Source organism: Pseudomonas azotoformans (assembly GCF_001579805.1).
Taxonomy (GTDB): Bacteria; Pseudomonadota; Gammaproteobacteria; order Pseudomonadales; family Pseudomonadaceae; genus Aquipseudomonas; species Aquipseudomonas azotoformans_A.
Map to the genome: position 1 here is coordinate 57,672 of NZ_CP014546.1, position 57,135 is coordinate 114,806.

Annotated in this window: 57 protein-coding genes, 1 tRNA gene and 2 pseudogenes (2 of these 60 running past the window's edge); 30 read left to right on the forward strand and 30 right to left on the reverse strand. The window is 56.3% G+C overall.

Features of this window, described 5'->3' with window-relative positions:
- The 5 genes in view from AYR47_RS00315 to AYR47_RS00335 are tightly spaced (at most 14 nt apart) and all read left to right on the forward strand, a layout consistent with a single transcriptional unit that may run on beyond the window.
- Nucleotides 1–429 carry the 3' portion of a TIGR03759 family integrating conjugative element protein gene (locus tag AYR47_RS00315; protein WP_082781446.1) on the forward strand. The gene continues 321 nt to the left of window position 1, outside the view, so only the last 429 of its 750 coding nucleotides appear in the window; its start codon lies beyond the left edge, outside the window; it ends in the stop codon at nt 427–429.
- Nucleotides 414–971: a lytic transglycosylase gene (locus tag AYR47_RS00320; protein ID WP_061433873.1), complete on the forward strand. Its 558-nt coding sequence runs from the start codon at nt 414–416 to the stop codon at nt 969–971. The genes AYR47_RS00315 and AYR47_RS00320 overlap by 16 nt, the downstream gene beginning before the upstream one ends.
- Nucleotides 968–1,471 (forward strand): integrating conjugative element protein, encoded by a 504-nt coding sequence (locus AYR47_RS00325; RefSeq protein ID WP_061433876.1) that lies wholly within the window; start codon nt 968–970, stop codon nt 1,469–1,471. Before AYR47_RS00320 ends, AYR47_RS00325 begins: the two co-directional genes overlap by 4 nt.
- A gap of 7 nt (nt 1,472–1,478) precedes the next feature.
- Nucleotides 1,479–3,641 (forward strand): type IV conjugative transfer system coupling protein TraD, encoded by a 2,163-nt coding sequence (gene traD / locus AYR47_RS00330; protein ID WP_061433878.1) that lies wholly within the window; start codon nt 1,479–1,481, stop codon nt 3,639–3,641.
- 14 nt (nt 3,642–3,655) lie between these two features.
- A complete protein-coding gene (locus AYR47_RS00335; RefSeq protein ID WP_061433880.1) occupies nt 3,656–4,411 on the forward strand; it encodes a TIGR03747 family integrating conjugative element membrane protein in 756 nt (251 codons plus the stop codon).
- A gap of 36 nt (nt 4,412–4,447) precedes the next feature.
- On the opposite strand, the gene AYR47_RS31670 is transcribed toward AYR47_RS00335, so the two are convergent.
- Genes AYR47_RS31670 through AYR47_RS00350 form a run of 4 tightly spaced genes read right to left on the reverse strand, consistent with a single transcriptional unit; the run spans nt 4,448 to nt 9,497 of the window.
- Entirely contained in the window at nt 4,448–5,626 is a 1,179-nt protein-coding gene (locus AYR47_RS31670; RefSeq protein ID WP_156487765.1) for a DNA cytosine methyltransferase, read from the reverse strand.
- Between the two features lie 10 nt (nt 5,627–5,636).
- A complete protein-coding gene (locus tag AYR47_RS00340; RefSeq protein ID WP_061433882.1) occupies nt 5,637–7,232 on the reverse strand; it encodes a DUF262 domain-containing protein in 1,596 nt (531 codons plus the stop codon).
- Nucleotides 7,229–8,200 (reverse strand): hypothetical protein, encoded by a 972-nt coding sequence (locus tag AYR47_RS00345; protein ID WP_061433884.1) that lies wholly within the window; start codon nt 8,198–8,200, stop codon nt 7,229–7,231. Before AYR47_RS00345 ends, AYR47_RS00340 begins: the two co-directional genes overlap by 4 nt.
- Nucleotide 8,201: 1 nt before the next feature.
- Nucleotides 8,202–9,497, reverse strand: coding sequence for an AAA family ATPase (locus AYR47_RS00350; RefSeq protein ID WP_167351247.1), 1,296 nt, complete (start codon nt 9,495–9,497; stop codon nt 8,202–8,204).
- Nucleotides 9,498–9,952: 455 nt separating this feature from the next.
- On the opposite strand from AYR47_RS00350, the gene AYR47_RS00355 reads away from it, so the two are divergent.
- The 16 genes from AYR47_RS00355 (at nt 9,953) to AYR47_RS00415 (ending at nt 24,589) form a co-directional block, all read left to right on the forward strand.
- A complete protein-coding gene (locus tag AYR47_RS00355) occupies nt 9,953–10,267 on the forward strand; it encodes an integrative conjugative element protein, RAQPRD family (RefSeq protein WP_420492084.1) in 315 nt (104 codons plus the stop codon).
- The gene (locus AYR47_RS00360; RefSeq protein ID WP_061433888.1) at nt 10,264–10,503 is read left to right on the forward strand and encodes a TIGR03758 family integrating conjugative element protein; all 240 of its coding nucleotides are present in this window, start codon (nt 10,264–10,266) and stop codon (nt 10,501–10,503) included. The genes AYR47_RS00355 and AYR47_RS00360 overlap by 4 nt, the downstream gene beginning before the upstream one ends.
- A gap of 18 nt (nt 10,504–10,521) precedes the next feature.
- Nucleotides 10,522–10,860 carry a TIGR03745 family integrating conjugative element membrane protein gene (locus tag AYR47_RS00365; protein WP_061433889.1) on the forward strand — a complete coding sequence of 113 codons (339 nt, stop codon included), beginning with the start codon at nt 10,522–10,524 and terminating at the stop codon, nt 10,858–10,860.
- Nucleotides 10,861–10,872: 12 nt separating this feature from the next.
- Complete coding sequence (locus AYR47_RS00370) at nt 10,873–11,253, forward strand: TIGR03750 family conjugal transfer protein (RefSeq protein WP_061433891.1); 381 nt, start codon at nt 10,873–10,875, stop codon at nt 11,251–11,253.
- The gene (locus tag AYR47_RS00375; protein ID WP_061433893.1) at nt 11,250–11,906 is read left to right on the forward strand and encodes a PFL_4703 family integrating conjugative element protein; all 657 of its coding nucleotides are present in this window, start codon (nt 11,250–11,252) and stop codon (nt 11,904–11,906) included. Before AYR47_RS00370 ends, AYR47_RS00375 begins: the two co-directional genes overlap by 4 nt.
- Nucleotides 11,903–12,790: a TIGR03749 family integrating conjugative element protein gene (locus AYR47_RS00380; protein ID WP_061433894.1), complete on the forward strand. Its 888-nt coding sequence runs from the start codon at nt 11,903–11,905 to the stop codon at nt 12,788–12,790. Before AYR47_RS00375 ends, AYR47_RS00380 begins: the two co-directional genes overlap by 4 nt.
- On the forward strand, nt 12,780–14,246 hold the full coding sequence (locus AYR47_RS00385) for a TIGR03752 family integrating conjugative element protein (protein ID WP_061433896.1): 1,467 nt from the start codon (nt 12,780–12,782) through the stop codon (nt 14,244–14,246). Before AYR47_RS00380 ends, AYR47_RS00385 begins: the two co-directional genes overlap by 11 nt.
- Nucleotides 14,224–14,643 carry a TIGR03751 family conjugal transfer lipoprotein gene (locus AYR47_RS00390; RefSeq protein ID WP_061433898.1) on the forward strand — a complete coding sequence of 140 codons (420 nt, stop codon included), beginning with the start codon at nt 14,224–14,226 and terminating at the stop codon, nt 14,641–14,643. The genes AYR47_RS00385 and AYR47_RS00390 overlap by 23 nt, the downstream gene beginning before the upstream one ends.
- Nucleotides 14,643–17,537 carry a conjugative transfer ATPase gene (locus AYR47_RS00395; protein WP_082781449.1) on the forward strand — a complete coding sequence of 965 codons (2,895 nt, stop codon included), beginning with the start codon at nt 14,643–14,645 and terminating at the stop codon, nt 17,535–17,537. Before AYR47_RS00390 ends, AYR47_RS00395 begins: the two co-directional genes overlap by 1 nt.
- Before the next feature lie 360 nt (nt 17,538–17,897).
- Entirely contained in the window at nt 17,898–19,142 is a 1,245-nt protein-coding gene (locus tag AYR47_RS31675) for a hypothetical protein (protein ID WP_237142525.1), read from the forward strand.
- Between the two features lie 75 nt (nt 19,143–19,217).
- On the forward strand, nt 19,218–19,526 hold the full coding sequence (locus AYR47_RS32445) for a hypothetical protein (RefSeq protein WP_156487767.1): 309 nt from the start codon (nt 19,218–19,220) through the stop codon (nt 19,524–19,526).
- A 408-nt stretch (nt 19,527–19,934) separates the two neighbouring features.
- On the forward strand, nt 19,935–20,366 hold the full coding sequence (locus tag AYR47_RS31680) for a TIGR03757 family integrating conjugative element protein (protein WP_082781451.1): 432 nt from the start codon (nt 19,935–19,937) through the stop codon (nt 20,364–20,366).
- Nucleotides 20,363–21,301, forward strand: a complete 939-nt coding sequence (locus AYR47_RS00400) for a TIGR03756 family integrating conjugative element protein (protein WP_061433900.1) — start codon at nt 20,363–20,365, stop codon at nt 21,299–21,301. Before AYR47_RS31680 ends, AYR47_RS00400 begins: the two co-directional genes overlap by 4 nt.
- A gap of 17 nt (nt 21,302–21,318) precedes the next feature.
- Nucleotides 21,319–22,695 (forward strand): integrating conjugative element protein, encoded by a 1,377-nt coding sequence (locus tag AYR47_RS00405; RefSeq protein WP_061433902.1) that lies wholly within the window; start codon nt 21,319–21,321, stop codon nt 22,693–22,695.
- Nucleotides 22,692–23,057 (forward strand): hypothetical protein, encoded by a 366-nt coding sequence (locus AYR47_RS00410; protein WP_061433903.1) that lies wholly within the window; start codon nt 22,692–22,694, stop codon nt 23,055–23,057. Before AYR47_RS00405 ends, AYR47_RS00410 begins: the two co-directional genes overlap by 4 nt.
- Nucleotides 23,057–24,589 carry a conjugal transfer protein TraG N-terminal domain-containing protein gene (locus AYR47_RS00415; protein WP_061433905.1) on the forward strand — a complete coding sequence of 511 codons (1,533 nt, stop codon included), beginning with the start codon at nt 23,057–23,059 and terminating at the stop codon, nt 24,587–24,589. The genes AYR47_RS00410 and AYR47_RS00415 overlap by 1 nt, the downstream gene beginning before the upstream one ends.
- 13 nt (nt 24,590–24,602) lie before the next feature.
- Here the strand turns inward: AYR47_RS00415 and AYR47_RS00420 are convergent, their stop codons facing one another.
- Nucleotides 24,603–24,974, reverse strand: coding sequence for a hypothetical protein (locus AYR47_RS00420; protein ID WP_061433907.1), 372 nt, complete (start codon nt 24,972–24,974; stop codon nt 24,603–24,605).
- Nucleotides 24,975–25,101: 127 nt separating this feature from the next.
- On the opposite strand from AYR47_RS00420, the gene AYR47_RS31685 reads away from it, so the two are divergent.
- The 4 genes from AYR47_RS31685 to AYR47_RS33260 all read left to right on the forward strand — a co-directional run bounded on the left by AYR47_RS31685 (nt 25,102) and on the right by AYR47_RS33260 (nt 29,510).
- Entirely contained in the window at nt 25,102–25,392 is a 291-nt protein-coding gene (locus AYR47_RS31685; protein ID WP_082781452.1) for a type II toxin-antitoxin system ParD family antitoxin, read from the forward strand.
- A 2-nt stretch (nt 25,393–25,394) separates the two neighbouring features.
- Nucleotides 25,395–25,751, forward strand: coding sequence for a type II toxin-antitoxin system RelE/ParE family toxin (locus tag AYR47_RS00425; RefSeq protein WP_061433909.1), 357 nt, complete (start codon nt 25,395–25,397; stop codon nt 25,749–25,751).
- Nucleotides 25,752–26,127: 376 nt separating this feature from the next.
- Nucleotides 26,128–27,969 carry a MobH family relaxase gene (mobH, locus tag AYR47_RS00430; protein WP_061433911.1) on the forward strand — a complete coding sequence of 614 codons (1,842 nt, stop codon included), beginning with the start codon at nt 26,128–26,130 and terminating at the stop codon, nt 27,967–27,969.
- On the forward strand, nt 27,966–29,510 hold the full coding sequence (locus tag AYR47_RS33260; protein WP_082781453.1) for a site-specific integrase: 1,545 nt from the start codon (nt 27,966–27,968) through the stop codon (nt 29,508–29,510). The genes mobH and AYR47_RS33260 overlap by 4 nt, the downstream gene beginning before the upstream one ends.
- Before the next feature lie 356 nt (nt 29,511–29,866).
- On the opposite strand, the gene AYR47_RS00440 is transcribed toward AYR47_RS33260, so the two are convergent.
- The 18 genes and pseudogenes from AYR47_RS00440 to AYR47_RS00525 form a co-directional block, all read right to left on the reverse strand.
- Nucleotides 29,867–29,942: transfer RNA gene (locus tag AYR47_RS00440), tRNA-Lys, on the reverse strand.
- Nucleotides 29,943–30,005: 63 nt separating this feature from the next.
- Entirely contained in the window at nt 30,006–30,680 is a 675-nt protein-coding gene (gene queC / locus AYR47_RS00445; RefSeq protein WP_028617741.1) for a 7-cyano-7-deazaguanine synthase QueC, read from the reverse strand.
- Nucleotides 30,681–30,696: 16 nt separating this feature from the next.
- Nucleotides 30,697–31,344, reverse strand: a complete 648-nt coding sequence (gene queE, locus AYR47_RS00450; protein WP_010208116.1) for a 7-carboxy-7-deazaguanine synthase QueE — start codon at nt 31,342–31,344, stop codon at nt 30,697–30,699.
- A 163-nt stretch (nt 31,345–31,507) separates the two neighbouring features.
- Nucleotides 31,508–32,341, reverse strand: a complete 834-nt coding sequence (ybgF, locus tag AYR47_RS00455) for a tol-pal system protein YbgF (protein ID WP_016975447.1) — start codon at nt 32,339–32,341, stop codon at nt 31,508–31,510.
- A gap of 6 nt (nt 32,342–32,347) precedes the next feature.
- Entirely contained in the window at nt 32,348–32,848 is a 501-nt protein-coding gene (gene pal, locus AYR47_RS00460) for a peptidoglycan-associated lipoprotein Pal (protein WP_003209827.1), read from the reverse strand.
- Nucleotides 32,849–32,903: 55 nt separating this feature from the next.
- Nucleotides 32,904–34,184: a Tol-Pal system beta propeller repeat protein TolB gene (gene tolB / locus AYR47_RS00465; protein ID WP_033898484.1), complete on the reverse strand. Its 1,281-nt coding sequence runs from the start codon at nt 34,182–34,184 to the stop codon at nt 32,904–32,906.
- 17 nt (nt 34,185–34,201) lie between these two features.
- The gene (gene tolA / locus AYR47_RS00470; RefSeq protein WP_033898485.1) at nt 34,202–35,275 is read right to left on the reverse strand and encodes a cell envelope integrity protein TolA; all 1,074 of its coding nucleotides are present in this window, start codon (nt 35,273–35,275) and stop codon (nt 34,202–34,204) included.
- Nucleotides 35,275–35,727, reverse strand: a complete 453-nt coding sequence (tolR, locus tag AYR47_RS00475) for a protein TolR (RefSeq protein ID WP_161630238.1) — start codon at nt 35,725–35,727, stop codon at nt 35,275–35,277. Before tolR ends, tolA begins: the two co-directional genes overlap by 1 nt.
- A 23-nt stretch (nt 35,728–35,750) precedes the next feature.
- Nucleotides 35,751–36,446, reverse strand: a complete 696-nt coding sequence (gene tolQ, locus AYR47_RS00480; RefSeq protein WP_015885609.1) for a protein TolQ — start codon at nt 36,444–36,446, stop codon at nt 35,751–35,753.
- A 1-nt stretch (nt 36,447) separates the two neighbouring features.
- A complete protein-coding gene (gene ybgC / locus AYR47_RS00485; RefSeq protein ID WP_015885610.1) occupies nt 36,448–36,903 on the reverse strand; it encodes a tol-pal system-associated acyl-CoA thioesterase in 456 nt (151 codons plus the stop codon).
- 140 nt (nt 36,904–37,043) lie between these two features.
- Nucleotides 37,044–38,101, reverse strand: a pseudogene (gene ruvB, locus AYR47_RS00490) (Holliday junction branch migration DNA helicase RuvB).
- The gene (gene ruvA / locus AYR47_RS00495) at nt 38,102–38,713 is read right to left on the reverse strand and encodes a Holliday junction branch migration protein RuvA (protein ID WP_003175802.1); all 612 of its coding nucleotides are present in this window, start codon (nt 38,711–38,713) and stop codon (nt 38,102–38,104) included. It lies immediately after the preceding pseudogene.
- Between the two features lie 67 nt (nt 38,714–38,780).
- Nucleotides 38,781–39,305 carry a crossover junction endodeoxyribonuclease RuvC gene (gene ruvC, locus AYR47_RS00500; protein WP_016975450.1) on the reverse strand — a complete coding sequence of 175 codons (525 nt, stop codon included), beginning with the start codon at nt 39,303–39,305 and terminating at the stop codon, nt 38,781–38,783.
- 177 nt (nt 39,306–39,482) lie between these two features.
- Nucleotides 39,483–40,229, reverse strand: a complete 747-nt coding sequence (locus tag AYR47_RS00505) for a YebC/PmpR family DNA-binding transcriptional regulator (RefSeq protein ID WP_033898490.1) — start codon at nt 40,227–40,229, stop codon at nt 39,483–39,485.
- Between the two features lie 135 nt (nt 40,230–40,364).
- Complete coding sequence (gene aspS, locus AYR47_RS00510; RefSeq protein ID WP_033898492.1) at nt 40,365–42,140, reverse strand: aspartate--tRNA ligase; 1,776 nt, start codon at nt 42,138–42,140, stop codon at nt 40,365–40,367.
- A 107-nt stretch (nt 42,141–42,247) separates the two neighbouring features.
- Nucleotides 42,248–42,469: an FmdB family zinc ribbon protein gene (locus tag AYR47_RS00515; protein ID WP_010208103.1), complete on the reverse strand. Its 222-nt coding sequence runs from the start codon at nt 42,467–42,469 to the stop codon at nt 42,248–42,250.
- Nucleotides 42,470–42,637: 168 nt separating this feature from the next.
- A complete protein-coding gene (locus tag AYR47_RS00520; protein ID WP_061433913.1) occupies nt 42,638–42,970 on the reverse strand; it encodes a ribbon-helix-helix domain-containing protein in 333 nt (110 codons plus the stop codon).
- Between the two features lie 180 nt (nt 42,971–43,150).
- Nucleotides 43,151–43,624 (reverse strand): Dps family protein, encoded by a 474-nt coding sequence (locus AYR47_RS00525; RefSeq protein ID WP_033898494.1) that lies wholly within the window; start codon nt 43,622–43,624, stop codon nt 43,151–43,153.
- A 415-nt stretch (nt 43,625–44,039) separates the two neighbouring features.
- Between AYR47_RS00525 and AYR47_RS33180 the strand changes: the two genes are divergently transcribed.
- Nucleotides 44,040–44,642 (forward strand): cold-shock protein, encoded by a 603-nt coding sequence (locus AYR47_RS33180; protein ID WP_033898496.1) that lies wholly within the window; start codon nt 44,040–44,042, stop codon nt 44,640–44,642.
- A gap of 69 nt (nt 44,643–44,711) precedes the next feature.
- Here the strand turns inward: AYR47_RS33180 and AYR47_RS00535 are convergent, their stop codons facing one another.
- Nucleotides 44,712–44,918, reverse strand: coding sequence for a SlyX family protein (locus AYR47_RS00535; protein WP_010208093.1), 207 nt, complete (start codon nt 44,916–44,918; stop codon nt 44,712–44,714).
- Between the two features lie 3 nt (nt 44,919–44,921).
- Complete coding sequence (locus AYR47_RS00540; protein ID WP_061433915.1) at nt 44,922–45,347, reverse strand: HIT domain-containing protein; 426 nt, start codon at nt 45,345–45,347, stop codon at nt 44,922–44,924.
- A gap of 873 nt (nt 45,348–46,220) precedes the next feature.
- On the opposite strand from AYR47_RS00540, the gene AYR47_RS00545 reads away from it, so the two are divergent.
- Entirely contained in the window at nt 46,221–47,519 is a 1,299-nt protein-coding gene (locus AYR47_RS00545; RefSeq protein ID WP_033898499.1) for an OprD family porin, read from the forward strand.
- A 192-nt stretch (nt 47,520–47,711) separates the two neighbouring features.
- Here AYR47_RS00545 and AYR47_RS00550 read toward each other — a convergent pair whose 3' ends face one another.
- Both AYR47_RS00550 and AYR47_RS00555 read right to left on the reverse strand, forming a co-directional pair.
- Nucleotides 47,712–48,554 (reverse strand): mechanosensitive ion channel family protein, encoded by an 843-nt coding sequence (locus AYR47_RS00550; protein WP_016975459.1) that lies wholly within the window; start codon nt 48,552–48,554, stop codon nt 47,712–47,714.
- 123 nt (nt 48,555–48,677) lie between these two features.
- Entirely contained in the window at nt 48,678–49,163 is a 486-nt protein-coding gene (locus AYR47_RS00555) for a YajQ family cyclic di-GMP-binding protein (protein ID WP_003175814.1), read from the reverse strand.
- 123 nt (nt 49,164–49,286) lie between these two features.
- Here AYR47_RS00555 and AYR47_RS00560 point away from each other — a divergent pair, with 123 nt between their 5' ends.
- The 3 genes and pseudogenes from AYR47_RS00560 to AYR47_RS00570 all read left to right on the forward strand — a co-directional run bounded on the left by AYR47_RS00560 (nt 49,287) and on the right by AYR47_RS00570 (nt 52,869).
- Entirely contained in the window at nt 49,287–50,204 is a 918-nt protein-coding gene (locus tag AYR47_RS00560) for a putative 2-dehydropantoate 2-reductase (protein ID WP_033898646.1), read from the forward strand.
- 46 nt (nt 50,205–50,250) lie between these two features.
- Nucleotides 50,251–52,288, forward strand: a pseudogene (locus AYR47_RS00565) (ATP-binding protein).
- 2 nt (nt 52,289–52,290) lie between these two features.
- A complete protein-coding gene (locus tag AYR47_RS00570) occupies nt 52,291–52,869 on the forward strand; it encodes a cob(I)yrinic acid a,c-diamide adenosyltransferase (protein WP_033898503.1) in 579 nt (192 codons plus the stop codon).
- 60 nt (nt 52,870–52,929) lie between these two features.
- On the opposite strand, the gene AYR47_RS00575 is transcribed toward AYR47_RS00570, so the two are convergent.
- From AYR47_RS00575 to secA, 3 genes are all read right to left on the reverse strand, one after another.
- On the reverse strand, nt 52,930–53,874 hold the full coding sequence (locus AYR47_RS00575; protein WP_061433916.1) for a Nudix family hydrolase: 945 nt from the start codon (nt 53,872–53,874) through the stop codon (nt 52,930–52,932).
- A 13-nt stretch (nt 53,875–53,887) separates the two neighbouring features.
- On the reverse strand, nt 53,888–55,105 hold the full coding sequence (gene argJ, locus AYR47_RS00580; RefSeq protein WP_028617753.1) for a bifunctional glutamate N-acetyltransferase/amino-acid acetyltransferase ArgJ: 1,218 nt from the start codon (nt 55,103–55,105) through the stop codon (nt 53,888–53,890).
- A gap of 124 nt (nt 55,106–55,229) precedes the next feature.
- Nucleotides 55,230–57,135: the 3' portion of a preprotein translocase subunit SecA gene (gene secA, locus AYR47_RS00585; RefSeq protein WP_033898506.1), read on the reverse strand. The gene runs 830 nt beyond the window's last position; 1,906 of the gene's 2,736 nt are visible here — the last part of the coding sequence; its start codon lies beyond the right edge, outside the window — the gene reads right to left on this strand; its stop codon occupies nt 55,230–55,232.

Here is a 57,135-nt window from a genome sequence, read left to right on the forward strand (position 1 = left end):
GAACGCGAACGCGTTGATAAGGAGCTGGCCTATCAGCGCGCCTACGACCAAGCATTCGCCAGCCTCTACCCCAGCGAAAAGATCATTCAAATCACGCCCAACCCGCTGTCCCTCGCCTCACGTCCACCGCCCCAGCTGAAAGCCGCGAGCCGACTGGCGATCTTCGTACAAGACAACTGCACGCCGTGCATCGCGCGCACCAAAGAACTCCAAGCCCAGAAGCTGCCCTTCGACCTCTATTTCGTCGGTAGCCAAGGCGACGACCGAAAAATCCGCCGATGGGCGCTGGCAGCCGGTATTGAGCCGGAGCGTGTACGCGACAAGCAGATCACGCTGAATCACGACGAAGGTCGCTGGCAAAGCACAGGCCTCGGCGGCGAGCTACCGGCCGTAGTGCGAGAGGTAAACGGACAGTGGCAACGTCAGTAGGCTGCACAGTATTGGCAGCGAGCCTTTTGCTCAGCGTAGCCTTTGCGAGCGCTAGGGAGACTCCACCACCGGCCTATCAGTTGATCGCTCTGCCTGCCGGTGTGCCTTCTGAGGTGCTGTATTCCATCGCCTTACAGGAAAGCGGTACCAGGCTTCGTGGGCAACTGGTGCCTTGGCCTTGGACATTGAATGTTGCCGGCAACGGCTACCGCTTCGCCAACCGCAGCGATGCATGCGGTGCATTGCTGCACGCGCTGCGAACTGCCGGTTCCCATCGCGTCGACGTAGGTCTAGGGCAAACCAACCTGGGCGCAAACGGCCATCGCTACAGTTCGCCCTGTGAAGGGCTGGACCCGCACAAAAACCTTGCGGTCACGGCGCGGATCCTGGCGGAGCACAAATCCAAAGGTGGCGACTGGATCACCGCCGCCGGCCGCTACCACCGCCCGGCCGGGGGCGAGCCCGCAGTCCGTTATCGCCGAGCATTTACCAAACATCTCAACCGTGTCATCGGCACAACCCCAATGGTGAATAACCCATGAACCGACTTTTCAATGCCGTGCTATTGCTGTGTTTGTCCGCGCCTCTCGTGACGAATGCCAGTCCGTTGATTGTGGTTGAAGACCGTGGCGGGGTGTCCGCCCTGCCCTACTACGAAGGCTTGATGCCGGAGCCTACCGAGCAATCGCCATCGCTGGCTGACATTGGCGTACGTGGCCAGGGCGCGTTTCCAGTGACCTCCGAACATCTGACACCCGGCGAAGTGCAAGGTCGTGTTATCAACGCCCCGGGCCTACAGCCGTTGTTCGTCATTGGTGATGACGACGTGTCCAGAGCCTGGCTATCGCAGCGCCGAGAACAATTACAGCAACTACACGCCCTCGGCCTGGTGGTCAACGTGGCCAACGCCGTGCGTTTTGCCGAAGTGCAACGCTGGGCGGCAGGCCTTCAGGTGGTGCCCGCGCCCTCTGATGATCTCGCGCACCGCCTTGGGATCAGGCACTACCCGCTGCTGATCACTGCCACATCGATTCAGCAGTAAGCGAGCCATGGCCACCTCCTATGCTATCGAGGCGCTGCTGCGACCGGCCGTTGAGCTGTACACCGTGGTGGTGTGCGCCACAGCTGCCCTTCTGTGTGTTTTTGCGCCCTGGGCGTTTGCGCTGACGCCGCTGTTCGGGGCGGTCGCAGCAACAGGGTTTCTATGCCTAGGTTTTATTCGGCTGAGGCAGGCGCTAGTGGTCCTGCGCTACCGCCGCAATATCCGGCGTCTGCCCCGCTACACCATGACCAGCACGGATATTCCGGTCAGCAACGAACGCCTGTTCATCGGCAAGGGTTTCCGGTGGACGCAGAAACACACGCAGCGCCTGATGGACACGTACCTGCCCAAATACGCCGAATACGTCGAACCGACCTCCGTGTACAAACTCGCCCGGCGAGTAGAGGAACGGCTGGAGTACGCCCCGTTCCCCATCAAGCTACTGACGAAAGCCACGTCGTGGGACGTCGCACTCAACCCCGCCCGCCCACTTCCGCCGGTCGGTGGCCTGCCGCGCCTTCACGGAATAGAACCACACGAAGGCGACGTCAGCTTGCCGTTGGGTGAGCGGGTTGGCCATTCCCTGGTACTGGGAACTACACGGGTGGGCAAGACGCGGCTGGCCGAGCTGTTTATCACCCAGGATATTCGGCGTATGCACAAACGCGCGAATTCAGACGCGGGCCTGGACCGAGAGGTGGTGATTGTCTTCGACCCCAAAGGCGATGCCGACCTGCTGAAACGCATGTACATCGAGTGCAAACGCGCCGGACGCCTGGACGAGTTCTACGTTTTCCACCTGGGCTGGCCCGACCACTCCGCACGCTACAACGCTGTGGGGCGCTTCGGCAGGATCTCGGAGGTGGCAACACGGATTGCTGGCCAACTCTCGGGGGAAGGCAACTCCGCCGCTTTCCGCGAGTTCGCCTGGCGCTTCGTCAACATCATCGCCCGCGCCCTGGTTGCCCTCGGCCGTCGACCGGATTACGAGCAGATCCTCAGGCATGTGATCAACATTGACGCGCTGTTCGAGGAATACGCCAAAAGCTACTTCGCCGAGCACGACCCCAAAGCCTGGCAGACCATTGTTGAAATCGAAGGCAAGATCGATCGCAAGAACCTCAGTTTCGCCATGAAGGACCGCCCGCTGCGCGTGGTTGCGCTCGACATGTACCTCACGCAAAAACGTATTTCTGATCCCGTTATGGATGGCCTTCGATCAGCTGTTCGGTACGACAAAACCTACTTCGACAAGATCGTCGCCAGCCTCCTACCGCTGCTGGAGAAATTGACCACCGGCCGGATCGCGGAACTGCTATCGCCTGACTACATGGACCTTGAGGACCCACGACCAGTCTTCGACTGGATGCAGGTTATCCGCAAACGCGCGGTGGTGTATGTCGGCCTCGATGCGCTTTCCGATACGGAGGTTGCCGCGGCTGTGGGTAACTCTATGTTCAGCGACCTGGTGTCGGTGGCGGGCCACATTTACAAATTCGGCATTGATGATGGCTTGCCAGGGGCCGTCGGCGGCAAGGTAGCGATCAACGTGCACGCCGACGAGTTCAACGAGCTGATGGGCGAAGAGTTCATCCCGATGATCAACAAGGGCGGCGGCGCCGGCATGCAGGTCACTGCTTACACCCAGACCATGAGCGACATCGAGGCGAAGATCGGTAGCCGTGCGAAGGCTGGCCAGGTCATTGGTAACTTCAACAACCTGTTCATGCTGCGCGTGCGCGAGACCGCCACTGCTGAGTTGCTGACCAATCAGTTGCCGAAGGTACAGGTGTTTACCAGCACACCGGCCAGCAGCGCCAATGATTCAATCAATGGCAAGGCGGCGTTCACCTCCAACACACAGGACCAGATTCAAAGCGTCAGCGTGCCGATGCTTGAGCCTGCGCATGTGGTTGGGCTGCCGAAGGGGCAGTGCTTTGCTCTGATTGAAGGGGGAAATCTGTGGAAGATTCGTATGCCGTTGCCGGCGAATGATCCTGATGAGGTTATGCCCAAGGATCTTCAGGCGATCTCTGAAGGGATGCGTAAAGGGGCTGATAGCGGTAGCGACTGGTGGAAGGCGCCGGGATACCAGGCTTTGAGTGAAGCGCTGCCAGATGATCTGCTGGACGATTTTCGGCAGGTGGCCGTCGGGGAAACAAATAGCTAAGCAGGGACGAAACAATGGCCAATATCGCGCAGAGAGCTGAGCAACAGCAGGAAGGTGAGAAGACCATTCTGGGGGCGCTGTTTGCAATGCCCTTCCAGTTCATCGGCGTGATGTTCGGATCTCTGCTAGGGGCGATCATCATTGAGTGGTTCTGCATGTATGTGTTCTGGCCGGATGAGGGCTGGAAGCATGCGCAGCGGATGTTTGAGTACGAGTTGGGGTGGTTGTCCCAGGACTTGATGCAAAGCGTGATGATCAAAGAACCTGGACGTACTGCAGTGTGGCTGACGCAAACTGTCTACGAATGGCTGGTGGTGAAGGCGGGCTTGCAGGAGAGCGTGCATGAGCTTATTGAGTATGCTCACACACCGACTCAGTACCAGGTTGGCAAATTTGATCTGCGATATGAAATGAACCGGGCGATGATGAGCGTTCAGGATTACGCATTAGCTGCACTGTACACCGCCCTGACGTTTTGTGTGCGGGTGGTAATTCTGACTCTAACGACTCCGCTGTTTGTGCTAGCGGCGTTTACGGGGTTGATAGACGGGCTGGTACAACGTGACTTGAGGAAGTTCGGGCACGGTACAGAGTCGAGTTATTTATATCACAAAGCCCGTGAAGCCATTATTCCGTTAGCAATTACACCCTGGGCCGTGTACTTGGTTATTCCAGTCAGCCTGAACCCGCTAATAATTATGCTGCCATCTTCAGTTGCATTAGGCGTCGCAATTAGAGTTACCATATCTGCATTTAAGAAATACATCTAATTACGGCTCACTCCCCCCAAAACACCACGAAAAAAGTTAAATATTACCATCAACCGTCAACCCCTTAGCTTCTCCTGTTCGTGCCAATGGAGATATAAGTGCGTCTGCTAAAAAACGTACTACAGGTATTGCAACACCGTCTCCAACAACCTTTGCCGCATGAGTCTTGGCAGAAGGAAGTAAATAAGAATCCGGTAACCCCATCAATCGAGCAGTCTCCCTAGCAGTCATATGTCTGGTTTTAATTGATTTCCCTTCAATAAAAATCAACATTTGCCGAGACGACCCACCATCAGATGCTCTCAAACACCCCGCGATACCGTCCAATCTTATCTCGGTGAAAGATTTCATTCGGCCATCGAAAGGACGCATACGCCGAAATAGTGTTCCGACCGTAAGAGAGCCTGCGCCGGCAACACTTTCTATTTTACTTTTATTTATGGGTGACATTGCGCCAATTAGTTTCTGAGTCTGCTCATGGGTGTGCCACGTAGGACCCTCGCCATCTAGAATATCAAAGATTGTCAACCTCATTGTTGGAGGAGTCGGAAGGCGCCACCATATGTAGTGTTTGCGCACCTCGGGAGAAAGCTTTGCTACCGCCCCAACTAAATCATCAGGATGCCAAATTTTAATCGGTCGACTTAATTGTAAATCATCAGAAACTTGTACATCACTGCGAATTGCAACTATAAAAATCCTGGGGCGACTTTGTGGGAGAAAATGAACAGCGTCAATTACAACAACTCCAAATCGATATCCGCTGCCCACAAAGCTTTCAGCAACAGTGCCAAAATCTTGTCCATTGCGGGATCTTAATAGCCCTCTGACATTCTCTAAAACAACAATTTTGGGATGAGAACCTGCAACAAACTTTTTGTGAATAATTTCCCACCAAGCAGTAAAAACTGAAGATGCTGCACCCAGCAATCCCTCCCCCAACCCCGCAGAGCTAAAGTTTTGGCAGGGAGTACTAGCCCAAGCTAGATCTAAGTTATCAGGCACAGCATTAGGCGAAACCTGCCGAACATCGCCGTATATTAGATCATCGCCACCCCAGTTATCCGAGTAACACTTGACTTTTATACGATCAAAATCATTAGCAAGCACACACTTCCAATCACTACCGAGTCCAGCTCTAGCCATACCCCCGCCTGCGAAAAACTCTGCCCAATATAGGCATGAATCTTGGGAAGAAAAGGTTAAGTCAGTCAAAGATGGTACCTCAGTAAATTTTCGTGCCGGATTCTATCACAAATTTTGCTAAATCCACTGATGGCTGAATTAAATTTTCCACCTCCCATGCAAACATCAAACTCTCTCTTATTCTTGCAAACTCATTAAAATTGTTGGATTCATATAATTCCAAAAGCTCTGGCGTTACAAAGTGGGCATCGGCTTCAATATCAGACATCCTACCAATTGAAAACTTTTGGTCAGACTTATCCCCAAGCAAAAAATAGAACCCAGGCCGACGCTCAAATTTAATAAACTCCTTAGGCCGAACGGGGACTAATCGCTTATCCCTTCCCTTATATAACTCAAAATTTGAAGCATCTAGCTTGGCAGCCAATGCGAGTACCCATGTCTTAATTCTGCCAGCATTTAAGTTAACTTTAATACCCTCCAAAGCCAACAAAGCCGGTGCTTGATTTAAGGACCATGAGAGGCTCCCCTCTTTTAGATAATCATACAGGTCTGTCAGCGCCCGCTGAGAGTTTCGAGCAGTAGTGCCAAAAGCATTTGTATATGCCGAAATATAAAACCAACTAACTAGCAACTGAGGCGAGCACTTCGGATCATCAAGAAAAGAGCGCGCAATTCCAAGCATTTGAAGGCGATAAGGAAAAGATGCAGGGGAATCAATATTTAAGTATTTACTGGAAAACTCAGCCAACCGCTCAATAGCTTCAAAAATCTCAGAGATAGAGCGATCATTAATATTTTTTGCTAACTTATCAGTTTCTTTTGAATAAATTTCGTAGCCCAGCTTTAACTTCAAGAGCATCAATACAAACTCAGTATCGATCTCCTTCCACTTAGAGGACTCTTCAAAATATTTTTCACTATAAAGTTCAAGACTGCCCAGCAAATCAAACTTATCCGTATAGCTTAAAGCATTTAGCATATGAGCTTCAGACATCACGGTACCGCGACTATTAATTCTCTCAAAACTTTTTGTCACTAGTGCCTGATCATCTGACTCTAAAGGAATAACAGGAATCTTATAGTCTTTGAAAGCACTTACGACCGCATCGCATCGATCTAAAAGAGTTTCCATGTGCGCAGGTATCAGGCGCTGAAACCGTAACAACTCTTTGCTCTTGAAAACTAAATCCAAAGGCATGTACAAATAGTTCTTTCTCACCAACTCATCCGCAGTTAGCTCATCACGAAATAAAAACATATTTTCAACATTATCGGCAGACAAATCACAATACATCAAAAAGTCAGAAACTTTATTTTCACTAGAATATTTTGTGCTTATTTTATCAACAGGATGTAGAAGCATGCAATAAAGAGTCGAAAGACGTTGCAAGCCATCCATCAAATAAATATTTGAAGTTGACGAAGGAGCTACCTCAACAAGAAACGGCCCAATATGATCATAGGTGTTTATATTATCAAGCCTAGTATTCCAAACTAAAAGTGCACCAATAGGAAGCCCCTCATAAATACTGCAAAGTAGCTCTCGCTGCTGCTGCCTCTTCCAAACTAAGTTTCGTTGAAATCGGGGAACCTTAAGAATCCCCTCATAAATATCTTTTAATAAAGCGGACAAGAAGGAAACTCGCGGCTCCATTGTAAATTTAAAACTCATACAGGCCTCCCTAACAGGCTAGCAAGGTGATGTAACTTTGAACCAAATTCCCCAAGGGTAGATTTTTCTTGGTAAATCTGATGAATCCCCTCATGCAGATCGACGCGAGAAAATGTCCTAGATGCGAAGCGCCCCCCAAAACCCTGCAACCCAGCAAGAACTTCCTCTGGTAAGTCTTTATATAGACTAGACCTTTTTTCAGTATCTGAAAGTCCTTCCTTCATATTAAAGTGAGATATTTGACTCTCACTTAGCGAATAAACCATCTTTGCATTATCATTAAGACGCCCATCATGAGCCAACAAATAGACATCACGATCAATGTAATTCTCAATTGCTCGCCTACTGAGGCAATGATAAACCAACGAATACTTTTCGCACACATCTATCAGCGCCTGAGTTGCCTTCTTAATCTCACCAGGCTCGGTTGCATCACTATCAAAAAGAGTCCAACTTAAAATTCTAAACGGATTATCCTCTGCCTTTAACTCCAAAACCTTCTTTAGTTCGCCATTCCCCCCGCCAAGAACCTCAAGATGTCCCCTACCGATCAACACATCTATACTGTCTCGCTGTTTCGCAGGGAGCAAGGTTTTTAAAAAAAACAGATCATTCCTTGAGTTCTCAAGCGCAAGCTTAATACTTTGATCAATTAAATATAAAGCATCTTCGATCGTTACAATCACTTCACCTTTCCAGACACTACTTCGAACCTCATCAACCTTAATAATAAGACCAGCGGGATACATCTTATTTAAATTAAACCTTGCACCAAGCTGAACTGAGTGTTTCACAATAGCGGCCCATCTCTCCTTAAAAGGCCTAGACAAAGTAGCAATCCAGTCTTCTGCAGCTCTTACATCGTCAAACTCTAAGAAGATTCTGCCATCCTCGTACCTACGAATAAAAAGTGACAAAGCGATTTCATTATCTTCCTTCAGCAAAGCAGATGAGAACTTAAAGAACACGTCACTCTCCCTGACCGTCTCGAACGCCCATTAAATTTTTAGCCTGCTCATAAATCTCTTGAAAGACCTCATCTGGAAAATTCTTTAGAATATAACCGTCCTGATCAAACTCAACCTCATTTAGAGCACTACCTTCATCTGTTACGCCTTTAGAAACCCAATAGGTACAGAGATCATTCAAATCAAGCTCGCCTGCTGCAAGTGCGGTTTGAATAGCCAACAACAATCCTTCCGAGTGAGTCTCAATTATAAAGCTTGCTTGTTTATTTAACTTAATACACTTAACCAAAAAATTTGCCAACACAACAACCGCACGGGGATGAAGGTGCAACTCTGGTTGTTCTAGCATAATCACGGGATTAGGCCCTAGCTCCCCGCAGGCAGCTTGCGCGCACAGAGTTACAACGGGGAGAGCTTGAGCAATGCCCTCACCAGAATCTAAAATCGGGATCCTAATTGAAGAGTTGCTAGGTGTATCTGTCACAGAAACTGTTTCGAGCCTGCACACTACTTGATTATTACTCGAGCTTTGCGAAAGCAGATTCATATCAATGGCCCGACCACACGTTTCAACCAGCCAAGTATTTATGTACTCAAATGAAAGACTCTTCTCTCTAGACAACTTCCAAATCGTTTCAGCCGTCCCCGAACCATCAAAGTTAATTCCTGCCACAACACTAGAGTTCACAGCAAACTCTCTAGGAGGCTGCACTCTCACTGAGTTCAACCAGAACACGGAGCGAGAAAAACCCTTAAGCTTTTCATTTATAGTTTGATGAATAACCTGTTCTTCATTGTCTGAGCGTAACATTGTAAAATTGCGCAAATTGGCCTCAACCGCCGGTTCTCCTTTTAATTGATACCGTAACTCCGGCGCATCAGTCTCATCACTAATTTGATATTCAGAAAGAGCGAGATGGCCTGCTCTCTTCTCGATAAAAGCTAATGCAGATATAACTTCCTCATCTTCGCCTTGTTGCGTGAGTTCAAAACACATTGATTCGCCGTCGTCCCACTCAACACCAAAAGACATTTTGTTACCTGCGGCATGTGCAAGATTTTTAAAAGCCGCTCCTCTCATACACGGAGATGTATAATCAAGATGACTTTTCATCAAAGTTTTTCGTTTCCCTTCTGAAAAACTTGCCGCCAGCATAGGCATCAATCTAATAGCAGCACTTTTACCTGAATTATTATAACCAAATAGAATAGTTAGGGGCTTAACATTCATCTTCTGCAATGCTTTAAATGCTTTATATCCAGCAAAGCAAACCGCACTAACTCTTGCGCCATCCATATGCCTCTCCCAACCCATACGACAAATCATAAAATAATACTAGATCCTAAAACTTAATCAAGCTTTACTTTTGCATCGAAACACCAGCCGACCTCCACTCCAACAGCCACCCACCGATGATTACCAATAGTTCATGAGCTACGAACATACAATGACACGATCCAAAATAATCATACTAACTCGTCATCGACTACAAACTTCTTTCTAGAAATCTCTCGCAGTTTTTTTGAATGATTACAACTAAACTTAACCCACTTTCAACTATGAGAAATCAATGCCACGTAGAAGCCGCTGCTTAAAAAGCAGCTAAGCATATTGCCTACAAAAAAATCATCAGCCCTCAAATATTATTTTCTTGCGGCAAGCTGGAAGTGGCTTTTGGCAAACTAGGTCAACAGAACCAAGAGAGCCAAGCCGTGCCCCAAAACACTGACAACATTGCGTTGACTTATAGAATTTTAGTAGGCGGAGTTTTAACAGTTTCTTTGTATTGCGCACCTATCAGCTGTGCAAATGCCGACGTCGCATACGAACGAGCGAACTTATACTCAATACTCCGCCAGCTAAATGCTCTGGAAGACACCGCCCACCGCAGCCCTCACCTTGCGGACGAAACCGGCAAGCGCTACTTCTTCGACTACCAGCGTCTAACAGACGACATCGCCCGCATTCGCCACGGTCTGAAAGATTACCTATCCCCCAGCCGAGCCCAGCCTAGGGGCCCCGTCGAGCTTTCCGGCAACTACACAACCGAAGGCCGCCAGCCATGAGCATGTCCGGCCCCCAAGCCTCCGCCTTCCAAACATCAGGCGGCTTCCCTCCCAGCGCCAGCTACCTGTTGTTCGTAGGCTTCGCCATAGCCATCACCTTCCTCTGGGCAGCCTGGGCAACCTGGAGCTGCTACCGAGGCTGGGCCACCGGGAACCTGGAACAAGCCATCGCGGCACCGTCGGTTGTCCGGGTCCTTCTGCTCAGCGTGATCCTCACCTTTTTCATCCTCAGTTGACCCAGTCGGAGTCTCAACATGTCTTGCCTTACCAAAACCCTCTACACCGTGACTGGCGCAACGTTGCTGCCCTCGTTCGCATCCGCTGCTCTGCCGGCTGCACAGCCCCCCTCACGTGGCGAGGGCACCAACCTGATCCAAACCATGCAGAACTATGGCTTCGACGCCTTCATGCTGATCGGCCTGGTCATCTTGGGCGTGATGTTCCTCGGTGTGGCCTGGCATGCCTTCGGCGTTTATCACGAGATCCAGGACGGCAAGAAGAAATGGCGCGACCTTGGCGCCACCGCCACGGTGGGGGTGGGAGTTCTCGGCGTTGGGATCTTCCTCGTCACGAAAGCCACCGGCATTTTGTAACGAGGGTCCGCCATGCCAGATGTTCTTGAAGACGGCACGTTGAGTTTCTTGCCCACCCGTTTGAATGACCAGCCGGCGGTAATCGGTGGCCTTACCGTCGACGAGATGTGGGGCACGGTGCTGTTCAGTGGCGCCGTCGGGATGGTGCTGGGGATTGCTTTCGCGATTCTGACCCATGTTTGGGCGCTGATCATCGTCGGCGCATTGGCGGGAGGTGTACTGGGTTTGACCGTTGCCAGCCGCCTGTTAAGGCGATGGAAACGCGGGAGGCCGGACACATGGCTGTATCGCCAGATGCAACTGACGCTCGCCCAACACTTTCCCACCTGGAACAACGCACGCCTGATCACTCGCAGTGGTGCCTGGACCTGCCGTCGCACGGAGGGCTCATGACCTACCGCAAAAAAGTGGATGCGCAACACGCCCACATCAGCAGCCTGCGTCTGATCATTGGTCTGCTGGTGATTCTGGGGCTCTATATGGCTTACGGCTGGCAAAGCGCCCCGCGCGATCTAACCATCCACGTTCCGCCATACCTTAGATCCGGCAGCACCCGCCATTGGTGGGACGTTCCGACGGAGTCCGTGTATGCCTTCGGTTTTTATATTTTCCAGCAGATCAACCGCTGGCCGAATGACGGTGAAGTCGACTACGAGGACAACATCACCCGTCTAGGCAGCTATCTCACACCGACCTGCAAGGCGTACCTGCAGAAAGACTTCGAGCTTCGCCGTAACAGCGGCGAGCTGCGCAGGCGCGAGCGCGGTGTCTCTGAGATCCCTGGGCGCGGGCTGAACGATACGTCGGTACAACGCATCGAGACGCTCAGCATCAACGACTGGACTGTGAACCTAGACATCATCGCGGACGAGCACTACGGCGGTGAAATTGTGAAGCGCGCCTTTGCCCGCTATCCCCTGCACATCATTCGCTCCGACATCGATCCCGAAACCAACCCCTTCGGCCTCGCCTGGGACTGCTACAGCGGTAGCCCCCAACGGATCGAGGTCTCTGCTGAACTGCCAAAATCCGGAGGCAAGCCATGATGCGCCGCCTGCTCGTTGCTGGGTTACTCACACTCGGCCAGTGCGCTATCGCCAATGCCGTGGAAATCATGCGCTGGGAGCGTATTCCGCTGGCGTTGCCATTGATCGTCGGGCAAGAGCGCATTGTCTTTGTCGATCAAAATATTCGAGTCGGTATACCCCGCAACCTGGTCGACAAGCTGCGCGTTCAAAGCACAGGCGGTGCGCTGTACCTGCTGGCTCAGGAGCCGATTGAACCCACTCGCCTGCAACTGCAAAACGTGGTCAGCGGCGAGATCATGCTGGTGGACATCATCGCGACAGCCGGAACTGCAAACCAGCAAGCCCCTGAGCCGGTGAAGATCGTTGCCGGCGAAAGCCCTGCCACACGATATGGGCAAGCCAGCGCCAAAGCTTCGAGCAACCGCCCTACCCCGCCGTCCGATCACTCTGCCGAGGAGGTCTCACAGATGCCTCATCGTGAAACACCTCTGCCCGTCGTGATGACGCGGTATGCCGCCCAGATGCTGTATGCGCCTCTACGCACGGTTGAACCCTTGGAGGGCATCGCCCAGGTCAAGCTCAATCGGGGAATGAACCTCAGCACCCTGCTCCCGACCTTGCCAGTGGAAGCGTCTGCCTTAGGTGCGTGGCGATTGGATGAGTACAGGGTGACGGCAGTGAAGCTGCGCAACTCCAGCGCCCAACACCTGGCTCTTGATCCAAGGGACCTCATGGGAGATTTCGTCACTGCGACATTCCAGCACCCCTACCTCGGGGCCCACGGTGATGCCAGCGACACAACGACGGTGTATCTGGTAACCCGTGGCCATGGCCTGGCCGAATCAATCCTGCCGGTGGCCATCGGGCAGATCGATCCGAAAGGAGGGCGCCGTGAAGAATAATCCGCTGCTCAAATTCCTGGTTATTCCGTTCGCGATCCTGGCGATTTTCATCGTGGCCAAGTTGTTCAGTGGCGGCAGTGCACAGCCGGACGCTCAAGAAACTGAGGCCCTAATGCTCAGTGCTGACGAGGCGAAAAAACTGGGTGTGGACGGTGATACTCCCGCCGACACCCTGCGGACCATCGTTTCGGAGAGCCGGCAGCTCAAAACACAAGTCTCCAACGCATTGAAAAGCAACGACGAGCTGAAGCAGCAGAATCTGGATTTAACTCAACGCCTTCAGAACATCGACCAAAACGTCGACAGCAAACTGAAAAGCGCCCAGGACACGCTGAAAGAACAATCGCAGCAGCAAAGCCAATCACTCCTGGACAACTTGCAACAACAGCTCAACACCTTGAGCAACAAAACCGAGGCGATGAACTCGACAGTGGCTGACTTGCCCATCGGGTTTGGCTTGCAGCCAGGTGATGGCGAGGGTTTCAAAAAAGCCCCCAGCACCGACATCATTTGGATCGAAGCGCAGGACGCCAGGCCGGTAGACGTCAACGGCAAACCGATTGCGGCGGGTTCGACTCAAGCAGCCAATGGCTTCAGCTTTCCTACATCGTTTGGTGAAGCCTTGGGCCATGGCCAGAACACGCTGAATGCCAGCGCCCAAGCGGTGGCGAGTGAAGTCTCCCCGCAGGAAGCGCGCAAACAGGTGCGCAAGGTTTACACCCTGCCCCAGAACTCAACGTTGATGGGGTCGGTAGCGATGTCCGCGCTGATCGGCCGAGTGCCTATCGACGGCACCGTCAACGACCCCTACCCGTTCAAGGTCCTGATCGGCCCGGACAACCTCGCCGCCAACGGAATCGACTTACCCGACGTCGCCGGCGCCGTCGCCAGCGGAACGGCGGCAGGCGACTGGACACTGTCCTGCGTGCGCGGGCAGATCAAAAGCCTGACGTTTGTCTTCAACGACGGCACCGTCCGCACGCTCCCCGCACCGCCCGAGGAAGCAGCGGGCAGCAGCAACCAGGCTTCGAACCAGGGTGGCCTGGGCTGGATCAGCGACGCCTACGGCATTCCCTGCATCAGTGGCGAACGCAAGAGCAACGCCTCGCAGTACATCGGCTCCCAGGTGCTGATCACCGCTGCCGGCGCCGGTGCCGCTTCGCTGATCAAGCCGGACGGCAACGTCAGTTCCTTCGTGAACACCCAGTCCGGGGCGGTGGGCACCGTGGGGCTTTCCGGCAGTGAAGCCATGGGCAAGATCATTGGCCAAGGCGTCAATGACATCTCCAGCTGGGTCAACAAGCTCTACGGACAAGCCTTTGCGGCCGTGTACGTGCAGCCCGGCGCGAAAGTCGCCGTGCACCTGGACCAGCAGTTGGCCATCGATTACGAACTCAAGGGCCGCAAGGTCGACTATCGCTCAGGAGCCCGTCATGTCTCGACTGCGCTTGATTAACTACGGTGTATGGCTGGCCGTTACGCTGCTGTCCACGGGTTGCGCCACGAGCAAAGAGGAACTGCTGCCTCATGGCGACAACACGATGATGGATGTGTGGGAGCAAGGGGCCATTGGTTCAAGTAACAGCGCCAGCAGCCGTCAGTTGCTCGACGCGCGCCTGGGTCTACGAAGGTCGTTGGAGGATGGGCGGGCCGAGAATATTGCGTACACCCGCACGGTTCAAAACGAGATCTACAGCCAGTTTAAGCGCCTGCCTAACCCGGACCTGGTGATGTACGTATTCCCCCATTTGGCGGGCTCAGACCCGGCGCCTATTCCGGGATACAGCACAGTCTTCCCGCTGTATCAGCGCGTGCAGTACGCCATGCCGGGTGAGCGGACGGAGGATTACTGATGGACCTCTTTGAGCGTTTCAACAAGCGAAAGACAGCTGATTTTGAAGCCCCGGATAACACCGATTCAGCAACACAGCGCTACTTGAGCCGGTTGGCAGCGCTGGGCATCCCCTCTCCAGAAGACTGGCGAAACCCGAAGAAAAAACCTGCAACCACGGCTGATGTTCGTCGCCTGTACAACGTCAATCCATCCTTCGTAGACCTGCTGCCCTGGATCGATTACCTGCCTGACGAGCAAGCCATGTTGTTGGAGGACGGTGTATCCCGCGCAGCCTTTTTTGAGCTGACGCCGATCGGCACCGAAGGCCGAGACCCCGAGTGGCTGCGCAAAGCGCGTGATGCCCTGGAGAACGCTCTGCAGGATTCCTTCGACGAGCTGGAAACATCGCCATGGGTAGTTCAGTTGTACGCCCAGGACGAAACCAACTGGGACGACTACCTGCAACGACTGCACGACTACATTCAGCCTCGCGCACGGGGCACCACGTTTACCGAGCATTACCTGGCGCTCATGAAGCAGCACCTGGAAGCCATCTCTAAACCGGGCGGCCTGTTCGAAGACACCAAAGTCAGCCAGTTGCCCTGGAGAGGTCAGCAGCGTCGTGTTCGGCTCGTAGTCTATCGACGGACCCGCGGCGTGGAAGCCGATGTGCGCGGCCAGGCCCCTGGCCCCTACCTGAAAATCATCTGTGACCGCTTGGTGGGAGGCCTGGAAAACGCCGGCATAAAAACTCACCGCATGGATGGCCATGCCATCCGGCACTGGTTGATTCACTGGTTCAATCCCCGACCGGATCACCTCGGCCCCACAGATGCTGACATACGCCGTTTCTACGAACTGGTGAGCAAGCCTGTGCCGGATGCGGGACCAGACGAATTGCCGCTCGCCAGCGGCACCGATTTCTCACAGAACCTTTGCTACCGCGAACCACTGTCAGACATGGAAAAAGGCCTGTGGTACTTCGACGGCCTCCCCCACCGTGTGGTGATGCTTGATCGACTGCGCGGCGCACCGAAGACAGGCCACCTGACCGGTGAAACCCGCAAGGGTGGCGATGCGCTCAACGCGCTGTTCGACAAAATGCCGGAGGACACCATCCTCTGCATCACGCTCGTGATTACGCCCCAGGACATTCTTGAGGGGCATCTGGAGCAGCTTGCACGTAAGGCCATCGGCGATACGCAGGCATCGGTACTGACGCGCGAAGATGTAGGTACAGCGCGGAAAATGCTAGGGCGCCATCACAAGCTATACAAGGGCAGCGTGGCGTTTTTCCTACGCGGAAAGGACCAGGTGCAATTGCAGGAGCGCAGCCTGCAACTCAGCACCGCGCTGTTGGGTGCCGGCATGGAACCCGTCGAGCCGCAGGACGAGGTCGCCCCACTGAACTCCTACGTCAGATGGCTACCCGGCAACTTCGACCCGAACGAACGCAAAGCCCTGGAATGGTACGTACAGCTGATGTTCGCCCAGCACATTGCGAACCTGGCGCCCGTCTGGGGCAGATCTACCGGGACCGGACACCCGGGAATTACCCTGTTCAACCGTGGCGGGGCTCCAATTACATTCGACCCACTCAACAAACTCGACCGCCAGATGAACGCACACCTGTTCATGTTCGGCCCGACCGGTGCCGGCAAGTCGGCCAGCGCGACCGGCATGCTGAATCAGTTGGTCGCGATCTACCGCCCGCGCCTGTTCATTGTTGAGGCGGGTAACAGCTTTGGGTTGTTCGGTGATTTTGCGAAGAAGCTGGGTTTGACGGTGAACCGTGTCCGGCTATCGCCTGGGTCAGGTGTAAGCCTGGCGCCGTTCGCCGACGCGGTGAAGCTTGTCGTGCCGAGCCGAAACGTGAAGGTTCTAACGGCTGACGACATTGAAGCCTCGGACGAGCACCTGGTCAGCCAGACAGAGGACGATCAACGAGACATTCTGGGCGAGATGGAAATTGCCGCCCGGTTGATGATCACCGGCGGCGAAGATCGGGAAGATGCGCGACTGACCCGCGCGGATCGTAGCGCCATTCGCCAGTGCATTCTCAATGCGGCGCAGAAGTGTGTGGCCGCACAGCGAATCGTCTTGCCAGAAGACATTCGTGACGCCCTCCGAGATACCGCATTGGAGCCTGGCATCCCGTCGGCTCGTAGCGCGCGTTTTTTGGAGATGGCTGAGGCCATGTCCATGTTCTGTATGGGCAACGAGGCAGACATGTTCAACCGGCCCGGTACACCGTGGCCGGAGGCGGACATCACCATCGTCGACCTGGCTACGTACGCGCGCGAAGGCTACAGCGCACAGATGGCCATCTCGTATATCTCACTGCTGAACACCGTGAATAACATTGCAGAGCGCGACCAGTTCAAGGGCCGACCGTTGGTGTTTTTCACTGACGAAGGGCATATCCAACTGAAGGTTCCGCTGCTGTGTTCCTACTCCGTCAAGATCACGAAGATGTGGCGCAAGCTTGGGGCCTGGTATTGGATGGCCACGCAAAACGTGGACGACGTGCCGCCTGAGGCATCAGCCTTGCTCAATATGATTGAGTGGTGGATCTGCTTGAACATGCCGCCGGATGAGGTGGAGAAGATCGCGCGGTTTCGTGAGCTGAGCGCAGCTCAGAAATCGATGATGCTGTCGGCGCGGAAGGAGAGCGGGAAGTTTACGGAGGGGGTGGTTCTTTCGAAGAGCATGGAGATGCTGTTTCGAGCGGTGCCGCCGAGTTTGCATCTGGCGTTGGCGATGACTGAACCGGAGGAGAAGAAGCAGCGGTTTGACATTATGAAATCAACGGAATGCGACGAATTGGATGCAGCTATTGAAGTTGCAACGTTGCTAGATCAATGCCGAGGTATCGAAGCACGCCAGACCAAAGAAGCCAGTAACGGTAACTAAAAAGGCATGCTGCTGGGATAGCTTGGCAAGCATGGGATAGTGCAGACATTTGTTAAACTCAATGATTCCGCTCAAATACCGTGAAACATAATAAGCTCCGTCGGACTCTCAGATTTTAGAAATTAAAAACAATACATTTGACCTCAGAGACCGTAAGCACACCCTCTCTTCACCCCATTTTAATTTTGCACCATCAACAGACCAATACTTCATGACGCACACCCCTCTACACCTACCAAAAACCAAAAGCAACTGTCAACATTGACAGTTGTCTTTTCAAATATCAGCACCAATAATCTTGCGACGCAGCCGACGAAAAACAAGACCTAATATCCCGGCACTCTCACAAGGAGGATGACCATGATTACTTTAATAAAAAAAATAGCAATCTATACATCATTCATGTACAGCGCACATTACGCATCAGTCCAAGCGGCTACACTTATCGACCTTGGGCACGCCGCTGGCGCGCAATGTACTACAGCGTGGGTTAATGACAACTCACAAATTGTAGGTAACTGCACCCCCCCTAGCACTACCGCTAATAATGCCCCATGGCTCGCTGCAAACTTGAATACTCCCCAACAAACACTACCTCCCTTAGCCTCCGGGCAGCCCTGCTGGGTGATAGGGATTTCAAATAGCGGCGCAATAGTCGGCAATTGTAACGACGCTAACAATATTCCATTTGCAGTCACTTGGAACGCTGCCTCCCCCACCACTTCCCCAACACAACTAAAACCTTTACCGGGAACATTATTATTTCCGCTATTGCGGCCAGCCGATGTCAAAACGGCCCTAAGCGCACAAAACAAACATGGTGCAGTATTGGGAAAAAGTATCAGTCCAGGTTCAGAAGCAACCGTAGTACTTTACCTTTCTGGCGCAAATACACCTTTGCGAATATCTGACTGGGGAGATAACTGCTCTGGTGCAGACATTAACAGCACGTCGATCAATGGCTACCCTAGCATTGCAATGAACTGCCCAGGGACAGGAGGGACGTTTATAGCTAGCGTCGTAATGCGGGGCGTCAGCGGTTACAGCCGCACCACGTTAGCCACACCACCCGGAGCCAGTTATTGCTTTGTGACATCATTAAACGATCAGCTTCAACTGGTAGGAACTTGTATCTACCCAAACTCCGCAGCAAACGTCAGCAAAACAGCATTCTGGGCAAGTCCGACTAGTATTCCAAATATGCTGGAGGTTCCAGTGAGCACTAAAAATTACGGAGTCGCCATTAACAGTCAGGGAAAAATACTTGCACGCGGAATGGGTTCACAAGGTATCTCACAAGATTTATTCTGGGAAGATCCGTCAACCACTTTTAGCGTCCAACCAATCCTTCCACTTTCTGGGAGTGTCAGCACCACTGCTGTGGGATTAGCAGATAATAATACGGTCGCATTAAACTGCGAAAACGCTAGTGAACACCCTACCGGCTGCATATGGACCTCAACAGGAGGAACTCAAGCGCTCTCACCCATAAATGGAGGATTAAAAAGTTGGCTTAACGGAATCTCATCATCGGGGGAATATGTATTTGGAAGCGCCAACAACAGCTCTCAAAACCAGAGTGCTGTAGCTGCTACATTACCATAGCCTCAAGCCCCCCTCACCACCACAAAGCTTATAACAATAGAAACATTTCAGAAGCAAATCAGACAGGAAAAAACCATGAAAACCCAAGCAAAGAACAACGTCACCCAGTACAACTTCAATGCCTGCCTTACAGCAGTAGCAATCGGATTCCATAGTTTTTCCGCCCAAGCAACAAACTGGAATCAAACAAACCCTCTAGACTCTGTAACACAGCAAGAAACAACCAATACCTATAACAAATCATTAATACCTGAGAATTTAGCAAAGGTTCTAAAATGGGATCGTAACGGTATACCCTCCCCCCCTTTGCTCGGAAATGCAGGCCCTTTTATTAACACCCTCTTTAACGAGACCGAACCTACACCCGATAAGCTTTACCGTTAGCATCTCACCAATTAAAAACGACCTAAACACATACCACTCCGCACCTTACTTTTTTACTGCCCAATTGATAAACCACATTAATTTCAATACCATCACACTGCGACTTAGCAGAGAAGAAACAGAAAAACTCACTTAACACCACACCAAGAATTTCACCAGAATTTAATCTTCCCCCCACTCAAAATTCTGGGACGGGTGTTCGCCCCTGCGGATCTGTCCCCACTGGTGATCATCGCAAAGCGAATGACTGCGCAGACCAAAAGCCCATATTACTCCGAGCCATCAATTTCGGAAAATCAGCTCTCGTCAGCATTCCTCATAAAATACGTACACACCCAAAACTCTTTTTCCTACTGCGAATTTTTAGATCATCCGGTTTGCTATACCAAATCACCCACGGTAGGCACCATGACTGGCTCTAATTCAAAACCTAATCAGATACTGCGCGGCTTACTACCCCTGTTCATGCTATACAAGCCCTTGATAGCTAGTGCAGAAACATTGATTGTAACTGATCAAGCACACCCGATATCCGCTCACTCAGGGGCGCGCATCATTCATTTAGATTCTCTACCGCGCATTGAGGTCGAGCTATCACACTTCCTACCCTCAACCCAAGAACATGCACCAACAACAATCCAACACTATCTTTCCACTCCCACAGGTAAACGCCTTCAATACAATCTTAATCAGGCTCACTTGGAAATCACTGACGCCTGGAGCCTGGGTATCGAAAAAATTCCAGCAGTTGTCGTTGACCGTCGATATGTAGTTTACGGCGAGATGGACGTGGCCAAAGCAGTCGAATTGATAAATCAACACCGGAGTTCATCGCAATGAAGCGTGTAGCCCGACTGATCCGCCCACTATCACTGGCAATATCCTTCAGCCTATCTTTCAGCACATCAGCCGCAATCAACTCCGCAGCAATCATCACCTCCTCCCTCTCCCCCACCTGCCTTGAGTACCAGGTAGTCGGAATCTGCTACTGGCTACTCTGCACAAACTTCGGCTGCAAGGTCAGAACCTCCGCCAAGGTACGCCATTACGTACCAGACGCCGTCGTGTCGGCCTACTCCAGCACCGGAATGAACCCATGGGTAGAGATGTCTCCTCTCGGTTCACCAAACCCCATGGCGCAGGCAGGCGAGGACGGCACCACCAACCACGTCGCTGAAAACACCACTATCAAGTTCAAGGAGGCCGACGTCATCGGCCACCCCGGCGGTGCGACGTTCAGCCAGTTCGCCAGCGCCTCGGGCTACGCATGCAAAGGGGCTACCTTGCCGCTTGTGCCCTACTTCCTCAGCACGCTGGACCCTGTTGCCTGGCGATACGGAATGCCCGAATCCGTATACCCCGAAGCCCTCATCCCAGGGATGCGCGAAGTTGGTAGCCTTTTCACGGCGAGCAGTTGGGGAAATCTCTACCCACGCAGCGGCTTCCTCAATCAGGTCGACGACTACAAGGCCGGTGCAGTCATCGTGCAGCGTGCTGGCGACATCACGACCCGCCTCGGCCAGGTTCACGTCTATCAGCCGATGCGCGCCCTCCCCATGCCAGGTTACTGGCCGGCAGGTGAGCTGCGGGAAGGCATAGCGCTGACTGGCAAATGGCAAGAGTTGACCCCAGCGCTCAACCCGACCTGCGCAACGTTCCCCAGCATCATGCCCAGTATTGACTCAGTGAGCGGCGGTTACGCCTGGGCGCTGTGGCGGCCGTATTCCTGCTGTCAGCGGCGCGGTCAGACCTTTCTGGGCAGCACTGGCCTCTAATGAAATCGGAGCACCACATGACATTTACCCCGTGGGCGGTCGGACTGGCCTTCGGTCTGCTCAGTGCGATGGCGAGCGCTGCTGACCCCATCAACGCTTCAACCTCCGGCAGCGTCATTGGCGACGACGTGCTCTATAGCATCGGCGGCGGCAACGCGGTGACCATGGGCAGCGCCGGCAACATGGACAGCATTTCCGTGGGCGCCGGCTGGAATACCAATCTGATCTGCGGAAACATGAGCCTGAGCAGCACCCTGGAAAACCAGTTGAACGGGGCAACCTCAGGCTTCCAGAACATCATGAGTACCGTGGTACAGAACGCGACTGGCGCGGTTGCCTCTCTGCCGGCATTGATTCTGCAACGTGCCAACCCCGCCCTCTACAACTTGATCACTAACGGCATCCTGCAGGCGCGATTGGATTTTGATCGTTCCAAGAGCACCTGCCGCGCTATCGGCGACAGGATGGCAGACATCGCCGGCAATCAGATGGGATGGGGCAAGCTCGCAGAGGGTCAAGCGATGAGCCAAACCCTGAGCGCCAACAGCGACGCGGTGTCTGCCGTCGAACAAGTTGAGAAGAAGGCAGGCAACGATGGAGTTACCTGGGTCGGCGGAGATCGAGCGGGCGGTTCAAGCCAGAAGCCGATTCGTATCGTGGGCGATGTGACCAAAGCCGGTTACAACCTGCTCAACAAGCGCAGTGCCGAGGACACGTCCTCCATCAGCAAGGACGAATGCCGCAATGGCCTGGTGTGCAATGTCTGGTCCTCCCCGCAAGAAGCCAGCAGCTTCGCCAATCGTGTCCTCGGCGAACAACAACAGCAGACCTGTGACAACTGCCCAACGACTGTCACCGCCGCAGGCGTGGGGCTGACGCCTCTGATCCAGGAAACCTACGACACCAAGCTGAAAGCCCTGCAGGAAATGTTGTCGGGCAGCAAACCTCTGTCGCTGGAAAACCTCACTGCCGCCAGCAGCAACTCGCTGCCGATCACCCGAGGCGTTATAGCGGCCCTGAAAGATGAGCGCGACCAGGATGTGCTTGCCCGTCGGTTGGCATCCGAAGTTGCACTCTCCGATGTGCTTGAAAAAGCGCTGATCCTGCAGCGCACGCTGCTTGCCGGAAGCAGGGAGCCGAACGTCGCTGCGAACGACCTGGCCGTCCAGGCGGTGAACCAGCAGACGTCATCCCTGCAACAGGAAATCGGCAATCTCAAGATGGAATTGGACATGCGCCAGCAGCTCGCAAACAACTCCCCCATGACCATCATCGAGCGTGGAAAAGCCCGTGCTGAAAACTCTCGCGGCGTGTTCCAGGGGGATCCAGAAACCGACCGTCTGAACGAATTGCAGTCAGCCCCCAACGAGCCGGCAGTGAGACATAGGCCATGACTGATATTCAAAACTCAGCCGCCATGACGAAACACTCTCTGACACGCCGGATCGGGCGCGCCCTTCTGATGGGATTCGGTGTGTCGCTCACTTTGATGATGCTGTGCGCCGCCTTCCTGGTCTCATTTGCCAGCGCCAAACAGTGGGAGGTGTGGAGCAGCAACCATTACTGGGAACTCCTCGCCTGGCGACTATTGCTCTACATAGCCCTGATGGTCGCCTGGACGAAACTCAAGGCGCGCCTTCCCGAGCCTGTTCGACTGAAAAATCGAGGCCGCTTAACGAGAATCGAAATTTTGATCGTGCTGCTGTTTGCGCTGATCGAACTGAGCAAAGTTCTACTGCTACACGGGGGTGCCTGATGACGCTCTATACCAACGATTACCTGGAGTATTACCTCACCCTGGTCGCGTGGATCATCAACAACGGGATCTGGGCGATGATCCAGGACAGCGGCCTGTTCGCCCTGCCCTTCTGCATCATCGTCATCCGTGAATGGCTGAAGGTGCGCGGAGAAGGTGCTGATGAGGGCAACAAGGGCGTGCTTTCGTTGGCGCGGATCGAAACCCATATCTACGTCGGCTTCGTAGTCGTGGCGTTCTGTGGCGTGCCGGCCGTCAACGTGAGCTTCGACACCTTGGCGTTTGATCAAAGCCGATCCCAGCAATGCCAATACAACCTACCGGCACCGACCGAAACGGGTTGGAACACCACATTCAGCTCCCTCGCGGGCAAGAGCGCCGAGATGCCCATGTGGTGGGCGTTTATGCACTCCATGTCCAAAGCGTTGACCAGCGGCGCCGTGGCAGCCATCCCGTGTGGTACAGACCTGCGACAGATGAGGATGGAGATCGATCGGACGCGGATTAACAATCCATTGCTGGCCCAGGAAGTCGCCGACTTCACCCACGACTGCTACGGCCCGTCACGCGCACGGTTGTTTATGCGCAGCCCTGAGGTGGTCGCCGATAAAAATACGACAGACATCCTCGCGGACCTGAGCTGGATTGGGTCGCGTCATCTGCTGAACTCCGCCGGGTACTACGACACCGATTACTCCAAAACGCCCCGCACGGCTTGGCCGTACAACCCTGCTCGTGATGTTGGCTTGCCGCAGGTAACGGGAGGCGGTGGCTACCCGACGTGTAAGCAATGGTGGAGTGATGCAGGTGTAGGCCTGAAAGAGCGCCTGCAGAGCCAGGTCGATCCAGATTTGCTGACTCGATTTTTGGGTTGGGCGAAGTGGATGTCCCCGGAGAAGGTCAATGAGTCACTCGTTCGGCAGTTGGTGTCACCCTCGAATCAGGTGAAGGGTGATGTGTACTCGGATTACGGCGGGCAAATTGGCGGGACTATCTGGAATGGCCTGGCCAGGGCAACGGGGACGATTGGCGTTGCGATGGGCTCGCTGGGGTATTTTCCTGGAATGGATATGGTGCGTCAGGCGTTGCCGATGGTTATGGCGTTTTTGAAGATGGCCATGGTGATCTGTATTCCGTTTGTGTTGATTCTGGGGGCCTATCAGCTAAGGGTCGCGATGACGATGACTGTTGTGTTCTTTGCGCTGATATTCGTCGATTTCTGGTTTCAACTGGCGAGGTGGGTGGATAGCACCATTCTCAATGCGCTTTATGGCATGGGCTCCCCCCACTTGAGCTTCGACCCTGTTATGGGGCTGAACACCGCGACGCAGGATGCCATTTTGAATTTTGTGATGGGTTCAATGTTCATCATCCTGCCGCTTTTCTGGATGACAGCTTTGACATGGGCCGGAATCCAAGTCAGCGGTGTTCTAGAGGGATTGACGCGGGGATCCATGCCCGTAGAAAAAGCTGGAGCTGGCGGTGCAGGGCCTGCCAAACAAGCGATCGGATCGGCTGCGGGGAAAAACTAAAAAGCTGCGACCGTCAGAAGTCGATACGTACGTCATCGACTCGGTAAAGCCCCCAGCCTTCTGGCCCGTCACGCCACATACCTTCGTCTGCTTCTTGGTGGGGCGGCTCTTCGCATTCTGTTTCGACGCGACTGTAGCCCGCCCAACTGCCAGTTTCTGGCGACTTGGAGAGCGCCCAAATAACCAGCCCTGCACTCCCGAGGGACAAGAGCGTCCCTGCAATCCAATACGCATTTTTTACTATCAGTACGGCAACCACGGTGAGCGCAATAGAGCGCTTAATCCACTTCAACCGTGGATTCCGGTCATTTAGAAAAAAACGTGCCCCAACACCGACGGCATAACCTAACCGACTAGCGAAACCCTGAGTGGCTTGAAATGCCATGTTTTTTCTCCACTGACCCCGCCCATCCGGGAGACGAAAGAACGTATACGTCGAGGATGATGTTTGCTCAATACGCCCGGCATAATATGCCGGTGAAATATGCAACTTTTTTTAACCAGAGCATCCCATGGCGACACGAAGCGTATTACTAAATCCCCACTTGGAACAGGTCGTCAATGACCTTGTTGTTTCAGGTCGCTATCAAAGCGCAAGCGAAGTCCTACGCGAAGGTCTACGCCTACTTGAACAGCGCGAAGCAGAAGAGTCCGCCAAAGCTGAAGACCTTCGAAAGGTCATCTCAACCGGCCTGAAAAGCCTGAAGGATCGCGACCTTGCTCAGGTTCGCGCGGAAGATCTGGATGGTTTCATAGCGTCACTTGCCGAACAGATTTCACTACCGATCACAGAGAATCATTGAGCATGCCGCAGTACCAAGTCTCCACCCTTGCTCAATCAGATATCGTGAACATCTTGAGTCATTACCAGGCACAGTTCGGCATCGCCTGCCGGCAACGCTACCAAGACCTAATTCTCACGGCCCTGGAGGATATCGGCGCAGTCCCCTACCGCATTGGCAGCAGTTTTCGCGATGAGGTTGCACCAGGCCTCCGAAGCTTTCATCTGCTCCACTCCCGCAAGCGCGCAGCCAACTCGGAAGGTGTTGTCCAAAAACCTCAGCACGTTATTTTTTATCGGCTTGCCGATGACCAGGCCATCGAGGTCGTTCGTCTGGTGCACGAGACTGCGGAAGCCAGACTTCACCTCGCCAAAGATTGACCCGAAAATGGCCCAAAAGGAAATGATTCTGCAAAAGCCAATGGAAGGGATCACAAGGGTAAAAGCCCTACCCGAAAGGGCTTGCTGCGCAAAAGGCTAAGGCTTCCTTTCGTAAACATCTTCTCCGACTCGATCTGCCGATCATTCACCAAAGTCCCACACAGCTGACGCACAAGGAATGAAGGAAGCAGACTACATTTCATCGAGAAGGGTCTGATTTCCAGGCTTGTCCACGCCCTCCAGAATCCGCCAGCACATGGACGTGATGGCACAATACCCTTTGAATTTCGATGGGCAGCGAGCAATGCTTTTTCGTTGAATCAACCCCGTCAGAAAGAGGAAAAGCCCGCTCCATGTTTCTTACATGGAGCCGGATATGTTCTATCTACTACGTCGTAGCAAAGCACCACGCGCCCACACTCATACCCCAGACGGCTACTTGGAGCCAACGACCAGCCAGGTCCTGCTCGCTCACCCTCGTCGTCTAAAACTGTTGGAAAACATTTGGCAACGCGTATCCCTGTCGCGCTCACAGTTTGCCGAGCTCTATCGGCGCCCACTGGAGCGCTATGCAGAGTTGGTCCAGCAACTTCCCGCCTCGCAGAACCACCACCACGCGCACCTCGGTGGAATGCTGGACCACGGCCTGGAGATCGTCGCCTATGCCCTGAAGATTCGACAGACCTATCTGTTGCCAATCGGCGCACCACCAGAGTCTCAATCAGCGCAGGCAGAGGCCTGGACCGCCGCGACGGCCTACGGCGCGCTGATACACGACATCGGCAAGATCGCCGTTGATGTACACATCGAGCTGGAAGACGGGAAAACCTGGCATCCGTGGCATGGGCCGATCAAACGGCCGTACCGATTCAGGTATGTGAAAGATCGGGACTACCAGCTTCACGGGGCTGCCGCAGCGCGTGCTTACTCGCAAATCCTAACGCCGAACATATTGGACTGGCTCAGCGGCTTTCCTGAGGCGTGGTCACAGCTGATATTTATTTTGGCCGGCCAGTATGAACATGCCGGCATTCTCGGTGAGATCGTGATCAAAGCCGACCAGGCATCCGTTGCGCAGGAGCTGAGCGGCAATCCGTCTCGCGCATTGGCCGCGCCCAAACAATCCCTTCAGCGGCAACTGGCGGACGGCCTACGTCACTTAGTGCGCGACACCTTGAAGCTGAATCAGCCAGATGGCCCTGCTGATGGATGGCTGACTCAGAATGCTCTGTGGTTGGTCAGCAAGCCCATTGCTGACCAACTGAGGGCCTATCTGCTGTCACAGGGCGTTGAAGGGGTGCCCAGCTCGAACGCGCCGTTTTTCAACATGCTGCAGGACCAAGGCGTGGTTCAAACAAACGCGCAAGACAAAGCCATTTGGAAGGCCACGATTGATAACGGTCGCGGATGGAGAAACACGTTCACCTTGCTCAAGCTCTCCCCGGCGCTGATCTGGACCAATCCGAGTGATCGTCCGCCGATCTATAACGGCAGCGTCGAAGTCGAATCCGGAGGAGCATCCGAGGACGCTCAAGATACCCTCCAGTTGCCACCACTCACTAACACGACGCTCCCCTTCCCAGCAGTCAACCAACCCACTCTGGGTCGTACTGCACCCGCTGTGGATGAACCCGCGGAGATCGACGCTCTGTTGGCACTGCTGTCCGGTCCCGACCAGCCTGCAGTGCCTTCGTCAAAATCAATCACGCCTCTGATCCCCGACGCCCTCGGCGAAGTACAGAGCGCACAGCCAGTGCCACACACCAACGCGCAACCGGTCGATACGGCAACTGCCCCGCCCAAGGGCAAGACTGAGCTGGGCCAGGAGTTTATTGATTGGCTGAGGGAAGGAATCACCTCCCACAAAATCATCATCAATGATGCGAAGGCGCTGGTGCACACCGTATCGGGGACCGCGATGGTGGTGACACCTGGGATATTCAAACGCTTCGTGCAGGAATTCCCTGCCCTGGAAGCACAGGCAAAAACCCAAAAGCTGAATGCCTGGGAACTGGTGCAACGCAGCTTTGAGAAGCTGAAACTCCACCGAAAAACTGAAGCAAGCCTGAACATCTGGACAGTCAACGTCGTTGGCCCACGCACAACCAAAAAGCTGCGCGGCTACATGCTCATAGACCCGATGACGCTTTTCAACGAGGTTCCTTTCGACAATGTGAGCTTGTGCCTCCCGCCCTCTCCATCTGAGGGTGCTGAATGAACACCCCACTGGAACTGACCCAGGACTACCTTTCGACCCAACTGCTGCGAGAAGCCACGCAGAAGATCTACTTGGCAGCAACCCGTGCGCTGCTCAGGCATTTCGGCGAGACGGTGACACTTGAGGCGATAGACCGACGAACTGTCCTGAGATTGCGCAAGAACCTGCTGGAGGGTGGCTTGGCGAAAACGAGCTGGAACACCTACTCAAATCATATGCGCACCGTATGGGGCCATGCGCTTGAACACGGCACGCTGACCCACACGACGATCAACCCGTTCAAAAAGACCTCCGTGATCCCGCCAAGGCGACCTAAAAAGACCATTCCACGCGATACGATCAAATGTGCGCGAGATTGGCTGCGGGATTTGGTGGTTGATGAACGGCTTACCAAAAAGCGCAGCCCTATAACCCCCGCCTGGTTTTGGTTGGCGGTGTTTGAATTGTTTTTCCACAGCGGCATTCGACTGAACGCGCTGCTCAACCTGCGCTATCAGGATATTAACTGGGACGACAACCTTATCCGTGTCCAAGCCGACCGGGAGAAAACCCATCGAGAATACTCCATACCGATCAATGAAGACCTTGAGCCGCACATTAGAACTGTTTGGACTGAGGCCACGAAGATTGGATTCGAAGCGGGCGATCAACTGTTCAACGTGAACCGGTTTTCTCACCACTATCATCGAAAGACCATGAACACCGACCAAGTCGAGGCCATGTACCGAAAGCTGCTCAGACGGTTTGGAACAAGAATGACCCCTCACCGTTTCAGGCACACATTGGCCACAGACTTGATGCGCAGGCCAGAACGTAACATCCACCTGACTATGGACTTGCTCAACCATTCCAACATCTCGACGACCATGGGGTACATCGAGGTTGATTACGATCACATGCGGTCGGTAATGCAGGAACGTAGCCAGGCTCAGGGGGCAATCAGGCTGGAGCGTCGGGTGGATGACAGAATACCTGTCTCAGCACCTGCAGTAGCACCGCCGGCGCTTGAGGCTCCCGAGCCTATAGCGGAGCCACTGCTGATCACTCCCGTGCAGGAGCAACCCGTGAAGAGTGCTGACCACCAGCCAGCGCTTCTGGATCCACCAGAGGAGGCGCTTGCAACGTACAAGCTGTTGACTCAACTACCGAGCTTGAAGTCCGAACGATATTCACTGGATCAGGCGATGCTGCCTGCTGGCACCGGGCTCAGTCATGAGTTGTCTTGGGATGGGGCCAGGTACATGGTGGGAGGATCTTGGAATACCGCCACCCTCCACAAATACCGAGGAAAGTGCGGAGTCCTCAATAATGCTCACCTTGATGTTCGGTCTGGGTGGAGTGAGAACTCACAACTGGGGCTGAATACAACTTCACCAAGGCTGTACAACCAATCGCACCATTTTGCGGGAGGGGAGCCCTCGGCTGCGCAAAAATTGGCTCAACAGCTAACCTTCATGCTCGGTGTGGCTCAACCATCGGGCTTGGAGGGGAAAATGTCGGCGAGAGTCGGTCTTTTCGTTTACGGGTACTGGGTGGGGTGACGGTGCAATCGTCCGCCATGCAAAAACACATGCCGCTTTGATCACGGCTGATGTTTTGCGTCTAGGAAGGTCAGAAACGAGCAGAGCTTACAGTCGTTGAGGAATTTTCCTAAATAGCCTCAAGACTGCATCTGACAGACTCGCCTCAAATTACCAAAAACACCGACTCTGCTGGCCCTCCCATATTGACATCATCCAATGCCAACACTAGATTTCGCCTCAGACGGCTGCATGCCTGACAGGTTGAATCGGCTTTTCCTATACCTTCCAGCACCGTACTCACCGAATCGCGGGCAAAAAAAAACCCGGAAATCCTCACTTGCGTGGGCCTTCCGGATTTTCTAAACCGCCAAAAATGGTGGGTCGTGTGGGATTCGAACCTACGACCAATTGGTTAAAAGCCAACTGCTCTACCAACTGAGCTAACGACCCGCTGTGTGGTGGCGCGTATAATACTGATTTCTAAGGATTATTCAACACCTTATTTGAAATAAATCAGAAATAACGCGTTGGGTCAGTAATTCCGGCCGCTTGGAAGCCTTCTGCACGCAGTCGGCAGCTGTCGCATTTCCCACAAGCACGGCCGTCATCGTCTGCCTGATAGCAGGAAACAGTCAGCGAATAATCTACGCCGAGTCCTACACCAGCCTTGACGATATCGGCCTTGCTCAGGTTTTGCAGCGGCGCCAGGATACGGAAACCCTGCCCTTCTACACCGGCTTTAGTCGCCAGGTTGGCCATGCGCTCGAACGACTCGACGAACTCTGGGCGGCAGTCCGGGTAACCGGAGTAATCCACTGCGTTGACGCCGATGAAGATGTCGCGGGCGTTGAGCACTTCTGCCCAGCCGAGGGCCAGGGACAGGAACACGGTGTTGCGTGCCGGCACATAGGTCACCGGGATACCTTCGCTGGGCGCTTCCGGCACATCGATGCTGCTGTCGGTCAGCGCGGAGCCACCGATGCCGTTGAGGTTCAGTCCGATCACTTTGTGCTCGACCACGCCCATCTCACGGGCGACACGCGCGGCGGCGTTCAGCTCGGCGCGGTGACGCTGGCCGTAGTCGAAGCTCATGGTGTAGCAGCTGTAGCCTTGCGCCTGGGCCATGGCCACCACGGTGGCGGAGTCGAGGCCGCCGGATAGCAGGATTACCGCGCGTTTTTGATCCATTGTGTGTTCAGTCATATCAGCGTCCTGGCTCGTCGTTCCAAAGGTATTTATGCAGCTGCAATTGCAGGCGCACCGGTAGGTTGTCTGCAACCACCCAATCAGCGAGGTCGCGTGCGTTCAGGTCATGGTGGCTTGGCGAAAACAGCACTTCGCCTGCGCGGCGGTCCAGCCCGTATTGAATCAGCTTGGAGTTCGCCCAGTCGTAGTCGTCGCGGGAACAAATGACGAACTTGACCTGGTCGTTGGCCGTCAGCAGCTCGATGTTCTCGTAGCGGTTACGGTGCGCCTCCTTGGAGTCGGGGGTCTTGAGGTCGACCACGCGGCTGACACGGGGGTCGACCGCGGAGATGTCCAAGGCGCCACTGGTCTCCAGGGAAACCTCGTAGCCGGCATCACACAGCTGCTTGAGCAACGGGATGGCATTGGGCTGGGCCAACGGCTCGCCGCCGGTCACGCAGACGTAGCGCGGCTTGTAGCCGGCAACCTGCTCCAGGATGTCATCGAGGGTGCGCACCGTGCCGCCACTGAAGGCGTAGGCGCTGTCGCAGTATTGGCAACGCAGGGGGCAACCGGTCAGGCGCACAAATACTGTGGGCAGGCCAGCCGTTCGCGTTTCACCCTGCAACGAGTAAAAAACTTCGGTAATACGTAATGTGTCTTGCATAGTCGCCACGGGCGTAACAGCTAAACAGGCTGTCCGCCTCCGTCAGGCACTTAAAGGAACCCCGCCAACGCGCAGGCCCCAAAAAGCGTGTTTCATAAAAGGGCGTGGATTCTAACGAAAAAACCCGCGCCAGGCGCGGGTTTCTTCTAAACGGCTGCATCGCTTACAAGCGCTGCAGATCCCGCTGGGCCAATTGGGCAGCGGAAGTCCCCGGATACTGGGCCACAACCTGCTGCAGAATGCCTTTGACCTTGTCGGTATGACCCAGGCGGCGTTCTACGTCAGCGAGTTTGTACAGTGAATCCGGCACCTTGGCGTGCTTGGGGTACAGCTGGCTGACCTTGGCAAATGCCTGGCCCGCGCCCTGTAGATCACCCTTGGCCAGGTTGACTTCACCCAACCAGTATTGGGCATTGCCCGCGTACTGGCTGTTCGGGTATTTGCGCAGGAAAGCGGTAAATGCCTGGCTGGCCTTATCGAAATCCTTGGCTTTGATCAGGTCGAAGGCTGCATCGTAATACAGCTTTTCCTTCGCCGGATCACCCGGTTCGCTGCTCGCGGCAGGGGCTTGGCTGGCAGCCGCCCCTGCTGCTGCACCACCGGCAGCAGCGCTTGGCGCGCCACCGGCAGAAGAATTATCAGGAGTTGCGGCAGGTTGAACGCCGGCTCCAATGCGTCGATCAAGATCCTGGTAACGCTCCAGGCCTTCTTGCTTCAGCTGGTTCACTTGGTTTTGCAGTACTTCAATGGTGCCTTGTTGCTGCGCCAGTTGATCCTGCATGCGTTGCAGCTGGTTGAACAGTTCGCCCTGTGCCGAGGGAGCGGACGTAGCCGCTCCCCCCGCATAGGCGCCGTTCGTGCCATAACCCGCTGGCGGATAACTGCTCCCGCTATTGTTATAGCCAGAGTTGCTATCTTCCACAGGAACCGCAGCCCACACCGCAAGCGGTGCGAGGCTGAGAGCCAATACAGTTAGAGCACGACGGCACGTTCGCATGACGAATTACTTACGCAGTTCGACGCGACGGTTTTGAGCCCAGGACTGCTCGTCGTGGCCAGTAGCAACTGGACGCTCTTTACCGTAGGAAACCAGTTCCAGTTGGCCTGGAGCAACACCTTGCAGTACCAGGTAGCGCTGAACGGCTTTCGCACGACGCTCGCCCAGTGCCATGTTGTACTCACGAGTACCACGTTCGTCAGTGTTACCTTCCAGAACAACGCGAGCGCCGTTAGCTTTCAGGTCCTTCGCGTGAACGTCCAGAGCGCGCATGGCTTCTGGTTTCAGGTCCGAACTGTCGTATTCGAAGTAGAAAGTGGTGATAGCGCGCAGAGCAGCTTCTTCGCTCAGGGAGCCGTCAACCGCACCAGTGTTAGCGCCGTAACCAGCGTTTGGATCAACAGCTGCGCCTTCACCGGCATTGTCGCCGCCTTTAGACGAGCAACCAACGGCTACGGACAGAGCCAGAGCCAGAGCAGCAAACTTACCAAACTTCAGCATTTCCATCGTGAAACTCCTAATGAACCCCAGTGTGTTAAGTACTTCTTTTTGTAGCGCCGCGTCAGTTCAGGTAAGGGGACCAGGATGGTTCTCTGACTTCGCCTTGTGCGGTAGGAAGTGGGAGCCTTACGCGTCCATTTATGGACACGAGCATCAAGACTCCCCGGCCCTGCTGGCGGGTGGCGTAGATTACCATGGTGCCGTTGGGCGCAACAGTGGCTGACTCATCAAGGTTGGTATCTGTGAGGATTTTTACGGTTCCGCGCTGCAAATCCTGGGCCGCAACCCGGAAATTAGTGAAACCATCCTGACGGTGAATCATCACCAACGTCTTTTCATCGGCCGAAAGTTTAGGGTTGGCGTTGTAGTTGCCAATAAAGGTAACGCGTTCTGCACCACCACCATTCACATTCGCCTTATAAACCTGTGGCTTGCCGCCGCGGTCAGAGGTGAAGTAGATGGTCGAACCATCCTTGCCCCAGAACGGTTCGGTGTTGATGCCCGGGCCGCTGGTTGCGCGAGTGATCTGGCGCGAAGCCATGTTCATCACGTAGATATCCGGGTTGCCATCTTTGGACAGTACAAACGCCAGGCGCGAACCATCCGGAGACCAGGCCGGTGCACCGTTGAGGCCTTCGAAGTTGGTGATCTGCTCACGACGGCCAGTATCGATGTGCTGGACGAAGATACGCGGACGCTTCTGTTCGAAGGACACGTAGGCAATACGCTTGCCGTCCGGCGCGAAGCGCGGCGACAGGATTGGCTCACGGGATTGCAGCAAAGTCACAGCCCGCGCACCGTCGTAGTCCGAACGCTGCAAAGTGTAACGAGTGTTGTCTACGGAGAAACGTTCAGCCGTTACGTACAGCAGACGCGTCGAGAAAGCACCCTTGATACCGGTGAGCTTTTCAAACGACTGGTCCGAGATGTAGTGGGCCATGTCGCGGATCTGCTCGGCCGTGCCCGACACGCTGCCGGTCAGAACCTGCTGCTCGGTCGCCACGTTGAACAAGGTGTAGGTAATTTGCAGACGACCACCGGCCGGCGTGATGTTGCCGACCATCAGGTACTGCGCGCCTACCGCTTTCCAGTCACGGAACACGACTTCGCTGGCCTGGTTTGGCTGGCTGATCATGTTGCCTTTTGGAATCGGTGCGTAGTAACCGGAGTTGCGCAGGTCGTCGCTGACGATCTGGGCCATGTCGTCCGGCAGCACGCTGCCGCCTTGCCAACCGAACGGTACTACCGCGATCGGGGTGGCCCGATCGCTACCGCTGGTGACCAGGATGTTCTTTTCATCCGCCGCCGCTATCCCTGCCATACAGCAAATAACGACAAGCATTCCTCGAAGAAGGTTTCTCACAAGGCTAGATCCTCAGGTGTGAATGTCATCTTGAATGAACGATAGGGAGCGAAGTCGCTTGGTTTCATTCCCTGCATCTCGGTCAACCGGCCAATATTCTTGACCGCGGCAACCGCCGAACTGTCGAACGAACCGTCACCACTGGACTTGGACACGCTGACCGAAGTCACCGTACCGTCCGGCAACATGCCGATCTGCAGCACTACTGTCATGCCTTTACGTGCCGAAGGTGGACGTGTCCAACCCTCTGCTGCCCGCGCCCGAATCAGGTCGTCGAAACTGCCCGCAACTTCATCGCCACGCTCATCGGCCAAGGCTTGCTGACGCTGCGGCGTGTCGGAGAGCAAGTCTGCCAAGGCCTGGGCCTTTTTCTCTTCGGCGGATTTGCGCGCTGCTTCCTGAGCCTTTTTCTTCTGGGCATCGGCGGCAGCTTTCTTCTTCGCGTCGTCGGCGACTTTTTTCTTCGCCTCGTCTGCTTCAGCTTTTTTCTTGGCGTCTTCGGCGGCTTTCTTCTTCGCGTCTTCGACTATTTTCTTCTTGGCGTCTTCAGCGGCCTTTTTCTTGGCCTCTTCTTCAGCAGCCTTCTTGGCTTCTTCTTCAGACTTCTTCTTGGCTATATCAGCCAATTGTTTCTCTTCGGCCTTTTTGGCTTCGGCAGCTTTCTCGGCTTTCTTGGCTTCATCAGCCTTTTTCGCCTCGTCCGCTTTCTTCGCTTCGTCAGCCTTTTTCGATTCCTCGGCCTTTTGAGCCGCCTCTTCTTTCTTTTGTTCCGCAGCAGCCTTCACCGCTTCCTGCTCGACCTTCTTCTGTTCCATCTGTTCGACTTCAGTCTGGCGCGCAGCCGACTTCTGGGCCTCACCCGCAATCTTCTGATTGGTCTGGGTGGTGGCCTGACTTTTCGATTTCAGCTGATACAGGGTCGCCTGCACGATCGGCTTGGCTGGCGGCAGGTCCGGGGTCATGGCAAAGCTGACGAACAGCATGCCAAACACCAGGACGTGCAGGGCAATTGCCCAGACGCTAGGCCAGAAGAAGCTTTCCGAGGCGGACGGCTCTCGCTGTTGCTGCATCAGGGCGCCTCGGTAATCAAGCCAACGTTACCCACGCCGGCCTTCTGCAGTCCGCCCATGGCGCCCATGACGGAGCCATAGTCGACCACTTTGTCGCCGCGAATGAAGACTTGGGTGTGCTTGCCGCCTTCATTGCCAGAGCGAATGATCTTGGTCACCGCGTCGGTCATCTGCGGCAAGGTCATGGCCTTGTCCTGCTGTTTTTGGGTATCGACTTCGCTGCCAAGGTTCCAGTAATAGGTCTTGTCAGCCTTGATCGAAATGGTCAGGACCTGGGTGTTGTTGTCTTGCGGCAAGGCTTCGCTGGAAACCTTGGGCAGATCAACCTTCACGCCCTGATTGAGCATCGGCGCGGTCACCATGAAGATAACCAGCAGCACCAGCATCACGTCGATGTAAGGCACTACGTTCATCTCGGCGACCGGCTTGCGCTTTTTGCGAGCTCGAGCGATTAAAGCCATTGGGAATTACCTGCTTATTCTTCGCTGGTGTGCACTTTACGGTGCAGGATCGCCTGGAATTCGTCGGCGAAGGTGTAGTAACGGCCGATCAACGTTTCGCTGGTGGCGGCAAAACGGTTGTAGGCAATTACTGCGGGGATAGCAGCGAACAGGCCGATCGCGGTGGCGATCAGGGCTTCGGCAATACCTGGAGCCACGGTGGCCAGGGTCGCTTGCTGGGCCTGGGCCAGGCCACGGAAGGAGTTCATGATGCCCCACACGGTACCGAACAGGCCGATGTACGGGCTCACGGAACCGACGGTGGCAAGAAACGGCAAGCTTTGCTCAAGCTTCTCTTCTTCGCGGGAAATGGCGACACGCATGGCACGGGCCACGCCTTCCATGACCGCTTCTGGGTCAACACCTGGCTGCTGGCGCAGGCGGGAGAATTCCTTGAAGCCGGCGCGGAAGATTTGCTCGACGCCCGAATCCGGGTCTGGGTTGCTGCCAGCCTGGCGGTACAGCTTGGACAGGTCGATACCCGACCAGAAGCGCTCTTCAAAGCTCTCCAAGGCACGTCGACCGGCACGCAGCAGGTTGCTGCGCTGAAAAATCATGACCCAAGAGGTAACCGATGCGGCTACCAGGGTCAGCATGACCAGTTGAACCACAACACTGGCATTGCTGACCAGGCTCCACATGGAGGAATGGTCGACGACGGTAGGTTCCACGCTAAATCTCCTGCTTTGATTGTTTACCCGCGCCGCTTACGTCGGCAAAGGCCGCACGTAGAGCTTCGGGAATGGCCCGGGGTTTCAAACTATTGGTGCGCACACAGGCCACCAGGAACTGCCCCTCACAGAGCAGCGTTGCATCCGTTGCCCGCCTGACCTGCTGCTTGAAACGCAGGCTGACACGGTTCAATTCGATTACTTCAGCGCTGACCAACAACTCGTCGTCCAGCCGCGCCGGCGCGTGATACCGCGCCTCGCTGGAATGCACGACGAATAACAGGTCCTCCCCTGCCAGCTGGGATTGGGCAAAGCCCAGCTCCCGTAGCCGCTCGGTTCGAGCCCGCTCCATGAACTTGAGGTAGTTGACGTAATACACGATGCCGCCGGCATCGGTGTCCTCGTAATAAACGCGACAGCGATGTGCGAACGACTGATCCCCGTTTTGCGCGCGCATACTCTAGTGCTTACTCCTCAGGTTGCCAATCCGGCTGGGCAACTGTTTTTTCGTTGTCTGAAACATTTCTGACTGACTGAATGACGACACCAGCCACTAGGACAGCACAAACCTCGGATAAATCGTCTGGCGTGAGGCTTTTAATCGTCCACTGCATCGAGGAATTCGTCTACTACAGGCATCTCGCCCAATCGTGACGGAATGTTTAACCCGAAGTGCAGATAGGCGTGGCGCGTGACGACTCGCCCCCTCGGGGTACGCATGATGTAACCCTGCTGGATCAAGTACGGCTCCAGCACATCCTCAATGGTATGACGCTCCTCACTGATGGCCGCGGCCAGGCTGTCGACCCCCACCGGGCCGCCGTCGAACTTCTCGATCATGGTCAAGAGTAGACGCCGATCCTGGTGATCGAAGCCATGCTCATCCACATCCAGCAGGTTCAACGCCAGGTCGGCCACGGCCTTGGTGATGTGCCCCTTGGCCCGCACCTCGGCAAAGTCGCGCACACGTCGCAGCAAACGGTTGGCAATTCGAGGCGTACCGCGGGCCCGACGGGCGATTTCAAACGCGCCTTCCGGGTCCAGCGGCAAGCCGAGAATGCCCGCCGAACGGCTGACAATGGTCGCAAGGTCGGCCGTGCTATAGAACTCTAGACGTTGAACAATGCCGAAACGGTCTCGCAACGGGTTGGTCAACATACCCGCACGGGTGGTGGCGCCCACCAGGGTGAACGGTGGCAGGTCGAGCTTGATCGAGCGCGCTGCCGGGCCTTCGCCAATCATGATGTCGAGCTGGAAGTCCTCCATCGCCGGGTACAGCACTTCCTCGACGATTGGCGAGAGCCGGTGGATCTCGTCGATGAACAGCACGTCGTGGGGTTCAAGGTTGGTCAACAGTGCCGCCAGGTCACCCGGACGCTCCAGCACCGGGCCGGAGGTGGACTTGATCGACACGCCCATTTCCTGGGCGATGATATTGGCCAGGGTGGTCTTGCCCAACCCAGGAGGGCCGAAAATCAGCGTGTGGTCCAGCGACTCGCTGCGCCCACGCGCAGCCTGGATGAACAGCTCCATCTGCTCACGCACGGTGGGCTGGCCGATGTAGTCGGCCAGGCTCAGGGGCGGATGGCGCGGTCCTGGACCTCTTCACGGTCGCGCGGGCCAGTGGCTGCAATCAGACGATCAGCTTCAATCACTTAAATCATTCCCTTCAGGGCGCGGCGGATCATGTCTTCACTGCTCAGGTTCTTGTCCTTGATGGCCGACACGGCCTTGCTGGCTTCCTGCGGCTTATAGCCCAGGGAAATCAGGGCGCTGACGGCATCGCTTTCGGCGCTGGCAACCTGGCCAGCCGGCATATCCGGCTGGTTCGGCACCAGGGCGAACATGCTCGGCACCACTTCCCAGGCCTTGAAGCGGTCCTTGAGCTCCACCAGCAGGCGCTCGGCAGTCTTCTTGCCGACACCCGGCACCTTGGTCAGCGCCGACGTGTCCTGGGCCGAAACGGCGCGCACCAGCTCATCCACTTCCAGGCTCGACATCAACGCCAGGGCCAGTTTCGGGCCCACCCCGTTGAGGCGGATCAGCTCGCGAAAGAAGTCACGGTCGCGCTTGCCGATGAAACCATAGAGTAGTTGCGCGTCTTCGCGCACCACCAAGTGGGTGTGCAGCGTAATCGGCTCACCGACCGACGGTAGGCGATACAGGGTGGTCATGGGCACTTCCAGCTCATACCCCAGCCCGTTTACATCCAGAATCAGGTGCGGCGGCTGTTTCTCAGCCAGGGTGCCGCGCAAGCGTCCAATCACGGTTCAGATCCTTAAAGCGTGGGGTCAGCGCATGGCCTGACCGGAAATTTCGATTGCGCTGATGCTATCAGAGACGCAGGCGACCGCCACGACTGCGTGCAGTGCCCAGGCCATGTGGCAACAGGCTGGAACGGGTGTGCGCATGGCAAATGGCAATGGCCAGGGCGTCGGAGGCGTCGATCTGCGGTTTTGAGGTGAGCTTGAGCATGTGCATGACCATCATCTGCACCTGCTCTTTATTCGCCGCCCCCGTACCGACCACGGCCTGCTTGACTTGGGTCGCAGTGTATTCGGCAATTTCCATGCCCTCCTCCGCTCCAGCCACGATGGCGGCGCCACGGGCCTGGCCCAGCTTCAACGCCGAATCGGCATTTTTTGCCATGAACACCTTTTCGATGCCCATGGTGACCGGTCCGTAGGTCTGGATCACTTCACGCACGCCGCGATAGACGATCTGCAGGCGCTCGGCCAACTCGCCCGCGCCGGTGCGGATGCAGCCCGAGGCGACATAGACACAGCCGCGCGGGGTCTGTTGCACCACGCCAAAACCGGTGATGCGCGAACCGGGGTCGATACCTAGAATTAAAGTCATAACGCCTGCGGTTTTGTGGAAACACATAGATCCAATGTGGGAGCTGCTTTTGTGGCGAGGGAGCTTGCTCCCGCTCGACTGCGTAGCAGGCGCAGGCTTTTGGGGGCGCTTCGCACCCCAACGGGAGCAAGCTCCCTCGCCACAAAAGCCCGCTTCCACACTGGACTTTCATCGTTCTTAGGTAAGCTGTGCAGCGACTTCTTCCGGGATATCCGCGTTGGAATACACATTCTGCACATCATCCAAATCTTCCAGCATATCCAGCATCTTCAGCACTTTCTGCGCACCGTCCAGGTCCAGCTCGGCGCTGGTGGTCGGCAGCATCACGATCTCCGCGTCAGTGCCTTTGAAGCCAGCGGCTTCCAGCGCATTGCGCACGGCGTAGAAGCTGGCGAACGAGGTGAACACGTCGATGGAGCCGTCTTCGTTGGTCACCACGTCGTCGGCATCCGCCTCCATCGCGGCCTCCATCAGCGCATCTTCATCCGTGCCGGGTGCAAAGGTGATCTGCCCCTTGCGCTCGAACAGGTAAGCCACCGAACCGTCGGTGCCGAGGTTGCCACCGCACTTGCTGAACGCATGACGTACGGCTGCCGCGGTGCGGTTGCGGTTGTCGGTCATGCACTCGACCATCACCGCCACGCCGCCCGGGCCGTAGCCTTCGTAGCTCAGCTCGACCATGTCGTCGGTGTCGGCAGCACCAGCGCCACGGGCCACGGCGCGGTCGATGATGTCGCGGCTCATGTTGGCGCCCAGCGCCTTGTCCAACGCCAAGCGCAGGCGCGGGTTGGAGCCGGGGTCACCACCGCCCTGGCGGGCGGCGACGGTCAGCTCGCGAATCCACTTGGTGAATATCTTGCCTTTCTTGGCATCCTGACGCTCTTTGCGGTGCTTGATGTTCGCCCACTTGGAATGGCCAGCCATAACACAACTCCGAAATTCTGTAGAAACCTTGATCACCCCCGCCCCAGGCGAGGAATAGTCCTTTAACGCAAAGGCGCATCCGAAGATGCGCCTTTTTAGACTGCGTAAACCTCAGTGCGCTTTCACGCAGCAGCCTTACTCAGCCTTAGGCGTCTCGCGCAGGCGGATGTGCAGTTCGCGCAATGCCTTGGCATCCACCACACCTGGCGCCTGGGTCATGACGTCCGCAGCGCTCTGGGTTTTCGGGAAGGCGATCACTTCACGGATCGACTGGGCGCCGGTCATCAGCATCACCAGACGGTCCAGGCCGAACGCCAGGCCACCGTGCGGCGGTGCGCCGTATTTCAGGGCGTCGAGCAGGAAGCCGAATTTCTCTTCCTGTTCCGCTTCGTTGATGCCCAACAGGCGGAACACCGCTTGTTGCATCTCTTTACGGTGGATACGGATCGAACCGCCACCCAGCTCAGTGCCGTTGAGCACCATGTCGTAGGCACGGGACAAAGCGCCTGCCGGGTTGGCTTCCAGCTCAGCCGGCGAGCACTTCGGCGCGGTGAACGGGTGGTGCAAGGCGCTGAAGCTGCCGTCGTCGTTCTCTTCGAACATCGGGAAGTCAACGACCCACATCGGGGCCCATTCACAGGTCAGCAGGTTCAGGTCGTGACCCAGCTTGATCCGCAGCGCGCCCAGGGCCTCGCTGACGATCTTGGCTTTGTCGGCGCCGAAGAACACGATGTCGCCGTCGACTGCACCGACGCGATCAAGGATCGCGTTCAGGTTGTCCAGCGGGATGTTTTTAACGATCGGCGATTGCAGTCCTTCAACACCGTTGGCGCGCTCGTTGACCTTGATGTACGCCAGGCCCTTGGCACCGTAGATGCCGACGAACTTGGTGTAGTCGTCGATCTGCTTGCGCGGCATGCTCGCGCCGCCAGGCACGCGCAGGGCGGCGATGCGGCACTTAGGGTCGTTGGCCGGGCCGCTGAACACCTTGAAGTCGACTTCCTTGAGTTGGTCGGCCACGTCCACCAGTTCCAGCGGGTTACGCAGGTCTGGCTTGTCGGAACCGTAGCGGCGCATGGCTTCTTCGAAGGTCATGTGCGGGAAGTCGCCGAATTCCAGGTCCAGCACTTCCTTGAACAGGTTGCGGATCATCTGCTCGGTCAGGCCCATGATCTCTTTTTCATCGAGGAAGCTGGTCTCGATGTCGATCTGGGTGAATTCCGGCTGGCGGTCGGCGCGCAGGTCTTCGTCACGGAAGCACTTGGCGATCTGGTAGTAACGGTCGAAGCCGGCCACCATCAGCAGTTGCTTGAACAGCTGCGGCGACTGCGGCAGGGCGAAGAACGAACCCGCGTGGGTACGGCTCGGCACCAGGTAGTCACGCGCGCCTTCCGGGGTGGCCCGGGTCAGGATCGGGGTTTCAACGTCTAGGAAGCCGTTTTCGTCGAGGAAGCGGCGGATGCTGGTGGTCATGCGCGAACGCAGGCGCAGCTTCTCGGCCATTTCCGGACGACGCAGGTCCAGGAAGCGATAGCGCAGGCGGGTTTCTTCGCCGACGTCGGAGTATTCGTTGAGTGGGAACGGCGGGGTTTCCGACTCGTTCAGCACTTCCAGCTCGTAGCCCAGCACTTCGATGCCGCCGGAGGCCATGTTCTTGTTCACGGCGCCTTCCGGACGCAGGCGAACCTTGCCGGTGATCTTCACGACGTATTCGCTGCGCACGCGGTCGGCAGCGGCGAAGCTTTCGGCGCGATCCGGGTCGAACACCACCTGGGCCAGACCATCACGATCACGGATGTCGAGGAAGATCACCCCGCCGTGGTCGCGGCGACGGTGAACCCATCCGCAAAGGGTGATTTCCTGACCTTCCAGGGTCTCGTTCAGTTGGCCGCAATAGTGGCTGCGCATCATGGTCGTGGTTTCACTTCTCGTAATTCGTAATTCGGTGGAGGCTTGCCTCGTCACCGTACATTAAAGCAGGGGACGGATAATGCAGGAGCCTGCGCGTAGAGTTCAACTCAGTCTGCTTTGTCGCCGCCCGCCAGATTCTTCTTCGAGCCGGTCTTGAAGTCGGTCTCGTACCAGCCGCTGCCGCTCAGGCGGAAGCCTGGCATGGACAACATTTTCTTGAGCTCCGGCGCTTGGCAGGCCGGGCAATCGACCAGCGGCGCGGCGCTGATCTTCTGAATGGCTTCCAACTGATGACCACAGGAAGCACATTGATAGTCGTACATGGGCATGGCGATGTCTCGGCGATCAGAACGTTACTGCGCCACGCCTGCTCCGGAACAACCCCGGCACGCGCAGCAAAGCGCGGGATTATATCTGGTAAATCGAGGCAGCGCAGCCGGCTTTCTGCCCCGGGGCCTTGCCCGCCTCAAAGGAAGGCTAACCCCGAAGCCCGGTGGCTAAGAAGGTTGAACACGCTCTTTCAAGGCGTGAACCACACACACCACCCTGACCAACCCACTGAAGTTCTTCACCCCGCCATGACGCAAGTGCACTTCCCGATCCACATAGGACAGCAACGCACTGACCGAACAGGCGTTGATCCTGGCAATTTCCGTGAGGATATTCCAATAGATCTGCTCCAGCCGCAGGCACGTGGAAAACCCGTTGAGCCTTACCGACCGGGACAATGGCTTGGCCAGCCCCATGTCGAACCCTTTTACAAAGGGGTCGACCTTTATTTTATGAAAACCACCGGTCTCCATGATTCCATTACCCACTCCACGTGACATACACCTGACACTCCATTGCCAAACAGCCGCCCATGGGATGTCCCATTAGGCAATGGCCTTATAAAACCGCAGGCAGAGTGCAGCAGCCAGAAGACGCGACGTTGATAGGCGTAGGACAACGCCAGGAAATGCGCGGAAACAAGCGAGCGGCGCCGGGAAGACGCCGCCAAGGGTAGTTGTTTACTTATTTTCGAGCAGGGAACGCAGCATCCACGCGGTTTTCTCGTGAACCTGCATGCGCTGGGTCAACAGGTCGGCCGTCGGCTCATCGCTGACCTTGTCGAGCAGTGGGAAGATGCCGCGCGCGGTGCGCGTGACCGCTTCCTGACCTTCTACCAGTTGCTTGATCATGTCTTCAGCATTCGGCACGCCTTCTTCTTCCTTGATGGAAGAAAGACGCGCGTAGACCGAGTAGGCACCCGGCGCCGGGAAACCCAATGCACGGATACGCTCGGCAATGGAGTCCACCGCCAGCGCCAGCTCGTTGTATTGCTCTTCGAACATCAGGTGCAACGTGCGGAACATAGGGCCCGTGACGTTCCAATGGAAGTTGTGGGTCTTCAGGTACAGTACATAGGTATCGGAAAGCAGTCGCGAAAGCCCGTCGACGATGGATTTACGATCTTCTTCACTGATACCGATATCGATTGCCATGTTTATCCCCTTCAATTGACAAGCATTCATTGATCAGGTGCAGGTCCACTCTAGCAAGTGTGCCGGTGATGCGCAGCCCGGCGCGGCAATTCGCCCCGCCCCGGCCGGTGAAAACGACACAGTCTAAGCCTTGGGCCCATGTAGGAAATCTCCCAGAAGGCCGCTTGAAAAGCCCGCACGTGTCTAGGACAAGCGTTTGACGCAGAAATGCCGTCGCCCTTGCAACACCTCGAAATGCTTGATTTGAGTAGGCACAGCCTTTGCTGTTAAATAGGCGGCGTGTCGTCGCCGTTACTTTCTGCGGCAGCGGCATAGGCTGATACCCCGCGCACGTGCCCAACGCCTCCCATTGTTCAGAAGCGAACCGTGCCAGTCAGCTCTTCCTTGTGATCCGTCTTAACGTGAGTTAATCAAAATGTTGAAAATCGTCCACCTGCTAACGGGCGTTGCAGCTTTGCTGCTGTCCTTTATCCCGACCCTGCAGCCTGAAAGCCTGCCGTATCTGGAACAACACGACGCTCTGTACCTGGCCTTGTTCGGCCTTCTTAACCTGACGCTGGCACCGGTGATCCCTTACTGGAACAAAGGCACGCGTCATCAACTGCAAAACCTGGTCAGCGCGCTGTTGGTACTGACTGTTGTCGTACAAACCCTCACCCTCCTGGCCCCCATGCCTGAAGTCGGCGGCCACCCGGCCATCCTGCTCAGCCTGGTGATTGCTGTGGTCGCCATTGTTCTTCACCTGGCCATCAGCTTCTACCGCTCGTCCCCTGCGGCCTCGTCGCAAACCTACGACATGACCAATCGGGATACCGGTACCGTCAAGTGGTTCAACACCTCCAAAGGCTTCGGCTTTATTTCCCGTGATTCGGGCGACGATATCTTCGTCCACTTCCGGGCCATTCGCGGCGAAGGCCATCGCGTTCTGGTGGAAGGCCAGCGCGTGGAATTCTCCGTTATGAATCGCGACAAAGGCCTGCAGGCCGAAGACGTGATCGCTGCACTGCCGCGTCGCTGATACCCGCCTTCGCAGCAAAAAAAACCGCGACCCAGCCTGGCTGGATCGCGGTTTTTTTATGCGCGCCTATTAATAGTGAGGCGGCGGCGCTTCTTCTTCAGACGTTTCGAACTGACCGCCCATTTCTTCCTGGCGCTTGAGCAGCGCGGTCATCTGCAGTTGCAGGCGCTCGACGGCGCGCTGCTGGGTGACGAGGATGTCATTGAGGGTCTCGATGGTGTCGTCCTGGAAGGCCAGGCGGCTTTCCAGATCGTTGACGCGGTCTTGCAAATCCATGATTCAGCCCTGGGTAAAGACGAAGTCGGCGGGCAACAGCCCGCGCAGGCGAGCACGAATGGCTGCCACGTGTTCATCGGTATAAGGCTGCGCGGGGTGTTTGCCCCATACCGGCGCAGGCCAGGCGGCATCATCACGTTTGCGCACGATCACATGCACGTGCAACTGGCTGACCACGTTGCCCAGGGCGCCGATGTTCATTTTGTCGGCGGACAAGCCTTCATTCAGCAACTGGGCCAAGGCGGTGGTTTCTTGCCACAGGCGCTGCTGGTCGACGACATCCAGTTGAAACACTTCGCTGATACCGTTGATACGCGGTACCAGGATGAACCAGGGGTAGTTCGAGTCATTGGACAGCAGCAGGCGGCACAGGGGGAAATCCCCGATGACCAGTGTGTCTTGTTGAAGGCGTTGGTCTAAAGCGAACACCGCAGGCACTCCGTTCGGCAGGTCAGGTTCAAGGCGCCCAGCATACCTGCGAATCGCTATTGCTTCACGTCGGCCAATACGCGCCCAGGCAAGGCGTGACGAAAAAAAGTGCACCATTTCGAGCCAAACGGATTTTTCGACTACGCTCAATGACCAATCCTTCAGTGATTAGCTAAGCGCTGATCAAAACATTGCGACGAGAACCGCGATGCAGAGGCCTCACAAAGCAAGGCATTGAGCCATCACCGAAACACTGAGGCATCAGACGGCATGCACCAAAATGACCCAATCGCGCCTCAAAGAGATCCGCCGATTACCCACTGACCGGGGTGAACGGGTAACGTTTTTCCCAGATACAGGATTTATGCACCCCAACACAGGCACAGAGCCCGGGCGTCAAGGCCAAACCAATCGGCGTAAAAACCCCGTGCTTATGCGGTTTTCACGAGGCAGTAACGTTTTTCACGAAAAAATGACATTCGATTTACGGTTTGGGCACGCTTGCTGCATTCATCCCTCTATCGTCGGCAACGGCACCGGAAGGGAAGCAGGTGTTTCGCGATGAAAAACAGCAGCGGTTCAATGCACGCCAAGGAAGATTTCAAACTTGGAAAGTAACGTTTTTTGCGTTCTTTTAACGGTCTGGAAACAGCATTGAAGTTGTCAGCCTCGTTACAGTGAGGCTGTGAATTTGCGACATGGATATAGCAATCTACGACAAGCTCGTAAAGAAGCTGAAAGGAAAGTTGGGCAAGTATCGCCAATATTGTCAGCGTGATATAACTTTGCGCCGACACAAAAAGAAAGAGCCGCCCAGACAAAAATATAGGTGGGACGGCAGTACTCTTCCTAAAACCAAAGGAGCAAATCACGATGCGCGTGATGAAGTGGAGCATGATCGCCCTGGCTGTTTCAGCAGGCACTACGCAGTTCGCAATGGCGTCCGCCCAAAGCGATTCCAAAGGCTTTGTTGAAGACAGCACTTTCAGCATTAACACTCGCGCCCTGTACTTCAGCCGCGACTTCCGTAACAACCCGTCGGGCCCGGACTCTCAGAGCCGTGCCGAAGAATCCGGCCTGGGCTTCAACGCCCTGTACTCTTCGGGCTTCACCCAAGGCACCATCGGTGTCGGTGTTGACGTGATCGGCCTGCTGGGCGTCAAGCTCGACAGCGGCAAAGGCCGTGCTGGCACTGGTCTGTTCCCAACCGGTTCCGATGGTCGCTCGCAAGACGACTACTCCAAAGGCGGCGGCGCGGTTAAATTCCGTATCTCCGATACTGTGCTGAAAATTGGTGACCAATACACCACAGCTCCAGTATTCGCTTCAGACGACAGCCGTTTGCTGCCAGAGCTGCCGCAAGGTATCTCGATCACCAGCAGCGAGATCAAGGGCCTGAAGCTTGAAGGCGGTCACTTCACTTCCAGCGTCGCGCAAAACCAGACCTACCATGACAGCCTGGGCCTGACCAAAACCGACTTCGTCGGTGGTGTCTACTCCTTCACTCCTGAGTTCACCGGTAGCCTGTACTACGCGAAAACTGAAGATTATTTCCGTAAGTACTACAGCAACCTGAACTGGACCCACGCGATCAGCGACGACCAGTCGTTTGCCTTGGACTTCAACATCTACGACACCAAGAGCGAAGGCGAAGGCCTGCAACGTGCTTCCAAAGACAGCGCTCTGCCGTTCGCAGAACGTACCAAGCTCGATAACCGTGCGTTCAGCTTGCAGGGTGCGTACACCATCGGTGCACACACCTTCACCCTGGCAGCCCAGAAAGTTACCGGCGACGGCGACTACGGCTACGGCGTAGACGGCGGCGGCACGGTGTTCCTGGCCAACTCCATCGCCCGTTCCGACTTCAACGCCGAGGGCGAGAAGTCCTACCAGGCGCGTTACGACATCAACATGGCAACCTTTGGCATTCCTGGCCTGAGCTTCATGACTCGTTACGTGACCGGTAGCGGCGCCAACACCGCCACCACCTCGAACGGCAAAGAGTGGGAACGCGACATCGAAGCCAAATACGTGATCCAGAGCGGCCCAGCCAAAGACCTGAGCCTGCGTGTACGTCAAGCGACCTATCGTTCGTCTGATGGCGTGTACTACGGTTCGTCGTCGATCGACGAACTGCGTCTGATCGCGCAATACCCGCTGAACATCCTGTAATTGACAGTTTTATTACAGCGATGACTTAAGGCTTTCGCCTTAAACAAAAAGCCGCTCTCTTGTTTAACAAGGGAGCGGCTTTTTTATGGCTTTAATGTTTCAGCAACAAAATAACTAGCAAGCTAACTAACGACATTATCACCGGCGGCTTGAACCTGACCTAACGGCCAAGTTCAAGGCAGTTAATTGCCATTACTTGGCAGCTGTTTCCTGCATCACGCGAATAACCCGCTGTGGAAACGGAATATCAATCCCCGCCGCTTTCAAACGATCCCGTGCAAGTTCGTTCAACATGAACACTACGTCCCAATAATCCGCAGTCTTGGTCCAGCAACGCAGGGAAACAGTGATCGAACTGTCACCCAAGGTCGACACCACTGCAACAGCCGCCGGGTCTGCCAGTACACGCGGGTCTTTGGCCAGTTCCAGCAACACTTCACGGGCTTTCTGCAGGTCAGCTTCATAGTCGACACCCACGTCAAACACCACCTTGCGGGTCGGCTGACGGTTGGTGTTGGTGATGAGGCCGTTGGACAAGCTGCCGTTGGGGATGATCACGGTCTTGTTGTCACCGGTACGCAGCACGGTGTGGAAGATCTGGATGCTGTCGACGGTGCCGGAAGTGCCCTGGGCTTCGATCCAGTCACCAATGCGGAACGGACGGAACAACAGAATCAGCACGCCGCCAGCGAAGTTCGCCAGGCTGCCTTGCAATGCCAGGCCAATGGCCAGGGTAGCGGCACCGATCGCGGCCACGAACGAAGTGGTGGCGACGCCGATCATCGAGGCCACGTTGACCACCAGCATGACCTTGAGCGCAATGTTCGCCAGGCTGGTGATGAAGTGTTGCAGCGCCAAGTCGGCATTGCGCAATGCCAACAAACGCCCCACTCGGTGGGTCAACACGTTGATCAGCCACCAACCGATGGCCAGGGTGAGCACCGCCAGCAAAAAACGGCTGCCGTATTCCATGATCATCGGGATCCACGACTCTGAGGTCTTGATCAGGTGATCCACTTCAGCATTCAAATCCATCTACATTCTCCTGTTTACCGGATGTTTGGCCATAAATGCAATTGAGCCCCGTAGGGCTCAATCGTCGGCGCAGGTTCTGGGGCGTGGGACGTCAAAAACGCCCACAGGTTCCCCAAAGTGCCATCAGTCGCGGAAGTTATTGAACTGCAGCGGCATGTCGAAGGTCTTGGCGCGCAGGGCCGCGATGGCCTCTTGCAGGTCGTCACGCTTTTTGCCAGTGACGCGAACCTGCTCACCCTGGATCGCGGCCTGGACTTTCAGCTTGGCGTCCTTGATGTGAGCAACGATCTTCTTCGCCAGCTCCTTGTCGATGCCTTCCTTGAGGACGGCTTCTTGCTTCATCAACTTGCCGGAGGCGTAGGCGTCCTTGATCTCAAGGCATTGCGCGTCGATCTTGCGCTTGACCAGCGACAGCTTGAGGATCTCGATCATCGCTTCCAGCTGGAAATCGGCTTCAGCGGTCAGGTTGACGGTCAGCTCTTTTTCCTTGAATTCGAAGCTGCCCTTGCCTTTCAAGTCATAGCGACGGTCCAGTTCCTTGACGGCGTTCTCGACGGCGTTGGTGACTTCGTGTTTGTCCAGTTCGGATACCACGTCGAACGAAGGCATGTCATTTCTCCAATATAAGGGGCGGGCTCAGTAGAGATGGAGCGCGCCCAAGCTAAAATGCCGGGGCATTATAGCGGTTCTTTTGTCCTGTTCGCTGCGGGCGACCCTTTGGAGCACAAACTGATGTCGACCACCTGGCATATTCTCGGCGCCGGTAGCCTGGGCACACTCTGGGCCACGCGGCTGGCGCGCGCTGGCGTGCCCGTGCGGTTGATCCTGCGCGATGCTGCGCGCCTGGCCAGCTATCAGGCAGCCAAAGGGCTTACGCTGGTAGAACAGGGCATGGAACACACATACCCGGTAATTGGCGAAACGCCCGACAGTCCCGAGCCGATTCATCGCCTACTCGTGGCGTGCAAAGCCTACGACGCACAGAGTGCCGTCGCACAGCTGCAACACCGGCTGGCACCGGACGCAGAACTGATCCTGCTGCAGAACGGCCTCGGCAGCCAGGACGCGGTGGCCGCGCAACTGCCCCAGGCACGCTGCATCTTTGCCTCCAGCACCGAAGGCGCATTCCGCGACGGCGATTGGCGTGTGGTGTTCGCCGGCCATGGCTACACCTGGCTGGGAGACGCAAGCCACCCCACCCCGCCGCTTTGGCTGGATGACTTGCAAGCGGCCGGCATCCCCCACGATTGGAGCACCGACATCCTCACACGGCTGTGGCGCAAGCTGGCGCTCAATTGCGCCATCAACCCGCTGACCGTGCTGTACCAGTGCCGTAACGGAGAACTGCAAGCCCATCACTGTGAAGTCGCAACCCTGTGCGCCGAACTCGGCGAACTGCTGGAGTGTTGCGGCCAACCGGCTGCCGCCCAGGACCTGCAACACGAAGTGGAACGGGTGATCCAGGCCACTGCCGCCAACTACTCGTCCATGTATCAGGACGTGACCGCCGGCCGTCGCACCGAAATCAGCTATCTATTGGGCTATGCTTGCCAGGCGGGTTCTCGTCACCAGTTGAACCTGCCGCACCTGCAACAGTTGCAAGTACGCCTGGTGGAGCGCTTGCTTGCACGCGGATTGCCCCGCGACTGAGGCACGCGCTACCCTGCCCGCCCGTCTATCACCTGGGAAAACCCTGATGCCGCTGCGCCAGCGTCTTGAAAACCTACCGGTCGGGCAGAAACTGCTCGCCGCCCTGCTGGTGCTGTTGACCACCGTGTTACTGGTGGCCAACCTGACCTTTATCAGCGCCGCCTACTGGATTTCCCAGGAAAGCATGGCACCCCAGGCCTTGCAGGCCATCGGCCGCCTGGTGTCCAACCCCGCACTCGCCGCCGAAGCCCTCGAATCGCCGGCCAAGGCTGACGCGCTGCTCAACGAACTGACCAGCTATTCGCCCTTGCGCGCCGCCGCCCTGTACGACGGCGAAGGCAACCGCCTGGCGCAGATGCAACACGGCGACCGCTTGCACCTGCCGGACAACTATCGGCATATCGAAGCCTGGCGCGTGACCGAGTTTCGCAGCAACCAGGTCATCACCCTGCCCCGCGCCGGCCAGCCGTCCGGGCATCTGCTGCTGGTGGCCAGTAGCGAGCTGCCAGTGGCGTTCTATACCGGCACGTTGACGGCCAGCCTGGGCATCCTGATTTTCAGCGTGTTGTTGTGGCTGATCATCGCCCGTCAGATCAAACGCCTGATCACTCGGCCGATTCACGAACTGGAAGAACTCTCCCGCCAGGTCACCCGCGAGGAGAACTACGCCCTGCGCGCCGGCCGGGGTAACCACGACGAAATTGGCAGCCTGGCCGAGGCCTTCAACACCATGCTGTCGCGCATCGAAGCCCGTGAGCAACAGCTCAAGCGTGCGCGGGACGACTCTCAGGCGGCGTATGACCAGGCTCAGGGTCTGGCGGAAGAAACTCGCCACACCAACCGCAAACTGGAACTGGAAGTGCAGGTTCGCAGCAAGATCGAGAAGAAACTCACCGGCTTCCAGAATTACCTGAACAGCATCATCGACTCCATGCCCTCGGCACTGATCGCCCTGGATGAACAGCTCTACGTCACCCAATGGAACCAGGAGGCCAGCGCCCTCTCCGGCACACGCCTGGACGAAGCCCTGAACCAGCCGATCTACCTGGCGTTCCAGCCGCTCAAACCTTACCTGCCGCAGATCCGGGCGGCGGTGGAGCAACACACCGTGGAGCGCATCGAGCGTGTCACTTGGTTCAAGGACGACGAAGCCAAGCACTACGCGCTGACCTTCTACCCGCTGATGGGCGGGGCCGGGCGTGGCGTGGTGATCCGGATCGATGACATCACCCAGCGCTTGTCCCTGGAAGAAATGATGGTGCAGTCGGAGAAGATGCTCTCCGTGGGTGGCTTGGCCGCCGGCATGGCCCATGAGATCAACAACCCGCTGGGGGCGATCCTGCACAACGTGCAGAACATCCGCCGCCGCCTGTCCCCCGAGTTGCCCAAGAACCTGGAGCATGCGGAGCAGGCAGGCATCGAGCTGGAAACAGTCAACCGCTACCTGCAAAGCCGCGAAGTGCCGCAACTGCTCGATGGCATCCAACAGGCTGGGGCGCGGGCGGCAAAGATCGTCACCCACATGCTCAGTTTCAGCCGTCGCAGCAACCGGCAGATGGCCCCCTGCGATTTGCCGGCGCTGATCGACCAGGCTGTGGAAATCGCTGGCAATGACTTCGACCTGGCCATCGGCTTCGACTTCAAGGGCCAGGCCATCATCCGCCAGTTCGACCCTCAACTCGGGCCCGGTGCCCGGCACCGCCAACGAGCTGGAACAGGTGCTGCTCAATCTGCTGAAAAACGCCGCCCAGGCCATCCATTTGCGTGAAGACGACAGCGAGCCGGGGCGCATCATCCTGCGCACGCGCCTCAACCCGCCGTGGGCGGAGATCCAAGTGGAAGACAACGGCATCGGCATGAGCGAGAACGTGCGCAAACGCACCTTCGAGCCGTTCTTCACCACCAAGGAAATCGGCCAGGGCACAGGGCTCGGGCTGTCGGTGTCGTATTTCATCATCACCAACAACCACAAGGGCCAGATGGAAGTGCATTCCACCCTGGGCCAAGGCACCTGCTTCACCCTGCGCCTGCCGTTGGCCGGTAGCCAACTGCCCCCTTACGAACTGAACCAACTGGAGCACTGACCATGGGCTTTCGCCTGTCGAAGATCTACACCCGCACCGGCGACAAGGGCGAAACCGGCCTGGGCGATGGCCGCCGCGTGCCCAAGGACCACCCACGGGTGGAAGCGATTGGTGAGGTGGATACGCTGAACAGCCAGCTGGGTTTGTTGCTGGCCAGCCTGGAAGAACAGAGTGGCAAGCATCCGGAACTGAAGGATGTGATCGAGGTGCTAACGCCTTGCCAGCATCGTTTGTTCGACCTGGGCGGTGAACTGGCAATGCCGGTGTACAAAGCCTTGAACGCTGCGGAAGTGGATCGGCTGGAAGCCGCGATTGACCGCTGGAATGAGGAAGTGGGGCCGCTGGAGAACTTCATCCTGCCCGGTGGCTCGGCATTGATCGCCCAAGCCCATGTGTGCCGCAGCCTGGCGCGCAGTGCGGAGCGGCGGTGTCAGCAATTGAATGCGGTGGAACCGTTGGAAGGGGTGGGGTTGGCGTACATCAATCGGTTGTCGGATTTGCTGTTTGTGGCGGCGCGGGTGATTGCCAAGCGCCAGGGTGTGGCTGAGGTGTTATGGCAAGCGGCCGCTAAGCCACACTAACCCAATGAAAACGCCAAACCTGTAGTGAGCGGGCTTGCCCCGCTCACCACAGTGTCCGCATCAAACCTGAGGCCAGAACGCGCGAATACCCGCCACACCTTGGGCCCCCACTTCCCAAGCCTGCTCTCGCTCGGCAGGCCCCACCCCGCCCAACAGAAACACCGGTTTGCTGAACCCACGGATCAACTCTGCCGCCTGCTCCCATCCCAATGGCTGGGCATCGGGGTGAGTCCGGGTCGGCTGTACCGGCGACAGCGTGACGAAATCCACGTCCATCATTTCCGCCAGCGCCAGCTCCTCGGCATTGTGGCAAGACGCCGCCAACCAACGATCTTTAGGAAGCGGTCGACCTTTGCTCGCGTATTTACGCAGTTGTGCCGAGGTCATGTGCCAACCGGCCGAAGGAAAATCCCCCAGCCACTCGAACGGCCCCTTGAGCATCAGTTGTGCCTTACCCGCGCACAGCCCCACCGCATCCACCGCGAGGTCACGGTATTTGGGGTCGTAGCCGTTGGGCGCACGCAGTTGCACCAACTTGATACCGCCAGCAATGGCTTTCTGAATACCCCGCAGTAACGTCGGGGTTTCCAGTTCGCCTGGGGTGATCAGGTATTCAGCCGGCAAACGCGCCGCCGCCACAATCGGCGCATTGGCTGCCGGGAACTCGTAGTTGATCAGGTCCCGAGGAGCGACCCATTCCAACGGTTGCCCTTCAACACCATGAGGCTCGCCGGTAAACGCCGACACTTCCCAGACATCCAGCAACACCTGTTTGTCCGGATAGTCGTGCTGCACCTTGATCAGCGGCCGCGCGGTGGTGACCTGTATACCCAGCTCTTCCTGCAATTCGCGGGACAGCGCGCTGGCGACCGATTCATCGGCCTCCACCTTGCCGCCGGGAAATTCCCAGAGGCCGCCCTGATGCTGGGTATCGGCGCGGCGCGCCAACAGGATCCTGCCATCGACACCGCGGATCACCGCGGCTGCTACATGCACTCGTTTCACCGCGCTTATCCTCTTAGGTACGGTATTCCGCGTTGATCTTCACGTACTCGTGGGACAGGTCGGTGGTCCAGATGGTTTCGCTGCACGCGCCGCGACCCAACTCGATGCGGATGGTGATTTCTTCCTGTTGCATCACCGCCGAGCCCTGGGCTTCGGTGTAGGTCTCGGCACGGGCGCCACGGCTGGCGATGCACACGTCGCCGAGGAACACGTCGATCTTGCTCACGTCCAGGTCCGGCACGCCGGCACGGCCCACAGCGGCCAGGATACGGCCCCAGTTCGGGTCAGAGGCGAACAGCGCCGTCTTGATCAGCGGCGAATGCGCCACGGTGTAGCCAACGTCCAGGCATTCCTGATGATTACCGCCGCCATTCACTTCAACAGTAACAAACTTGGTGGCGCCCTCGCCGTCACGCACGATGGCCTGGGCCACGTCCATGCACACTTCGAACACCGCCTGCTTCAACGCCGCGAACAACGGGCCGCTGGCCTCGGTGATTTCCGGCAGGTTGGCCTGGCCGGTGGCGATCAGCATGCAGCAGTCGTTGGTCGAGGTGTCGCCATCGATGGTGATGCGGTTGAACGACTTGTTGGCGCCGTCGAGGATCAGGCTGTGCAGCACGTCGCGGGAAACTTTGGCGTCGGTGGCAATGTATCCGAGCATGGTAGCCATGTTCGGGCGGATCATGCCCGCGCCCTTGCTGATACCGGTCACGGTGACGGTTACGCCATCGTGCACGAACTGGCGGCTCGCGCCTTTGGGCAGGGTGTCGGTGGTCATGATGCCGGTTGCTGCCGCGGCCCAGTTATCCACAGACAGGTCGTCCAGCGCAGCTTGCAGCGCGCCTTCGATTTTTTCTACCGGCAATGGCTCACCGATCACGCCGGTGGAATACGGCAGCACTTGGCTGGCGTCCACGCCGGTCAGCTGGGCCAGCTTGGCGCAAGTGCGTGCAGCCGCCACCAGGCCTGGCTCGCCGGTACCTGCGTTGGCATTGCCGGTGTTGGTCAGCAGGTAACGGATCGTGCCGGCAACGCGCTGCTTGGCCAGGATCACCGGTGCGGCGCAGAACGCGTTGAGGGTGAACACACCGGCGACGGTCGAGCCTTCGGCACAGCGCATCACCACCACATCCTTGCGCCCAGGGCGCTTGATGCCGGCCGAAGCGATACCGAGTTCAAAACCGGCAACCGGGTGCAATGTGGGCAAAGGACCAAGACCAACAGCCATGAATGCGCTCCTTAAAAATCAGATGATGTCTGTGCCGTCGTAAGCGACGGCGAAATTAATGGCAAAACGCCGCGACGGCAGAGGCCGGTCGCGGCGCGGGGTGTTGCAGCGTCAGGCAAAAATCTTATTCGATCTGGCCGTGGCAGTGTTTGAACTTCTTGCCCGAACCGCAGTAGCACAGCTCGTTGCGGCCCAGCTTCTGGTCATTGCGAACCGGGGTTTGAGCCAGGGCCACGTCGACCTCTTCGCCCAATACCTCAGGCGCTTCCAGGCCCGGTGCTTCGTCATGCTGGAACTGCATGCGCGCAGCCAGAGCCTCGGCTTCCTGACGCAGGCGGGCTTCTTCCTCGATCGGGTCTTCGCGACGCACCTGAACGTGGGACAGCACGCGGATCGAATCGCGCTTGATCGAATCCAGCAGTTCGGAGAACAGCGTGAACGACTCGCGCTTGTACTCTTGCTTCGGGTTCTTCTGGGCGTAGCCACGCAGGTGGATACCGTGACGCAGGTGGTCCATGGTCGACAGGTGGTCTTTCCACAGGTCGTCCAGTACGCGCAGTACGATTTGCTTCTCGAAGGTGCGCAGTGCTTCGGCACTCGCCTGCTCTTCTTTCTCGTTGTACGCCGCCAGCAGCTCGGTCATCAGCTTCTCGCGCAGCGTTTCTTCGTACAGGTGATCGTCTTCGTCCAGCCACTGCTGAACCGGCAGGTCCACACCGAAGTCGCTCTTCAACGCGGCTTCCAGGCCGGCAACATCCCACTGCTCCGGCAGGGACTGTGGCGGGATGTGTGCGCTGACGGTAGCGTTGAGCACGTCCTGACGGAAATCAGCGATGGTCTCGCCAATGTTGTCGGCGGCCAGCAACGTGTTACGCATGTGATAGATCACTTTACGCTGTTCGTTGTTGACGTCATCGAACTCGAGCAGTTGCTTACGGATATCGAAGTTGCGGCCCTCGACCTTGCGCTGGGCCTTCTCGATGGCGTTGGTCACCATGCGGTGTTCAATCGCTTCACCGGACTGCATCCCTAAGGCCTTCATGAAGTTCTTCACGCGGTCCGAAGCGAAGATGCGCATCAGGCTGTCTTCCAGGGACAGGTAGAAGCGGCTGGAACCGGCGTCACCCTGGCGACCGGCACGACCACGCAGTTGGTTGTCGATACGGCGCGATTCGTGACGCTCGGAAGCGATCACCTGCAGGCCACCGGATTCCAGCACGGCCTGGTGGCGTTTCTGCCAGTCAGCCTTGATCTGGGCGATCTGCTCAGGGCTCGGGTTTTCCAGTGCCGCGACTTCAACTTCCCAGTTACCGCCCAACAGGATGTCGGTACCACGACCGGCCATGTTGGTGGCGATGGTCAGTGCGCCTGGGCGACCGGCCTGGGCAATGATCTCGGCTTCTTTTTCGTGGAACTTGGCGTTGAGGACCTTGTGCTCGATGCCTTCCTTGTTGAGCAGGTTCGATACGTGCTCGGAAGTCTCGATGGTGGCGGTACCCACCAGGATCGGGCGACCCTGGGCCATGCCGTCCTTGATGTCGTTGATGATGGCCGCGTATTTCTCTTCGGCCGTCAGGAACACCAGGTCGTTGAAGTCTTTACGCGCCAACGGTTTGTTCGGCGGAATGACCATCACGGCCAGGTTGTAGATCTGGTGGAACTCGAACGCTTCGGTGTCGGCCGTACCGGTCATGCCGGACAGTTTGTTGTACAGACGGAAGTAGTTCTGGAAGGTAGTGGACGCCAACGTCTGGCTTTCTGCCTGGATGTTGAGCATTTCCTTGGCTTCGATGGCCTGGTGCAGGCCTTCGGACAAACGACGACCCGGCATGGTACGGCCGGTGTGTTCGTCAACCAGCACGACCTGGCCGTCCTGCACGATGTATTCGACGTTGCGATGGAACAGCTTGTGGGCGCGCAGGCCGGCATACACGTGGGTCAACAGGCCCAGGTTGTGTGCCGAGTACAGGCTTTCACCCTCGGCCAGCTCGCCGATCTGGGTCAGCATTTCTTCGACGAACTGGTGACCG

Coding starts and splice junctions, on each gene's coding strand:
- tolA (WP_033898485.1), bottom strand. CDS start 35,275: ATGCAGCAACAGCGAGAGCCGTCCGCCTCGGAAAGCTTCTTCTGGCCT.
- AYR47_RS00545 (WP_033898499.1), top strand. CDS start 46,221: ATGCGCGTGATGAAGTGGAGCATGATCGCCCTGGCTGTTTCAGCAGGC.
- AYR47_RS00550 (WP_016975459.1), bottom strand. CDS start 48,554: ATGGATTTGAATGCTGAAGTGGATCACCTGATCAAGACCTCAGAGTCG.
- AYR47_RS00520 (WP_061433913.1), bottom strand. CDS start 42,970: ATGTCACGTGGAGTGGGTAATGGAATCATGGAGACCGGTGGTTTTCAT.
- AYR47_RS00325 (WP_061433876.1), top strand. CDS start 968: ATGAACCGACTTTTCAATGCCGTGCTATTGCTGTGTTTGTCCGCGCCT.
- AYR47_RS00395 (WP_082781449.1), top strand. CDS start 14,643: ATGGACCTCTTTGAGCGTTTCAACAAGCGAAAGACAGCTGATTTTGAA.
- AYR47_RS00405 (WP_061433902.1), top strand. CDS start 21,319: ATGACATTTACCCCGTGGGCGGTCGGACTGGCCTTCGGTCTGCTCAGT.
- AYR47_RS00340 (WP_061433882.1), bottom strand. CDS start 7,232: ATGAGTTTTAAATTTACAATGGAGCCGCGAGTTTCCTTCTTGTCCGCT.
- AYR47_RS00535 (WP_010208093.1), bottom strand. CDS start 44,918: ATGGATTTGCAAGACCGCGTCAACGATCTGGAAAGCCGCCTGGCCTTC.
- AYR47_RS00410 (WP_061433903.1), top strand. CDS start 22,692: ATGACTGATATTCAAAACTCAGCCGCCATGACGAAACACTCTCTGACA.
- AYR47_RS00365 (WP_061433889.1), top strand. CDS start 10,522: ATGTCTTGCCTTACCAAAACCCTCTACACCGTGACTGGCGCAACGTTG.
- AYR47_RS00415 (WP_061433905.1), top strand. CDS start 23,057: ATGACGCTCTATACCAACGATTACCTGGAGTATTACCTCACCCTGGTC.
- AYR47_RS33260 (WP_082781453.1), top strand. CDS start 27,966: ATGAACACCCCACTGGAACTGACCCAGGACTACCTTTCGACCCAACTG.
- AYR47_RS00525 (WP_033898494.1), bottom strand. CDS start 43,624: ATGGCAATCGATATCGGTATCAGTGAAGAAGATCGTAAATCCATCGTC.
- ybgF (WP_016975447.1), bottom strand. CDS start 32,341: ATGCGAACGTGCCGTCGTGCTCTAACTGTATTGGCTCTCAGCCTCGCA.
- ybgC (WP_015885610.1), bottom strand. CDS start 36,903: ATGCGCGCGCAAAACGGGGATCAGTCGTTCGCACATCGCTGTCGCGTT.
- AYR47_RS00515 (WP_010208103.1), bottom strand. CDS start 42,469: ATGCCCATGTACGACTATCAATGTGCTTCCTGTGGTCATCAGTTGGAA.
- mobH (WP_061433911.1), top strand. CDS start 26,128: ATGTTCTATCTACTACGTCGTAGCAAAGCACCACGCGCCCACACTCAT.
- tolB (WP_033898484.1), bottom strand. CDS start 34,184: ATGCTTGTCGTTATTTGCTGTATGGCAGGGATAGCGGCGGCGGATGAA.
- AYR47_RS00505 (WP_033898490.1), bottom strand. CDS start 40,229: ATGGCTGGCCATTCCAAGTGGGCGAACATCAAGCACCGCAAAGAGCGT.
- ruvC (WP_016975450.1), bottom strand. CDS start 39,305: ATGACTTTAATTCTAGGTATCGACCCCGGTTCGCGCATCACCGGTTTT.
- AYR47_RS00425 (WP_061433909.1), top strand. CDS start 25,395: ATGCCGCAGTACCAAGTCTCCACCCTTGCTCAATCAGATATCGTGAAC.
- AYR47_RS31675 (WP_237142525.1), top strand. CDS start 17,898: ATGATTACTTTAATAAAAAAAATAGCAATCTATACATCATTCATGTAC.
- AYR47_RS31685 (WP_082781452.1), top strand. CDS start 25,102: ATGGCGACACGAAGCGTATTACTAAATCCCCACTTGGAACAGGTCGTC.
- AYR47_RS00380 (WP_061433894.1), top strand. CDS start 11,903: ATGATGCGCCGCCTGCTCGTTGCTGGGTTACTCACACTCGGCCAGTGC.
- AYR47_RS00420 (WP_061433907.1), bottom strand. CDS start 24,974: ATGGCATTTCAAGCCACTCAGGGTTTCGCTAGTCGGTTAGGTTATGCC.
- AYR47_RS00400 (WP_061433900.1), top strand. CDS start 20,363: ATGAAGCGTGTAGCCCGACTGATCCGCCCACTATCACTGGCAATATCC.
- AYR47_RS00360 (WP_061433888.1), top strand. CDS start 10,264: ATGAGCATGTCCGGCCCCCAAGCCTCCGCCTTCCAAACATCAGGCGGC.
- AYR47_RS00555 (WP_003175814.1), bottom strand. CDS start 49,163: ATGCCTTCGTTCGACGTGGTATCCGAACTGGACAAACACGAAGTCACC.
- AYR47_RS00370 (WP_061433891.1), top strand. CDS start 10,873: ATGCCAGATGTTCTTGAAGACGGCACGTTGAGTTTCTTGCCCACCCGT.
- AYR47_RS32445 (WP_156487767.1), top strand. CDS start 19,218: ATGAAAACCCAAGCAAAGAACAACGTCACCCAGTACAACTTCAATGCC.
- AYR47_RS00560 (WP_033898646.1), top strand. CDS start 49,287: ATGTCGACCACCTGGCATATTCTCGGCGCCGGTAGCCTGGGCACACTC.
- AYR47_RS33180 (WP_033898496.1), top strand. CDS start 44,040: ATGTTGAAAATCGTCCACCTGCTAACGGGCGTTGCAGCTTTGCTGCTG.
- AYR47_RS31680 (WP_082781451.1), top strand. CDS start 19,935: ATGACTGGCTCTAATTCAAAACCTAATCAGATACTGCGCGGCTTACTA.
- queC (WP_028617741.1), bottom strand. CDS start 30,680: ATGGATCAAAAACGCGCGGTAATCCTGCTATCCGGCGGCCTCGACTCC.
- aspS (WP_033898492.1), bottom strand. CDS start 42,140: ATGATGCGCAGCCACTATTGCGGCCAACTGAACGAGACCCTGGAAGGT.
- AYR47_RS00335 (WP_061433880.1), top strand. CDS start 3,656: ATGGCCAATATCGCGCAGAGAGCTGAGCAACAGCAGGAAGGTGAGAAG.
- queE (WP_010208116.1), bottom strand. CDS start 31,344: ATGCAAGACACATTACGTATTACCGAAGTTTTTTACTCGTTGCAGGGT.
- traD (WP_061433878.1), top strand. CDS start 1,479: ATGGCCACCTCCTATGCTATCGAGGCGCTGCTGCGACCGGCCGTTGAG.
- argJ (WP_028617753.1), bottom strand. CDS start 55,105: ATGGCTGTTGGTCTTGGTCCTTTGCCCACATTGCACCCGGTTGCCGGT.
- AYR47_RS00570 (WP_033898503.1), top strand. CDS start 52,291: ATGGGCTTTCGCCTGTCGAAGATCTACACCCGCACCGGCGACAAGGGC.
- AYR47_RS00375 (WP_061433893.1), top strand. CDS start 11,250: ATGACCTACCGCAAAAAAGTGGATGCGCAACACGCCCACATCAGCAGC.
- AYR47_RS00350 (WP_167351247.1), bottom strand. CDS start 9,497: ATGGATGGCGCAAGAGTTAGTGCGGTTTGCTTTGCTGGATATAAAGCA.
- AYR47_RS00390 (WP_061433898.1), top strand. CDS start 14,224: ATGTCTCGACTGCGCTTGATTAACTACGGTGTATGGCTGGCCGTTACG.
- pal (WP_003209827.1), bottom strand. CDS start 32,848: ATGGAAATGCTGAAGTTTGGTAAGTTTGCTGCTCTGGCTCTGGCTCTG.